We start from the raw sequence: 41112 nt of genomic DNA on the forward strand, positions 1-41112 counted from the left end.
GAATACCTGCTCCTGATGCTTCGCGACCAGCTCACTCGGCCGGGCGATGATCTGGACGGGGTCTGGACGTTGATCCATGCCACCTCACTCCTGAGAACCAAGAGTCGATCTTGTCAGACGCGCCGACCCGCAATACCGGGCGGCCGGTAGTCGAAGGCACCTGTCCAGAACGCATTAGTGCAGGTCAGGAATGGAATTTGGACGCAGAAGTCGAGATAAGCGCCGCGATCGTCGACCGGATCACCTTCGGCGGCAACATCATCGAGACCGGCACCGACTCCTACCGCCTCGCCCAGACACGAGCCCGCGCCGAAGAGGCGACTCGCACGCCATCCTGAATCGGCCAGCTCATGGATCCTGACGATCCCCGCGGTGACCTGCTGCTGCTCCTACGCGGAATCTGCGAAGACTTCTTCGCCAACGCTGGTCCCGCTGTCCACCACGAGGTCGACGACCTGCTGCAAACCAGGAACATCACCGGCGGGCCCGGATGGCTGATCGACATGCTCGCACTCACTCGCCAACGCCTCGAAACCTCGACCGAACCCGGCGGATCACGCCCCGGGGAGGCGGCCGACACGCACAAGGGTGGCGCTCAAACTCACCGACATTGATCAGGCCGGCCAGCTCGAGCTGGCTCCGAAACTCGCTTAAGTGCCTGTCTCGCTACTTCAAGATCGAGTTAGGGTCGGTTCTACGCTCGCGGGATGAGCGGTGCGAAGCGCGGTGCCCGGGGCTGGCTGTCGCTGTCAAGTGTCCAAGATCAAGGGGGAAGGCCCGCCACCTCCAGGAGGGTCTCCAGTCGTCGAAACCGCTATTCGTGCGACCAGCAGCGCCAACCTCGGCCGCAGGTCGCACGCAGACTGTCTCGTATTCGCATCAGATCGAATAAGCGGCGGTTGTAGTTTTCGGCCCGAAACCAACGACAATGCTGGTCAACCGATCGAAAGCGCGAGCGGCCCGACCGCCCGGCGGACATCGGCTCTTGCCAGGCGTTGTCGGTGGTTCTCACTGATTACTGCGGCGAGGCCTACGGACGGAGACAGACAGCCGTCAAACGAACCCTGGCATTTCCGATGGGGCCGCTGCTCTGCACGTCCCACTCGGTGATCCACGTCGATGACGGTTTCCCTTGGCGAGAGCCGACGAGCCTGACTTGATCCGTGTTGTCCGTCCAGATGACGCTGCCGTGGCCGCTGATAGCCGTCCAACCGCTCGGGCAGTCCACGCGTGCCGTCCGGCGGAAGGTGCCACCGCCAATAGCAGAAGTCAGGGCTTTCTCCACCGACACGCTCTTTGTAGACGGCGTCGTAGGCTTTGGCGCCGGGGCCGGTGGAGGGCCAGGGGCCGGTGTGGGGGCAGGGTCAGGGGCAGGGTCAGGGGCCGGTGTGGGGTTCAGCGAGGGCCCGTCACCTGGGTTCAACACCGCCACCGGACGCAGCTGGTCCGTCATGTCGCCGTTGCCGAGCTGACCGGTGTCACCCCTGCCCCAGCAGTAAGTTTTAGTGTCGTTGCCCAGGGCGCACGTGTGAAATTCGCCGGGGATGACCTGGGTGAAGTGCACACCGGCCGGGGCGGCCACCGGCACCGGCGTCAGCTGGTTCGTGGTGTCGCCGGTGCCGAGTTGACCGCGCTCATTCCAGCCCCAGCAGTAGGTTCTGGCGTCGCTGCCCAACCCACACGTGTGATACCTACCGGCGTTGACCTGGGTGAAGTTCACGCCGGCGGGGGCGGCCACCGGCACCGGAATCCACTGGCTCGTGGTCTCGCCGGTGCCGAGTTGACCGCGCTCATTCCAGCCCCAGCAGTAGGTTCTGGCGTCGCTGCCCAACCCACACGTATGGGCGCTGCCAGCGGTGAGCTGGGTGAGGTTCACCCCAGCCGGGGCGGCCACCGGCACCGGAATCGGCTGCTCCGTGGTCGCGTGGTTGCCTAGCTGACCGGAGTAGCCATAGCCCCAGCAGTAGGCTTTGGTGTCGCTGCCCAGTGCGCACATATGGGCGCTGCCAGCGGTGAGCTGGGTGAAGTTCACCCCGTCCGGGGCGGCCACCGGCACCGGAGCCGTCGCACGACTCGTGGTGCCGCCGTTACCCAACGGACCCTCGCCCCAGCAGTAAGCTCTGGCATCGCGACCGAGCCCACACGTGTGGGAGCCCCCGGCGGCCAATCGGGTGAACGTTACCGCGGACGGGGCGGCCACCGGCACCGGAGTCATCGAAACGGTCGTGGTGCGGCCGTTGCCGAGCTCACCGCGCTCACCCCAGCCCCAGCAATAGGCTTTGGTGTCACGATCGAGCCCACACGTGTGGGAGCCGCCGCTGACGAGCTGGGTGAAGCTCACCCCGGCCGGGGCGGCCACCGGCACCGGAGCCGGTTCGTGCATGTTGCCACGGCCGTTACCTAGCACTGCGGCCCAACCCCAGCAGTAGGTCTTGGTGTCGTTGCCCCGCCCGCACGTGTGGAGTTCGCCGACAGTCAGATGCACCATCTGCACCGAAGGGATGACCCTGATCGAACGGGCTGCTGAAACGAGTGCCTTGAGCGAGTTCTGCTTCTTGACGGCCGCCCGGTAGGAGTAGGCGCCCGTGGTGCTGGTCGGCGGCTGGTAGACGGCCGTGCCGGTGGTGGCGTTCGTCTTGATCGTGGCTACAGTCGCCCACACGCCCGAGATGTGCCTCTGGATGTTGACACTCCGGACGGCTTTCGGAGAGACGGTCACGGTCGCCGTAGGTCGACTGTTCACCCTAGCCTGAGGCGCTGACATGGTGAACAACACTGTCTGTGAGACAATAACGATCTTCTTGGCCGGGCTGGTACCGGCTGGGCGGGTGCCGGACTTCGGGGTATACAGGCGGATGGTCTTCGTCCCCGCCGAGCTGGTGAACGTGCTGGCGTACGCGCCGGTCCCTGAGGTCGTCCTCGACTCCCGGGTAACCCACTTGCGGGATGGGGCGATGTACTCCTGGAGGTAGACCCGTCGGCCCGTGCCCGCCGGGCGTACCGTGCCCGTGACCGCCATAGCCACGTCCGCGACGCCCGACGAGGGCGCGGACAGCGTCACCACCGTCCTGGTGCCGGCCTGCACGGGCGGGGCAAAAGCCGCAGTCGCCACCGTGCAGACAGCGGACGCCACCAGAACAGGCATGAACACGGCTGGTCCCTTCAAGAGCACAGGCTGCACAACCCCGCCTTGGACTAATCGTCAGCCCACGCCGTCCATCTGAGCGTTTGGTAGCGAAGCGGGTGCAGGCCGAACGTACGGTACGGCGAGGTGCAGCAGGTGAGCGCCGTCTGGGTCGGCGAGCAGGATGGAGATGAGTACGCCGTGGGGAAGGTTTTCGATGCTGGCCTCGCCGTAGTAATCAGCGGAAAAACAACGACAACGCCTGGTGAGAGCTAATGTCCGCCGGGCGGTCGGGCCGCTTGCGCTTTCACCGGTTGACCAGCGTTACCGCTGTTTCGGGCCGGAAACTACAACCGCCGCTTATTCGATCTGATGCGAATACGAGACAGTCTGCGTGCGACCTGCGGCCGAGGTTGGCGCTGCTGGTCGCACGAATAGCGGTTTCGACGACTGGAGACCCCTCCTGGAGGTGGCTCCCTGCCGCGAGGGTTGCGATCTAACCATCCTGACCTGCATGTTTGACAAGGGGGTCGCATCAGATGCGAAAATATCGCATCTGATGCGAGTGGCGGGAGGTCGCTGTCGGTGGACGTGGAACGGGCCGCGCCGGGCGCGGCGGCCCTGCAACTGACTGACGGTGTCCGGCTGTTGCGACCGGACGAGCAGGTATTCACCGCGATGCTCGACGGTTGGCGCAACCAGCAGCTCGCGCGGAACCTGTCGTTCGGCACCGTGGAGAGCCGACAGCGATCGGTGCGAGCGTTCGCCGAGCACGCGCAGGCACTGCCGTGGCGGTGGACTCCGCAGCTGGTCGACGAGTGGTGCACAGATCTGCGGGCCGTGCGTCGGGTGCGCCGCTCGACGCTGCGCGGCTATCAGGAGGCGGTCCGGCTGTTCTGCGCGTACCTGACCGACCCGTCCTACGGCTGGGTCGGCGAGTGCGAGAAGCGCTTTGGTACGCACCCGGTGCAGGTGGTCCACGAATGGAACGCCGCAGTCCACGTCGCCGCGGCCGAGGGCGACCCGGCCAAGCGCGCGTTCACGCTCGACGAGATGCAGGCCCTGCTGGACTACGCCGACGACCAGGTCACCCGGATCCGGGCGGCCGGGCGCAAGGGCTGGCTGCCGGCGTTCCGCGACGCGACCCTGTTCAAGGTCGCCTACGGGTACGGGCTGCGGCGCAACGAGATCCGGATGCTCGACGTCGCCGACTTCGGCCGCAACCCGCACGCCAGCGAGTTCGGCGAGTACGGCGTGCTCTACGTGCGCTACGGCAAGGCGACGAAGGGCTCGCCGCCGAAACGGCGCAGCGTGCTGACCGTCTGGGCATGGGTGCCGGAAGTCCTCGCCGAGTGGGTCGAGGAGTTCCGGCCGCTGCTGGCTGTCGAGGGCAACCCGGCGCTGTGGCCCTCGGAGCGGGCGCCGCGGGTCGGGCTGGCCCAGCTCAACGCGCGGCTGTCGGCCTATCGTGACGCCCTCGGCCTGGACGCGGGCTGGATTTCCACTCGCGGCGCCGCTCGTATGTCACCCATCTGATCGAGGCCAGCTGGGATCCGTTGTTCGTACAGCAGCAGGTCGGCCACGAACACGCTTCGACCACGGCGATCTACACCTGCGTGTCGTCGGACTTCCGCACCCGCACGCTGCGGCAGGCTCTCGACGCGACCATGGACGCGGCACTACGACCGGCACGGAGGGCGCGATGAGCATGAAACGCCAGGTCAGCTACCGGTGGCGGCTGCGGGAGATGATGGCCGCCCGGGGCGTGTTCACCGCCACCGAACTGGTCCCGCTGCTGCACGAACGGGGTATCGACCTGTCCGCCTCCCAGGTCCACCGCCTGGTTACCGGCACACCCGAGCGGCTGTCGCTGCCCGTCCTCGCGGCACTATGCGACATCCTGGAGGTCACCCCCGCCGACCTGGTCGTCACCACGGCGGCCAACGTCGCGCCGCGCAAGGCCGTCGCCGGCGACGCCCCGGCGCCGGTGGACCTGGCCACGGTTCGACCCAAGCGCGCCCGCGTGCGGCCGGACTGATGGGCCGGACCTACACCGCTGAGCAGTACGAACGCTGGTTCGTCCGCGACTGCGTCCGCTGCAGCCGACGCAGTTCCACCGTTCGGTGGCCTGACGGCCAGGTCTGCCGCACCTGCCAAGACCGGGCGTTCCGCACCCGTGGTCGCTGCCCCGGATGCAGTAACGACCGGCTCCTGGCCGGACGTCGGGCCGAGGACCGGGCTCCGATCTGCACTAGCTGCGCCGGATTCTCCATCTCGTATGCCTGCGTCGAGTGCGGGCAGGAAGGTAAGCTGCACGCCGGTCGCCGGTGCACCCGCTGCACGTTCACCCGACGTGTCGCCGTACTCCTCGACGACGGCACCGGCCGCATCCGCCCTGAACTGGCCTCCCTGGCCGAGCTGCTGATCAGCATGGACAACCCGCTGACGGGCCTGGCCTGGGTCTCCTCCCGGCACGGTCGCCCCGCCCCGGCGGCGGATCTGCTGCGAGGTCTGGGCCGCGGCGACATAGCTGGGTGCACTCGCACTTCCCGCTGCCCGCCGCTGGGCCGAGGCGGCCGACCACCCACTGACATGGACAGGCCTGCGGTTACTGGCCGCCCACGGCGACGCCACCGACATTCCGGCGCTGGTCGCCGGACTGGATTGGCTGGATGCTCGCCCGGACAGTCGGTGCGGTTACGACGAACTGGCCCGCGGCCTGGCCCGCATCGGCGGCCCCCCAGCCGCGACAACGCTGTCCCGCCTGCACCGCCTATGGTTCAGCCCGCACTCCTATGAACGGGCCTCCTATCTACGAGCGCTGGCCACGCTCGACCCAGCCGGCGCACAGCGCAAGATCATCGAGGGACTGTGGGACTGCGAGGCCGACGTCCGACTACTGGCCGTGCAGCGAACGCCGCTGGACAACCGGATCCGCCAACGGCTGCAATACCTACGCGACGACCCCATAGAGACGGTTGAGGTTCGTGCTGCAGCCACGGATCGACTCGTCTGACAGCCGGTCGATCGCACCGTTCCCGACTACACTGCGCAATCGGCTACGTCAAAAATGCCCCAAATAGGCGACAGTTGGATTACAGCACTCTGCCAGTCGGGCGGCCCAACTCCGTAGGCGTCAGCCCAGCGGGAAACCGGCCGTAGACGGCTGCCTGCTCATCAGAAAGAAACTCAACCGGCACAGGCCGCAACGCTACAAGACATCGAACAGGATCGAAGCCGGGATAACAGCCGGTCGAGCCGGACAACCGGCGTACCCCGACCGTGTCCGGTCTCACCGGTTCCAAGATCATCGCTAGCGCCAGTCATCGTTCCGATGCTCCTCAAGGGCCGCCTCACCCGCACCGGCCGACAGGACGGACCTGCCCCGTACCCCCTCAAGAAGACGAAGGCTCCTCCAACATCCGCACGAAAGCAGCCGACACCAACGCCACCGCTCGATCCCCGTCACCAGCCAACCGCTCCAACACCACCCGCGCCCCCGGACCCGGCAACTCCGCCAACGCCTGCGCCAACCGGATCCGCACCGCCGCATCCCCACCCGCCGCCGCCAGAGCAACCTCCAACGCCGCCACGATCCGAGCCGCACACCCCGGATCCGCCGACAAACCACCCAGCACCTCGGCAGCCTCGACATCGTTCACACCGTCGACCACCATCGCCACCAGCACCCCGACCGCGGCCATCGAACCCCGCGCCCCCAACGCCAGCGCCGCCCGCCCCCGCACCGCCACATCCACATCACCCAACGCGTCAGCGAGCGGACCCGTCACCCCCTCACCCGGCATCTCCGCCAACGCCCGCACCGCCCGCAACCGCACCGCGGCATCCTCGGCATACACCCCCGCCGCCACACTCGCCACCGCACCACCACCGGCCCGCGCCAACGCCCACCGCAACGCCCCCGCCACATTCGCATCCGGCTCCGCCAGCACCGCACCCGCCAGAACCTCCACCGGCACCGGCACGTCCTCACCCGGCGCCAGCACCGCCTGCTGCCGCCGCGCCGCATCCGGCGAATCCAGCCCCTGCAACAACTCCACGATCCGCAACACGCCCTGCCACCCCGACGCCCCCGCCGAACCCACCGCCCGCAACCGCTCCAGCAGCTCCCGCTCCCGCTGCAACCGCTCCTCGGTCCGCGCGATCAGATCCGCCACCAACGCCGCCGGAGCAAACCCCGGATCCTCCAGAGCCCGACCGATCTCCCGCAACGACAACCCCAGCGACCGCAGACTCTCCACATGAAAGATCCGCCGAATGTCCTCCGCCGCATACTCCCGGTAGTTCCCCACCGTCCGCCCGGTCGGGCGCACCAAGCCCAGCGAGTCGTAATGCCGCAACATCCGCGCACTCACCCCGGACCGGCGCGCCACCTCACCGATCAGCATCAGAACCCAACGCCACCACCCGAATCGCCTCGTCCACCGCCACCTCGAACCCCGCCTCCGGATCACCCAGCAACCGCTGCGTCGCGGCCGCATGCGCCCGCACCACCGGATCCTCACTCGACAACGCCGCCCGCACCACCGGCTCCACCACCTCCACACCCAACCCGGCCAGCGCCCGGCTCAGACTCAACCGCATCCGCCGGTCACCACGCCCGAACTGCGACCCCAGCACCACCGCGAGCGCCGCCCGCTCCTCCTCGGGAACCAGCGCCACCGCCGTCCGCCACGCCGTCCGTGCCACCTCATCATCACCGTCACGCAATAACACCGGCGTGACAGCCGACCAGGCGCCTCGATCACCGACCTTCGACAGCGTGTGCAACGCCTGCGCCCGCGCCCGGGCCACCTCCGACCGCGTCTCGGCCACCAGCCGTGGCACCGTCACCTCCGCCGGCAACCGGGTCAACGCCCACGTCAACATGTCCCGCACGAAGAAGTCCGGCTCCACCGCGCACCGCGCCACCAGCGCATCCACCAGCGCCGGATCCGCATCCGTGCCGACCGCGAGCACCGTCCGCAACCGCACCGACGCATCCCGCGCACCGAGCGCCTCCACCAACCGCGTGTTGATGACAACCACCTCCGGCACACCAGTAGAGACGTTGTCACCGTGACAAGGTCAAGCCCGCCCGGGAACCTCAAATCAAGATGTGCGTGTCGGCGAAGCCGTCCTCATGGAAGAAGTGCGGCTTGCCGCACGACCTCTAAGCCATCCTAGGATTCTAGGTGACAGCCTTACCGCGCCGCGATCGCCCGCAGCTCGTCCCGGGACTCCTCCCTGCTTGCCGAGGCACCGGTGGGGCAGCGGACGGCGCCGTCGAGGTACGCCATGGCCACGTCCCGAGCCGTCGGCTGCTCGAGCGCCCGCGAGATACGACGCCGGGCCGTCGGTGTGCCACTGCAGCGCCTTGCGGAACCTGCCGAAGGCCCGGTACTGCTCATCGCGCCGTCGAGGCCGGCGCACCGTCCGATGACATTGCCGGGCCGGACGAGACTGATGCCGGCGATGCTGCGTCCGACACCACGATCCCTGGAGCGCATGGTCGCCGAGCTCTGACGCCCTACCCGAGGTCGAGGGCCTGCCACCAGGCCGCGCGGATCCGGTGGGCGCCCCAGGCGTTGGGCTCGACGACGCCACAGAACCACAGGTCACGGCAGGCCGGGCGGGCCTCGGAGCGGGCCGGGTCGCCCACCGTCACCCCGTGCCCGTGGAACGCCGCGTGCACGTCGGCGAGCACCGCGCCGTGCCGGCCGGCAGCGGAGATCAAGACCGAGTTGAGGGTACGGATCCAGTGCGGCCCCTTCTCCCACGGCGCCAGCCCCGACCCCGGCACCACCCCGGTCCCGTCACTCGGGTCGTACACCGTGGTCACCACGATCCGGCAGCCGTCCCCCGCGATCCGGCGCAGCCGAACCAGCACCCCTTCGGCCTGCGCCTCCACCCGGCCGACCGCTGCCGCGGCGGCGCTGTCGTCGCCGTACACCGACAGCAGATCGTTGCCACCCATCGTGACCGTCACCAGATCCAGCGGCCCTCGCAACCGCGGCAGTTGCCGCTCCAGGACGTCACCGGTGACCGCACCGTCCCGGGCGAGCACCTGTACGGCGTACCCCGCAGCAGTCAGGTCCTTGCCCGACCACTCGGGAAAGTCGCCGTCGTGGTTGCGGTGCAGCAGACTCGCCGCGCCCCGGCCCGGACCGCCCGCGTAGTCGTCGATCGACATGGAGTCACCGAGAGCGACGTAATTCGTGAACATGACAGCAGATGGTGGCCGTCATCCCCCTGTCACACCACCGCATTTCCTATCGTGACCCGATGATCACCTGCGTCGTGCACTACACCATCGACCCGGCCCGGATCGCGGCGTTCGAGCGGTTCGCCCGCGAGTGGATGCGCCTGGTCGCCGCACACGGCGGCATCCACCACGGCTACTTCCTGCCCGCCGAGGGCGCCAGCGACAAGGCCGAGGCGCTGTTCAGTTTCGAGAGCCTGGCCGCGTACGAGCGGTACCGGTCCCGGTTCGGCGTCGATCCGGAGTTCATCGCCGCCGACCGGATCCGGGACGAGTCGGGGTGCGTGCTGCGCTACGACCGGACGTTCATGCGGCCGCTACTACCCTGACCGGGTCACCAGCAGCGACCAGCGCTGGCCGTCACCGGGCGTGACATCGATCGTCAAGACCGGGCCGGTGTTCGCCTCCCCCGCGCTGGTCGTCTCGCCGTCACAGGCGGCCCCGAACGTGGCGCCGCCGGTGTCGGCGTCGTAGGCGACCCGCATCTCGCCGCCGCCGACGCAGACCAGCCGGAAGTTCACCGTCCCGCCGCGGCCGGCCTGCGCGCTGCCCCGCCACGGCCCGGTCCGGCTGGTGATCTGGGTGAGGACCTGCTCCCCGGCCGGCACGGACAGTGACGGCGCGCGGCAGGCTTCCCTCCACTCGGCGGCGTCCGGCATGTACCCGAGGTCGGCCGGCCCGACGGCGAGCGTCAACTGCGGGGGTACGGTCCCGTCGCACCGCACCGGGGCGGTGAAGTCGGCGGCCGACCGGCCCGCGATCTCCGGCGTCTCGACCGGGACCGGTACGCCGTCCACCTGCGCCGACCGGACCCGGGCCGGGCCGGAACCGAAGTTCGCCAGCCCCCACCGCAGCACCACCGCCCCGTCGACCGTGGTCACTCTGCCGTAGGTGAGGATCACCTCCCCACCCAGCGGAACATAGAAGCCGATCACCGCCCCGGCCAGAAGCGCGACCGGGACGGCAAGCCATAGCCGGCGAGACCGGGACGGCGGCTGCGGCGCCCGCCCCGCCACGTCCTCGGTGATGTCGATCTCCACGACAGATCATCCAACCAGCCGGGACCCGGTCACTTCAGGGTTATCGTCCTGGTCGGTACGGACCTGCCCCGGAACGTCGCCCTCGTGCCGTCCAGGGTGATCGGGCCGACCGGCACGAACCGGACGCTGACCTTCTGCACCCCGGTCTTCGGGACCTGCGCCTTGACGTACAGATCGTTCTGGTAAAGGTTGGGGATCCCGCTGGTCAGCAGCGTGAAGTCGGTCGATGCGGCGGTCACCGGGACGGTCCGCCCACCGACCTTGACCTGGACCGACTTCGCCGCGTTCAGGCTCCCGCCGAGGGTGCGCCAGCTGTAGTGCGTCAGCTCCAGCCCGATGCTGAGCCACAACGTGCCGGGCGCGGCCCAGGTGTCGTCGAAGGAGTCCAGGGTCGCCGTCGCCTTCACGTTGACCTGGCTGCCGATCCTGTCGCCGGGGTACTGGCCGTAGACGTCCCACTCCGCCTCGCCCCTCTTCCGGACGGCGCCGGCTGCGGTACTCGCGGCGTCCGTCTTGCCGGTGCGCAGGTCCATGCTCGCCGACCGGCCCGCCTCGGTGACCTGCAGCTGGACCGGGGCGCCGGTCGGCACGACCATCAGCAGCAGCGCGTCCGAGCCGATGATCCGCGGCATGTCCCGGGTCTGGTCCCCGACCTTGATCCGCACCTGCTTGTTCTCGATCAGCGGCGACGGGAACATCACATAGTGGGTCTTCCCCTCCACCCCGCTGAGCCGTACGAACAGGAACTCGTTGCCGGGAAAGGTGGTGGCCGGCGCGACCGGCTCCGGGTTGGCATCGGTCTTGAACCAGGGCAGGAAGTCCTCGCCGAGCACCATGGCCGTGGCCGTCTCCACGAGGTGAACCCGGTGGCTGGGCCCGTCCAGACCGGTCGTGAACTGCGCCGGTCTCGGGTTGGGGATGTCCAGGTACGACTGCAGATCCTTGATCATCTGCGGATCGGCGACGGTGGCGGGCGGCGCGCTGGACGGTGTGACAGCCGGCGCGTCGTCGTCACATCCGGCGACCACCGTCAACAGCAGTGCCGCCAGCCATACCCGTACGCGCATCGGTCTCCCCGTCCGCCGAGAACCCGGCGATCCTACGGCCCGGCCACGATCGAGGGGAAAAGCGTTGCCGGCCGATCCAGCCACGTCGACGCCACGCGGGCCTGCCCGGGATCGCGCTGGATTCCACTGTTCCCGACCGCCGGCGGTGTCCACGACGGCCCCGCGCCGCGACCGGTTCACCGGCATCGACACGTTCCCGTGAGTCTTCTTCTGGGGCGCTGAACGCCGAGCAGTCAAGCCCCTGTCCGGGAAATGCCGTCACGACTACGGCCCGGCTCCCCGGGCCATTTCCCGATCTTGTGGACCCGACGCCGGAGCCGGGTGCACAAGATCGGTTTCCTGCTCCTTCTTGTGCGCTGAGCTGCGGGAATCCGATGCCGCCTGCCCAAGATCGCGAGCCTCAACGATCTTGGGCAGGCGGTGCCGGACCGCATCGCCCAAGATCGCAAGCCTCACCGATCTTGGGCGGAAATCGCCGGGCCGAATCGCACAAGGTCGGCGAACCGACAGTCGACCTCGATGTCCCACTGAACAAGATCTCCGACCGCTGCGGACATGAGCGCCCACCAAGCGTCTCGACCTCGCCCGACGATGATTCCGTCCGGACGGCGGTGGATCTTGTGCGGCTGGTTCTCATGGCTGTCTCGACGAGCGGGAGACAGCCATGAGAACCAGCCGAGGTTTGCCGGCTGGCCGTGGGTGCTGTCTCCACCGCCCTGAGGCGACACTCCCGACCAGCCGGATGGTCGGCCCCCGCCACTCGCCGAGGAGGACACGCTGGTGATCCCGGTGATCGCCGAGCACGACGGCACCGCCGCACGGAACGGGTGGCGCAGTGTGGCCGGGTCAGGTGGGGGCGGGGTGGCGCCAGAAGACGGTGGGCAGGGCTGCCACCTCGGCCGCCGACTGTTCCAGGTTGGACGCGATCGGGAGCAGGGCGACGGCGGCCGGATCGCCGGCGTCGGCCATGGCGCGCATGACGCTCGCCTGCCGGGTGGCCCGCTGCACGATCACCGTGCCGAAGGCGTGCCGGTCGCCGTCGTAGCCGTACGCGTCGAGCAGCAGATGCAACCGCCGCGACCGGTCCTCCGGACGGCGGAAGCCGAGGGCGGCGGCCGCGCCCGGCGTATACAGCGGCACCCACGACAGCACCGCGAACGCCAGGTCGAACTCCCGCGACGACGGCCCCGCGGTGTCCCAGTCGAAGAATCCGGCCAGCCGGTCACCGTCGAGCACCGCGTTGTACGGCGCCGCGTCCTGATGCCCGACGATCATCCCGGGACCCATCCGCGCCCCGGCGAACCACCGTTCTTCCGCTGGCGGCCGGAACCCCTCGGTCACGTCGTGCAGCCGCCGCAGCCACTGCCCCACCTGCACCAGCATCCGATCCGTGAACGCCCATGCGGGCCACGGAACCCGGCCACCGATCACCTCGCCGGGCAGATGACTCAGCATCTCCCGGCCCTGCTCGTCGAACCCGAGCGCTCGCGGCGCGCCGGCGAACCCGGCCGCTTCCAGATGCCGCAGCAGTGCGTGCACGGTGGCCGTCCACGGTGACGCCGGCTTGTGGACGACGTCGCCGACCCGTACCGCGCCCGTGGTGTTCCCTCCGGGCAGCACTTCTTCACTCACCGTTACTTCCTAGCGGACGGCACGTGACGGCGACACCGAATTTCGGCCGTGTACGGTGAACCGCATACCGATCCCCTCCGCCTGGACGTGCTTCTGGACGGCAGAACCGCTGTGGGTCTCGGCCGTTGGCCCTACCGGGTGATCGACCGCTCCGTGGAACAGCGCATCGAAGGGCACGCGCTGCTGGTCGAGGTGCGCGGCTGGTTCCATCGCTCGTTCGAGTGCCGCACCCCGCCGGGCGTCCTCCCGATCACCGACGCGTCGGCCCTGCCACCACCGGTCCCGGAGGCGTCCGGGCCGGCCGGGCTGTGGTGGTACGACGCCGGCGTGGCCGTCCAGGCCACCCTGCGGGCCTGGCCTCCGGACCGCGACCACTGGACCCCGCGCTACTTCACCCGCACCCCGTTCCCCGCCGCCGGCACGAGACCGAACGGGACATCGCCGCCGGCGGGAAGGCTGTGGACGTTCACATCGTCTCCCTGAGCCGGCCGGACAGATCAGACACGGCCCACCAGGACACGGCACCGGCGGCGAGCGCTGCGGTGAAGGTCAGCGGCAGGATGCGCCAGGCGGGCCACCAGCGGTGGCGGACGGTCAGGGCGGTCAGCACGAGAAGCGGCAGGACGACGCCGAAGATCTCGGCCGGCATCTGCCACGCGCGGATCGTCACCAGGCGGTGAACGGCCTCCGAGGCGAGCAACCCGCAGGTCACGGCGGCCGCGGTGGCGGCCGGGCGCAGGCGGGCGGTACACACGGTGTGCCCGAGCAGGCCGAGCACCGGCCCGGCGGTCACGGAGACGGCCAGCCAGCCGGCGGTCATGAACGCGACGTCGAGCAGACCGGACAGATCGGCGGAGCTGCCGTCCTCCAGCGTTCCCCCGGACCAGCGGCGGCTGACCAGGACGATCAGCAGGTAGTACCCGGCGGTGGCGGACACCAGCAGAACCGTCGCGGCGACCGCGGCACGCCGCCGGTCCGGAACGGCATACCCGGCGAGGAAGGCGGCCAGGCCCCAGACGAGCACGCTGCCGGTGGCGGCCACCAGCAGCTGTTCCTGATGGAAGCCGAGATGGTCACCGAGCCCGGCGTCGTCGCCGACATAGGCGAGGAGTCCGAGCAGGACCCCGGCCGGCACCATGCGGATGGCAGTGATCATGGCGCGCATTCTGCCGGGCCGCGGGCGTGCGGCGCCGCCCTAATCTGAGGCGATGACCGACGTGAACGCGGAACGGATCCGGCAGGACGTCGCGCGGGCGGTGGTCCCGCTCCTCGGCGAGTACGAGTCGCTGACCATGCCCCGCATCGCCGAAGCAGCGGGTGTCAGTGAAGCCGAGCTGCTCACGGTCTTCCCGGACATGGAGGCGGTGGTACGGGACAGCATGACCGCCTTGACCGACGTGGTGGCCGCGACACTGGACCCGGCCGAGGCGCTCCGGGACATCGCCGCGATCGATGCCGGCCGGCCGCTCGCCGCCCGCCTGGCCGCGGTGGTCGAGGTCATCGACGCCTACCACCGCCGGGCCCGTGTCGATTTCAACGACCTCTTGTCCAGGATGGGCAACACACCGGCCCGCCGGGAGGAGTTCGCCGGGCTCGGTCGCACCGAGGAGTTCCGGCAGGCCGTCGCCATCGTGCTGCGGCCCGACGCGCACGACCTGCGTCTCCCCGCCGACCTGCTCGCGGCGGCGTTCCTCGGCATGGTCGACGGGCTCCGGCCGGCGCAGACGATCTCTGCCGCGCAGATCGCCGACCTCTTCCTGGCCGGCGCCAGGCGCGACGATAAAGAGGCGAAGTAGTCTCGGGTGACAGTGCCGGCGAGCTGTTCACACCGTCATGGCCGTTCGCAGAGGAACACCCGCTCCCGCGCGGGCCGGTCGGGGGCCTGCCGCACGTCGGCGATCTGGAATCCGGCGGCCGTCAGGCCCGCGTCGAGCTCGTTGCGGTCGCGGAAGCGCAGCGTGGTGTCGGAGGTGAGGACCTCCCCGTCGGGGAACGTGTAGGTGTAGCGGAACGACACCAGCGGCAGGTGCACGTCGGTGAGCTGGAACCGCTGTTCGACCGGGCCGACGCCGGGCACGTCCCGGGTCTGCGCGACCGGGCTGGTCCACTCGTCCCAGATCCGGTACTCGGGGCGGCGGGTCTCGAAGACCAGGACGCCGCCGGGCCGGATCGCGGCGTGCAGGTCGGCGAGCACGGACGCCCATTCGTCGTCGGTGGTGAAGACGTCGGCGACGTTGCCGGTCATCACCGCCACGTCGAACTGTGCCCGGGGCATCGCGGGCAGCCAGGTGACCAGGTGCGCGCCGGGTTTGGCGCGGGCCACGTCGAGGGAGGCGGCGGCCGGTTCCACGCCGGTGACGGACAGGCCGGCGGCGGCCAGGCGGATGGCGAGGCTGCCGGTGCCGCAGCCGAGGTCGAGGATTCTGCGGGCGCCGAGCTCGGCGATGATCTCCTGGTACGCGTCCAGGTCGTCACGGTCGCCGTCGAAGAGGTCGTAGACGGCGGCCAGCCGCGGGTGGGCGAAGATCGGATCGGGCACACGCTGACCTTAGCGCCGGCCGGCACGTATTCACGTTTGCCGTTACCCTCGCCCGGGTGACCCGTTTTCTGCTGGTGCCCGGCCGCGGGGTGCCCTTCGGAGAACCACTGGTCGCGGCAGTGGGCCCGCGCCCACCGCGACTGGGTGTGGGCGCCGGAGCCGCCCGGCCCGCCCTATGTGGCCGGGGACCGGGTGGCGGCGCTGCACGCGGCGATCACCGCGTCGGAGGAGCCGGCCGTGCTGATCGCGCACAGCGCGGGCTGCCTGACCGTGGCGTTCTGGGCGGACGAGCACACCGGGCCGGTGGCCGCGGCGCTGCTGGTGACGCCACCGGCGCCGGAGGGGATCCCGCGGCGCCGGCTGCCGTTCCGGTCGATCGCGGTGGTCAGCCGCGACGATCCGCACTGCTCGTTCGCCGACGGTACGCGGCTGGCGGCCGACTGAGGCGCCGAGTTGTTCGACGCGGGCCCCGTCGGCCATCTGGACAGCAAGTCCGGGTTCGGGCCGTGGCCCGACGGGGAGAAGCTGCTACTTCGCCTCGATGGTGCCGGTGGCGAGCAGCACCAGCAGCAGTGAGCCGAGTGCCAGCCGGTAGAAGATGAAGACGCTGTAGGAGTGCTTGGCCACGAACTTGAGCAGCCAGGTCACCGACGCGTACGCGACCAGGAAGCTGACCACCGTCGCGACGATCGTGTTGGTCCAGCCGACCCCGGAGGCGATCCGGTCGGCCTCGCTGACGCCCTGCAGGATCGACGCGCCGGTCAGCGCCGGGATCGACAGGAAGAACGACAGTTTCGTCACGGTGACCCGGTCGATGTCGCGCAGCAGGCCGGCCGACATGGTGGCGCCGGACCGGGAGATGCCGGGGATCAGCGCCATGCACTGCACGGTGCCGATGATCAGCGTGTCCTTCCAGGTGACGTCCTCCTGGTGGCGGACCTGGGTGGCGGCGTGGTCGGCGAACGCCATCACACCGCTCCACACGATCAGCGCGCCGGCGACGAACCAGAGGCTGCGCAGCGTCGTCTCGATCTGGTCCTTGAACAGCAGCGCCGCGATGACGATCGGGATCGAGCCGAGCAGCACCGCCCAGCCGAACCGGAAGTCCGGGTGGTCCCGCTTGGCCTTGTCGAACAGGCCGGCGAAGAACGCGGGCACGACGCGGGCGATGTCGTGGCGCAGGAACAGGATGGTCGCCAGCACCGCACCCGACTGGATGATCACGGTGAAGGCGGTGATGTCCGGGTCGTCGATCGTGTGCCCGAACAGTTTCTCCAGGATCGTCAGGTGACCGGTGCTCGACACCGGCAGGAACTCGGTGACGCCCTCGACCGCGCCGAGGATCACCGCCTCGACGATGCTCATTTCTGTAGCCAAAATTTCCCGCCCGCTTGGTCCGTAGCCGGGTTCAGAGCATAGGCAACCTGTTCACGCGCTGTTGCGGCGGGCACGGGCTGCGGCGATCGTGTACGCGGGGTCACGGTCCAGGTTGAACCGGTCACGGTCGTAGCGGCGGGTGGTCCGCGGGTCGGCGTGCCCCATCGCGTCCTGCACGTCTTCCAGGGGCACGCCCTCGGCGCGGGCGGTGGTGGCGAACGCGTGCCGCAGCGAGTGCGGCGACAGCCGGGCGGCCTCGGCGATCCCGGCCTCCGCGGCCAGCCGCCGGATCAGGCGGAAGATGGCGTGCCGGTCGACACGGCCGCCGGTGGCGGTGACGAACAGCGGGCCGGGCCGGGTGCCCCGGTCGCGCAGGTAGTCGTCGAGGGCTTCGGCGGCGCCGGGCGTGAGGGCCCGGCGGCGGATCTTGCCGCCTTTGGCGGTGAACCGGACGGTACGGTGCCCGCGCTCCTGCCCCACGTCGATCAGGTCCAGGTTGACCAGCTCACTGACGCGCAGCCCCAGGTCGGCCAGGAGGGTCAGCATCGCCCGGTGCCGGCTGCCGGCCGCCGCGGCCACCCGCAGCAGGTCGTCGACCTCGGCCGGGGTCAGCCCGAACGTGCTCGAGTGGTCCCGGTCCACGTGCGGCCGGTCCGCGCCGCCGACCGGGTTGGTGGCGACGGCCTGCAGTTTGACCAGGAAGTCGTACCAGCTGGAGATCCCGGACAGTTTCCGTGCCACCGAGGCCGGCGCGAGCGGCCGGGCCTCCAGAGCCCGGGCGTACGCGTTGACGTCCAGGAACGTGGCCCGCAACGGCTCCAGGCCCCGCTCGGCGCACCAGGCGAGCCAGGACGCGACGTCGCGCCGGTACGCCGCCCGGGTGTGCTCCGACAGCCGCCGGTTGGCCAGCCACGCCTCGGTGAACTCCTCCGCCGACCCGGCTCCGGCGGGGAGGAAGCTGCGGTGGGGCTGCAGTGACATGCCCCCCATCGTGTCAGCTCTCGATCACCTGTCCATCGGCGACATGCCAGTGCCGGGTGTGACCGATCGCATCGGCGAAGTACCGGTCGTGGCTGACGATCAGCAGCGTCCCCTTGTACCGCCGCAGCGCCTCCTCGATCACGTCCAGGGCGGCGAAGTCGAGGAAGTTCGTCGGCTCGTCCAGCAGCAGGATCCGCGACGGGCTGTTCACCAGCACCGCGAGGAGCAGCCGCCGCAGCTCGCCCGCCGACAGGTCCCGCACCGGAGCCGTCCACTGGTCGGCGTCGAACTGGTGGCCCGTCAGCAGGGTCTCGGCGTCGTCGATGTAGACCGGCACCCGCGACCGGAAGAAGTCGATCACCGGGGTGCCGTCGCGCAGGCCGTCGTCGGTCTGCGGCAGCACCGCCACGTCCGGGTGCCGCTCGGCGATCGCCCGCAGCAGGGTCGTCTTGCCAGACCCGTTACGGCCGGTGATGAGCACCCGGTCGCCGCGGGTGACGTCGAGGTCGATGTCGCGCAGCAGGTCCCGTACCGTCAGATCGCGGATCTTCAGCACCGTCTCGCCGGTGTCGCCGTCGTCACCCGGGAACGCGAGCGTCAGCGGCGGCCGGGTCCGCGGCCGGGCGATCCACTTCACCGACGCCATCTGCCGGCGCAGCCGCCGTTCGCGCACCTTGGCCTTACGGGCGACCAGCCGGGCGACCCGGCGGATGTGCGGGGCGGCGGCGCTGGCCGGGGTGGTCAGCTCGACACCCCGGGCGTACCCCTTGGTCTTCTCGATGTCGGCTTCCCACCGGATCCGGTCCTTCTCCTGCGCCTCGAAGTCCAGCAGCAGCTTCTCCCAGCGTCGCTGCTTCTCCGCCCGGTACGCGGTGTACCCGCCGCCCGGATAGTCCTGCGGCTGCTCGTCGATGCCGTCCAGTTCGATGATCCGGGTGACGACCTCGTCGAGGAACGCCCGGTCGTGACTGACGGAGAGGACGCCGCCGTCGAAGTCGCGCAGCCACTGCCGCAGCCAGGCCGCGCCCTCGGCGTCGAGATGGTTGGTGGGCTCGTCGAGCAGCAGCAGGTCCGGGTCGTCGAGCAGCGCCCGGGCCAGCATCAGCCGGGCCTGCTCACCGCCGCTGACCTGCCGCAACGCGAGATCGTCGGGGAGGTGGGCGATATCCAGGCGCTGCCGGATCTCGGTGATCCGGGCTTCCGCCTTCCACCCTTCCAGGGCGGTCCAGCGTTCCTGGACCTCGGCGTACTCGTCGAGCACGTCGTCGCCGTCCCCGAGCCGTTTCTCCAGGTCACGCATGGTCGTGGTGACTGCCGCGAGGTCGCCGAGGCCGCCGGTGAGATAGGCGCCGACGGCGCCGTCCGGGTCCGGCATGCGCTGAGGAACATACGCGACCCGCGTCCCCGGCGCCACCGTCACACTGCCGTCGGTGGGTTTCAGTTCGCCGGCGAGCACCCGCAGCAGGGTGGTCTTGCCGGCGCCGTTCGGCCCGACGACACCGATCCGGTCGCCGGCGCGAAGCACCAGGTCGAGACCGGAGAACAGCAGGTCGCCGTCGTGGGCGCGGGCGAGATGGGCGGCTTTGAGATGAGCGTGCACGATCGACTCCAGGTGAGGTGACTCCGACGGTTGCGCTGGGCCGGGTCTCTCACAGCACTGGCGTCTCTCCCCACCTCGGCAACAGATCCACCCGCCACCCTGCCCCTCTCCGGACCAACCCCGCAACCCTTTTCCGGTACGGGCCACCCACGGTCCCGTGACCCCCGGCAACTGCGGCAGGCGGCCCGTCCGGACCGTCCCCGGCTCACTGTCATGCATGCCCCTTCCGGCCACCCCTCGGGTTCGGCCTCAGGTGCGAGCCGTCGCCCATGCTCCTTGCGGGGACCGTTCGGCCGGCGTGGGCGACGGCTGACGATCCGCTGCCGGCCTGGCACGGTGGCCGGGACCTCTCGGCATAGCTCGGTTGACGATATATAGCGGCGGTCGTACGCTACCGGCATGTCTCTGGAGAGCTCCTACCGGCGGCTGCTGCACGCCTATCCCGGGTCCTACCGGCGCCGGCACGGCACCGAGATCGTGACGACGCTGCTGGAGATGGCCGAGGCCGGGCAACGACGACCCCGGTTCGGCGAGGCCGTCGATCTGATCGGCGCGGGGCTGCGGCAGCGGTTCCGGGTGCCGCAGCGTCCCCTGGCGTGGGTGGCCGCCGTGCTGGCGCTGCTGGCCGGTGCGGCGTTCGGCACGGCCGCCGGATCGTGGACGGCCGAGCGGGCCTTCACCGCTCTCCCGTCGGCCGAGCAGGGCCGTGCACTGCAACGACAGGCCGCCGGAACGGCTGGCGACCCCTCCGTCGACGCGGTGTCCGGTGCGCCGATCGACTTTCCCCGCTTGTTCGGCCACAGCCGGATCGACGGCACCGTGTGGGACGGGGAGCAGGCCCGCGCCCGGCTCGCCGCCGACGGCTGGCAGACCGGTCCGCTGGGCGACGTCGATGCCGGCGGTTCCGAGCCGGCACGCGGATTCACCGCCGTTCGCGACGGCCTGGAGCTGACCGTCGACGCCCAGGGCAGCGCCGTCTTCACCCAGGTCGCGCAGATCGACAACGGCTGGCTGTGGCCGCTGATCGCCACCGGCGCCGTCCTCGGGGCCCTGGCCGGCTGGCTGATCGCCGCGTCGGTGGCCCGGCGCCGGTCCCGGCCGGCCACGGTCGCCGGCGCCCTGGCTCTGGCGGCCCTGTTCCCACCGGTGTGGGCGCTGATCGACAACACCGTGTGGGCCGTGCAGGTCGCTTCCCGGCCCGGCAACGACATCTCCGCCGTCCACACCATGCTGGAGCCGTCGCCGTACTGGGCGACCGGCCCCGACTGGCTGTCCTCGACGTGGTCAGCCGGTCCGTGGATCAACCCGGCAGCGGCGGTCGCCGGGCTGACCCTGACAGCGGCCGCTGTGGCACTGGCGCTGCTGCGGCCGGGTCGGGCGCCGGTCGCGCGAGAGGTGGCGCACTGATGCAGGAGCCGACGTTCCTGATCCTGACGGCGCTGGCCACCCGGCCTCTGCACGGCTACGGGATCATCCAGTCCGTCACCGCCCTGTCCGACGGCGACGTCACGCTGCGGCCCGGGACCCTCTACGGCGCACTCGACCGGCTCGCCGAGCAGTCCCTGATCGAGGTGGAACGGGAGGAGGCCGTCGACGGCCGGCTGCGCCGCTACTACCGCCTCACCGATTCCGGCGCCCGCGTCCTCGCCACCGAGGCGGAACGCCTGCGCCGCCGGGCGGCCGCCGCCGAGTCCCAGTTGCGCACCCGCGGCGGCATCGTCCCCGGCACGGCGTGACCCTGTCGGCGCTACCCCGGCCGTCTCTCTGCCGGTCCAGCTCCGCCACGTCACGACCGAACGTTCTCCCTGCCGGCCCAGCACCGCCACGCCACGCCACGCCACGCCACGACCGAACGTTCTCCCTGCCGGCCCAGCGCCACCACCTCGCGACCGAACGTTCTCCCTGCCCCGGGCTCGAACGCCATCGCGCCCGTCACGATCACCCGGCCCGCTCCAGAACCCGCCGCCTTCGTGCCGCCGGGGGCACGTCACCCGTACCCCGCAAAGCCGTGGATCTTGTGTGGCTGGTTGTCACGGCTGTCTCCGGACGAAGGAGACAGCCGTGACGACCAGCCGGACTGCACCGTCACGGCTGGAGGATGCGGGTGAGGTGGTAGTCGAGGACGCGGCGCACGTCCGCCCGGGTGCGGCGGCGGTGCAGCAGGTCGAGACCGAGGCCGGTGACGCCGCTGACCAGCAGGTCCGCCTCGCGCGCCGGGTCGATGCCGGGCCGGGGCCGCGCGGCGGTGATCAGGGCGGCGACCAGTTCCTCCAGAGGTCTCCCGTCGTGCAGGAAGACCTCGGCCATCGCCGGGTCGGTGAGACTCCACGTGTAGTAGGCGGTCAGCACCCGCAGACTGCTGCGACGCTGCTCGTCGAGGGGCAGGAACTCCTCCAGGGTGGCGCGCAGCAGCACCCGCGGGTCGGCGGCGTCCGGGAGCCTGCCGATCCGTTCCCGGCCGCGCTGCTCGTTGTCGCGGTTCAGCATCCGCAGCGCGGTGACGAGCAGGTGGTGCTTGCCGGTGAAGTGGTACTGCACGACCCGCGGGGACACCCCGGCCTCGGCGGCGATCTCGCGGATGCTGGCCTGCTGCAGGCCGCGTCCGGCGGCGATCCGCCAGACCGCCTCGGCGATCTGGCGGCGCCGGCCGGGCGGTTCCGGTCCGGGTTCGGCGGGGAGCGGCGGATGCTTGCGAGCACGGTACGCCCGGGCCTGGCAGGCCCGTGAACAGTAGACCGGGCGGCGGCCACGGCCGGTCTCCCGCACCGGCCCACGGCACACCGGGCAACCCGTTTCGTCACGAGCATTCTCGGTCATGCCACCCCATCCGTGTGACGATATGCCTTGCTAGCTCTTATTCTAGATGTTCTCGTTGATACGAACGTATCCACGAGGGGAGCCGATGTGCGCGAGTCCCGGTACCGCGTCGCGATGATCGTCACGCTGGCCGTCGGCGTTTGGGAGGGCCCGCTGGCGATCATCTTCCGGCTTTTCACCGACAAGGGGCCGAGCGTGCTGACCGCCGCCAACTACCTGCCCACCCCGTGGTGCTATCTCGCCGCGATCGCGGCCACCGCCGCCGCCCTCGGGCTGCTCGCTTTCCTCAGCGAACGGCACAAGGCGCTGCCGGCCGCTCAGTGATCAGCACGGGCGGCGATGACATCCTCGTCGAACGGGTCGTCGTCCTCGAACGCGTCGAGCAGTCCCGCGAAGTCGGCCACCACCGCCTCGGCCAGGCCGGCGGCCGCGTCCGGGTCGCCGTTGCGGTGGGCGCACCGGGCCGCGTCGTGCATCGCCCGGCCCACGAAGGCGTGGCTTCGATGGACGAATCGCTGACGGAGCTGGCAGCGCTCCTGCGGGAACGTGACGGGATCGAGAAGAGGATCGCCGGCCTGACCGGACGGCCCGCCCGGCAGGGTGACGTCGGTGAGTTCATCGCTGCCCGGATCTTCGACATCGAGCTTGCAACGAACGCGGTTCACGCCGGTCATGACGGCTGGTTCCGCTCTGGTCCGCTGCGTGATCGTTCCGTCAACGTGAAGGCCTACTCGAGCCTCGCCGACGGCATCGACATCAGCCCGCATCCCTGCGACTACTACCTGGTCCTCGATGCCGGGCGAAAGACCGGGAGTGCCGTACGGCATCACCGCTGGCGTATCGCGGAAGTGTTCCTTTTCGACGCGCGGCATCTGCTTGCGGAGTTCGCCGCCCGCGGCGTGAAGGTCGGCTACGCCACCAGCCTGCGGGTGGCGGATCGCGCCGCCGCCCGGCTGTACCCCGCCAGCGGCCCGGATGCTCTGCTGGACCTCACGGTGGAACAGCGGGCCGCGCTGGATCTCTTCGCCTGATCAGCCGCGGCCTGTCAGAAGGCGCGAGCGGCCAGCCAGGCGGCGACCGCGGCCAGGAGCAGCAGGACGATGTTGAGGCCGAGCACCGGGAACTCGCGGCGGGACACGTGCACCACGATGCCGCCGACCTGGATCAGGACGAGGCCGATCGCCGCCGCGACGGCGAGGGACGGGGCGATGCCGGTCAGCGGGGGCAGGATCAGGCCGAGAGCGCCGAGAATCTCCAGTACGCCGATCGCCCGGACCAGCGGCATCGGGATGGTGTCGACAGCCCATCATCGGCGCCAGCTGTTCCTGGCTCTGCGTCGTCTTCTTGACGCCGGCGTACAGGTAGAAGACCGCGAGCAAGGCAGCGAGAACCCAGTAGACGATGTGCATGAGACGGCCTTCCCGGATGGGTTACCAGAAGTAAGTAGCCACATCATGGGGCACTATCGTCGGGCTTACAAAAGGCACATCGGTGTACCTGAGGCACAGGGAGTTGTCGGTGGAATACGAGCACACGTGCATGATCCGCGGGGACGGCGGCAAGACGATCCGGGCCATCCTCGACCAGATCTGCAACAAGTGGACGCTGCTGATCGTGGCGACGCTGGACCAGGGGACGCTGCGTTTCACCGACCTGCACCACCAGATCCCCGGCATCTCGCAGCGCATGCTGACCCTGACCCTGCGCAACCTGGAACGTGACGGCCTGGTGTCGCGCACCGTCTACGCCGAGGTGCCGCCGCGCGTCGAGTACGCCCTCACCACTGTCGGCAAGAGCCTGATCCCACCGGCGCTCGCCCTGGCCGGCTGGGCCCTCGAACACGTGCCCGGCATCGAAGCCAGCCGCGCCGCCTTCCCGAAACGCCCCTGACAACCATGACCGGAGCGACGTACGCCGCCCTCGCCGCTCGCCTCCACCGCCAGACGGCGCCGGCCCGCCTGCCGTCGCCGGGCTTCTCGTGGACGTCTCGTGGTGGCTCGACACCTGCTCCGACGATGAGGTCGACGAATGGGTGGCGGGAAACCTGCAGGAGAGCACCGCCTGGTTCCTGTCCCGTTTGCCCGCGGGAGCGCCGCCGGCTGCTGGAGGTTCTCGGCGATCTCGCCACCGGCGAACAACACGACGGGCGCCGGTACGAGGTGCGCAACTTCCCGTTCGCGATGGGCCTGGTCGACACGGAGCCCACGATGGAGAAGCCGTTGCAAGATGATCACGGCCGCGATGCCGCCGGCGATCAGGAGGACGCAGAGGATCCGGCCGGTCACGTACCGGGCGGCGCGGGGATGAGTGGGCAGACGCTAACGGTCGATGCGGACCACCAGCGGCCGGTGGTCGGAGACGGGCGCGTGCGGGGTGCGGACCTGCACGACCCGGCCGAGCAGGCCGGCCGAGCGGGGGTCGGCGAGGACGTGGTCGAGCTGGGTCTTCGGGGACGGGCTGGGGAAGGTCGCGGCCCGGGCCAGGGACCGCCAGCCGGTGAAGGCGCGGACCGGGCCGGCGGGCATGTTCAGGTCGCCGAGCAGGACCCGCGGGGCGGGCAGGGCGCGCAGGGCCCGGACGGCGGCGCGCAGCTGGCGCACGTTCCAGCCGGGCACGAACGACAGGTGGGTGGTGCCGACGGTGAGCGGCCCGTCCGGGGTGTCGAGGACGGCGGCGAGCAGCACCCGGGGTTCGTCGCGCAGCAGCAGCAGGCCGCCGTCGGGCACGTACACCGGGGAGCGGACCGGCGCGGCGGGCAGCTGGGTGACCTGCCAGCGCAGCACCGGGTAGCGGCTGACGAGGGCGATGCCGTACTGCGGATGGGCGATGTCGGCGCCGGAGTGCCAGGCCTCCCAGCGTTCGCCGGGGGTGCCGACGACGGCGGCGGCGAACCGGTGGGTGGTGGCGTTCAGGGCGTCGGCGGCCAGGGCGGTGAGGTCGAGCAGGCCGCTGCGGGGTTGCGCCCGGTCGACCTCCTGCAGGCCGAGGACGTCGGCGTCGAGGTCGGCGATGGCATCGCGGATCCGGCCGGCGTGTACGGTGCCGTCGGACAGTGATCTGCCGTGCAACAGGTTGAAGGTGGCCAGGCGCACGAGCCGACCCTAGCCAACGGGATAGGTGGGATGTTCTTCAAGGCGTTGTTGTGTCTCGCGTTACTGTTCGTCGCGGGCGCGATGTTCGGGATCTGGCTGCAGAAGCAACGGCGCGGCCGGTGATCGCGACATTGCTGGTGGCGGCGCTGGCCGCCGGGTGGGTGGACGCGGTGGTCGGCGGCGGCGGGCTGCTGTTGCTGCCGGCGCTGCTGGTGGCGGCGCCGCAGTTGCATCCGGCGACGGCGCTGGGCACCAACAAGCTGGCGGCGATCTGCGGGACGAGCACGGCGGCGGTCGCGTACGCCCGCCGCACCAAGATCGACTGGGGGGTGGCGGGGCCGGCCGCCGCGCTGGCGCTGGTGTGCGCCGGCTGCGGGGCGGCGCTGGCCGGGGCGATCCCGGCGACCGCGTACCGCCCCGTGATCATCGGCATCCTCATCGCGGTGGCGGTGTTCGTGACCGTACGCCCGCAAATGGGGTTGGTCGAACAGCCGGAGAAACGCACCACCGCACGCCGCGCCACCGCCGTGGCCGTGGCCGGCGGCCTGATCGCCGCCTACGACGGCCTGATCGGGCCCGGCACCGGCACGTTCCTGGTGCTGGCGTTCACCACGCTGATCGGCGCGGACTTCGTGCACGGCTCCGCCATGGCCAAGATCGTCAACACGGCGACGAACCTGGGGGCGCTGGTCGTGTTCGCCGCGACCGGGCACGTGGCGTGGCTGCTGGGCGCGGGGATGGCGGTGTGCAACGTGATCGGGGCGCTGATCGGGGCGCGGATGGCGCTGAGACGCGGCTCCGGCTTCGTGCGGATCATCCTGCTGGTGGTGGTGCTGGCGCTGATCGCCCGCCTCGGGTACCTGCACTGGCAGGAATCCTGACCGGGAACAATGGCGGCATGAGCGAGGATCTTCAGAAGCTGATCGCCACCATCGAGGAGCAGGAACAGCGCCTGATCTTCACGAGTTTCACCGAGACCGACGCGTGGGAGCTGGGCAGCCTGCTGGTGCGCCTGGCGACCGAGCGGAGGCTGCCGGTGGCCCTGGACATCCGGCGCGGTCAGCAGCAGCTGTTCCACGCCGCGCTGCCGGGCTCCTGCGCTGACAACGACACGTGGATCGAGCGCAAGGTGCGGGTGGTCTACCGGTACGCCGCCTCGTCGTACCTGATCGGCCGGCAGCTCGCCGCCAAGGGCCGTGAGCTGGACGCCTCGCAGGGTGTCGACCCGGCGTCCTACGCGGCCCACGGCGGCGCGTTCCCGGTCCGCATCGCCGGCGCCGGCGTGATCGGCGTGGTGACCGTTTCCGGGCTGCCGCAGGCCGACGACCACGCCCTGGTCGTCGAGGCGATCGAGACGTTCCTGGCGGCCTGAGGTCTGCTGTCGGCAGACGCGGCTGGACGTGTCGCCGGGCCGCCGGGCAGGCTGGGCGGCATGCGGATTCTGGTGCTGGGCGGTAGCGGCTTCGTGGGCCGTGCGGTCGCCGAGGAGGGTGTGGCGCGCGGCGGCGACGTGACGGTGTTCAACCGCGGGCGGCGCGAGCCGGTCGCCGGGACACGGGTGCTGACCGGCGACCGGCTCGCCCCGGACGGCCTGGCCGCGCTGCGCGACGGCACCTGGGACGTGGTGGTGGACACCTGGTCGGCGGACGCCGCGGCGGTGCGGCGGGCGGCGGGTCTGCTGCGGGGCAGGGCAGGACATTTCTCGTACGTGTCCAGCCGCTCCGTCTACCACTACGACGAGACGGCGCCACCGTCACCCGTACCGCCGGCCGAGGACGCTGCGGTGGTCGCCGAGGACTTCCCGGGGTACGCCGGTGACAAGCTCCGTGGCGAGCGGGCCGCCGAGGCGTTCGGCGGGCCGCTGCTGCTGGCCCGGGCCGGTCTGATCCTCGGCCCGTACGAGGACATCGGACGGCTGCCGTGGTGGCTGAACCGGCTGCACCGGGGCGGCCCGACGCTGGCGCCCGGCCCGTACGACCTGCCGGTGCAGTACGTCGACGCCCGCGACCTGGCCGCGTTCCTGCTCGACGCGGCCGCCGGCGGGCACACCGGCGCGTTCAACGTGGTCAGCGAACCCGGCTTCACCACGATCGGGGAGATCCTGGACACCGCCGCCGAGGTCACCGGCGGCCGGGCCTCGTTGCGGTGGCTGCCACCGGAGAAGATCCTCGCCGCCGGGGTGCAGCAGTGGACCGACCTGCCGATCTGGCTGGCGCCGGGCCCGCTGCACGCGTTCCTGCACCACGGCGACGTGCGCCGGGCGGTCGCGGCGGGCCTGCGGTGCCGCCCGGTCCGCGAGACGATCACGGACACGTGGGCGTGGTTGCGGTCACTGCCGGGCGGTGCCCCGCTGCGCCCGGACCGCCCCCGGGTCGGCCTGGACCCCGCGGTCGAGGCGAAACTGCTGGCATGACCGCAGGGCTCCATGCGACGACGCTGGTCGATGGTGACGGCGGTGACGCCGGGGCCGGGCGCGACCCGTACCCGTACCGTCCCGGTGTCGTCGGCGCCGTCCTGCTCCGCGCCGGGCCGCAGGTCCGGCCGCACCTCGGCGATGACGTCGTCGAGGTGCGCCCGGGGTGGGTCACGCTGAGGCATCGTCTCCCCCGTTCCGCATGCCGTCCCCATCTCACTGAACGCCGCCCGACAGCCCGGCGCCGTTGTGCGGAACTTGCGAAATCAGCGGTTCCCGGTGAACCCGCCCCGCCCGGCCGGGGTTGACGCTGTCGCGCCGGGGGCGGAACGGCGGCGCACGCCTATTCGGATCGCCACGGCGGGAAACATCGAATTCACATCTTTGCAGTAATGTTGCCGGACGCATTGACGAGAGTGGAAGGTTAACGGCATTTCGGTATTCCCAATGATCGATTGATGTGCGATCGTGTTCGGGCACCGGGAGCGGGGCCGCGCCCGCCTGCCCGTCCGCACACGTTTCGTTCGGGGGTCGTCATGCCATACCCGGATCATCCGGGTCAACACCGGCAGCCTGCCGTCGCCCGGCACGCCGCCGACCCCGACGAGTACCGGCCCACCGCCGCTCCACCCTGGCAGGCGCCCGCCTCCCCGTGGCAGGCGCCCGCACCGTCCGCGCCGGCCGCTCCACCCTGGCAGGCGCCCGCCTCCCCGTGGCAGGCGCCCGCCCCGCCGGCTCCGCTCCGCGACCCGGACGAGCCGTGGCCGCTGATCGCCGACGACCTGTACTGGCTCGCCCACGACGACCACGCGCGACTGGCCGTGGACGCGGACCTCATCGGCCTGGGCCTGGCGTGCGCCGTGCTCAGCGAGCTGGCCTGGACCGGATGGATCGACGTCCACGGTGACCTGCTGGCCGTCGTCGGCCGGCAGCCGCCTCCGGACCCTCTGGCTCACGACGTCTGGGTGCAGCTCTGCGCCGAACCGGCGCCCGTACCGGTGGCGGACTGGCTCCGGGTCCTCGCTCCCGGCGCCTTCGACGGGGTGGCCGGCCGCATGGTCGTCTCCGGGCATCTGGAGGCGACCGTCCGGAAACGGTTGCTGCGCCCGCCGGTCACCGTCTACCGGCCCACCGACATGAACGCCTCCTACTGGCCGACCGCGCGGCTGAACAACAGCATCGAGACCGGCCGTGAGCTGGCGGAGTTCGACCGGGTCCTGGTGGGCCTGTGCGTGTCCACCGGCGTGCACCACCACGTGCTCAACAAGACGCCCGGCAGCCTGGTCGACCGGCTGCGGCACGCCGCCTTCACCACCCGTCAGCCGATCCCGCGGCTGCTGCGCCACCTCGAAACCGTCACCGCCGCCGCCGTGGCGATCCGCTGACGACGTCCATTCCGGCACCCACCCCCGCGTATCAGGAGTAGATCCGTGTCTCACAACGCCCCGCGCACCCGCCCTCCGGCAAGCGCGGTCGCCCAAACCCTCGCCGCCGGCCGGCTCGGCGTCTGGCCGGTGGTCTTCATCGTGATGGCCGCCGCCGCGCCGCTGACCGTCATCGCCGGCGGCGCCACGACCGGCTGGCTCGTCACCGGGGTGGTCGGCATCCCGATCGGCTACCTGGTGGTCGCGGTCGTGCTGGCGATCTTCTCGATCGGGTACGTGGCGATGTCGCGCCAGGTCCTCAACTCCGGCGCCTTCTACACCTACGTCACCCACGGCCTCGGCCGGATCCCCGGCATCGGGGCGTCCGCGGTGGCGCTGCTGGCCTACAACGCCATGCAGATCGGCCTGTACGGCGGGTTCGGCGCCGTCACCGCGAGCTTCGTCGCCGAGGAGTTCGGTGTCACGGTGTCCTGGGCGGTGTGGGCCCTCGGAGCCTGGGCGCTGGTCGCCTTCCTGGGCGTACGCCGGATCGACCTGAACGGGCGCATCCTGGCCACCCTGCTGATCGCCGAGATCGCCGTCGCGCTGGTGCTCGCCGCCGTCCACCTCGGCCACCCCGCCGAGGGCGGCTTCGACCTGACCGCCATCTCCCCCGGCCAGCTGGCGACCGCGGGCATCGGCGCGGTGCTGGTCACGGCGATCACCGGTTTCGTCGGTTTCGAGGGCACGGCGGTGTTCAGCGAGGAGTCGAAGGACCCGCAGCGTACGGTCGCGCGGGCCACGTACATCGCGCTCGGCATCATCGGCGGCCTCTACAGCCTCTGTGCCCTGGCCATGACGATCACGGTCGGCCCGGACAAGATCGTCGCGGCGGCCACCGAGCACGGCACCGAGCTGATCTTCGTGCTGGCGGCCCCGTACGTCCCGAACTGGATCATCGTGCTGGGGCACCTGCTCTTCATCTCCAGCCTGTTCGCGGCGCTGCTGGCCTTCCACGCCACCGCGAGCCGCTACTTCTTCGCCCTCGGCCGGGAGGGCGTGCTGCCCCGGGCGCTGGCGCGGACCAGCGTGCGCAGCCGCTCCCCGAAGGCCGCGTCGCTGACCCAGAGCGCCATCGCGGTCGTGGTGCTGGGCCTGTACGCCGCCAACGGCTGGGACCCCATGATCAACCTGTTCTTCTGGATCACCGTGACCGGCGGGCTCGGCGTGCTGATCCTGATGTTCATCACCTCGATCGCCGTCATCGGCTACTTCCTGAAGCCGGCCCACCGCGCCGGCGTCGGCGTCGGCCGCGGCCTGGTCGCCCCGACCGTGGCCAGCCTGCTCCTGGGCTGGATCCTGATCGTCACCCTGCAGCAGTTCGACGTCCTGCTCGGCGTCGACCCGGCCTCGCCGTGGCGCTGGATCTTCCCGGTGGCGTTCGGGGCCGCCGCGGTGCTCGGCATGCTCTGGGCCGTGTACCTGCGCGCCGCCCGCCCGCAGGTGTACCGGGTGATCGGCACCGGCGCGCACAGCGCCCTGATCGATCCGCTGCCCGACACCCCGGCGCCGGTCACGGCGGCCCGGTGACCGGCGTGACCTCATCGATCACCGGCGCCGGCGTCCACCGGGCCGCCGCACCGCACCTCGACCTGGTCAGCGACATCCTCACCGCCGCGTTCCTGCACGGCGACCTGGCCCCGTGGCTGATCCCCGACGAGGTCGAGCGCCGCCGCGTCTACCGCCCGTACTTCCGGATGCTGGCGGCCCACGCCGTCGAGCACGGGCGCGTCGACGTCATCGGCGAGGACGCGTGCGCGGTCTGGTACGACCTCGGCGACGATCCGGACCTGACGATCGACGACTACGATCGGCGGCTCGCCGAGATCACCGGGCCGGCGCTGCCCCGGTTCCAGCAGATCGACGAGGCGATGCACCGGCACCACCCGCGCGGCCGGCCGCACGCCTACCTGGCGTTCCTCGCCGCGGTGCCGGGCCGGCAGGGCGGCGGCCTGGGTACGGCGCTGCTGGACCACCGGCACGCCGAGCTGACCAGGCAGGGCCGGCCGGCGTACCTGGAGGCGACCGGCCCCGTCAACAGCGCCCTGTATCAGCGCAAGGGTTACCAGCCGCTCGGCCCGTTCCCGGTGGCGCCGGGCGGCCCGAACCTGTACCCCATGTGGTGGACCAGCCGGTAGTCAGACGCGGCGGGGGCCGGCCAGAACCACGTCGAGGCCGGTGCCGGAGGTCAGCGCTCCGACGGTGGCGAGGCCGGCTCCGACGCCGGCCTCGCCGCCCTGCCACCGAGCCGGTGTCCTACAGCGCGGCCGCCGCGTGCCGGCCCGCTGCCCGGCCGCTGAACAGGCAGCCGCCGAGGAACGTGCCCTCCAGGGCGTTGTAGCCGTGCACCCCGCCGCCCCCGAACCCGGCCACCTCGCCCGCCGCGTACAGGCCCGGGATCGGGTCGCCGCTGGGCCCGAGCGCCCGCGAGTCCAGGTCCGTCTGGATGCCGCCGAGCGTCTTGCGGGTGAGGATGTGCAGTTTCACCCCGATCAGCGGACCGGCCGCCGGGTCGAGCAGCCGGTGCGGCACCGACGTGCGCCCGATCCGGTCGCCGAGGTAGCGCCGCGAGTTGTGGATGCCCTGGATCTGCGCGTCCTTGGTGACCTTGTTGGCGATCTGCGCGTCGCGGGCCTCCACCTGCTCGCGCACCCGCGCGGCGTCCAGCAGCGGCTCGGCCGTCAGCGTGTTCATCCCGGCGACCAGCTCCTCCAGGCCGGGCGCGACGACGAAGTCCGGCCCGTGCTGCTTGAACGCCTCCACCGGCGCCGGGGCGCCCTTGCCGAACAGCCGCTCCTTGAGGAAGCCGCGCCGGTCCTTGGCGGTCAGGTCCGGGTTCTGCTCGGAACCGGACAGGGCGAACTCCTTCTCGATGATCCGCTGGGAGAGCAGGAACCAGGAGTGGTCGTACGCCGCGATCTCCGGGTTCGTCCGCAGGTACTTGAGCGTGCCGAGGGTGTCGTAGCTGGGGAAGAACGGGGCGGGCAGCCGGCGGCCGACGGCGTCGAGCCACAGCGGCGACGGCGCGGACAGGATGCGGATGCCATGGCCGGGCCAGATCGGGTTCCAGTTCTGCACGCCCTCGGTGTAGTGCCACATCCGGTCGCGGTTGACCAGGCGCGCCCCGGCGTCCTCGGCGATCCGCAGCATGCGGCCGTCGACGTACGCGGGCACGCCGGTGATCATCGTGCCGGGCGGGGTGCCGAGTCGCGCCGGCCAGTACTGCCGGACCAGGTCGTGGTTGGCGCCGATGCCGCCGGTGGTGACGATGACGGCCTGGGCGCGCAGCTCGAAGTCGGCGATCCGGTCACGGTTGGAGGAGACGCCGCGGGCGGCGTCGTCAGGGGCGAGGACCGTGCCGCGTACGCCCACCGCCGTCCCGTTCTCGACGATCAGCTCGTCGACGCGGTGCCGGTGCCGGAACTGCAGGAGCCCGGCGGAGGCGGCGTTCACCGCGGAGGCCGCGAACGGCTCGACCACGCCGGTGCCCGTACCCCAGGTGATGTGGAACCGTGGCACCGAGTTGCCGTGCCCGCCCGCGCGCAGTTCGCCGCGTTCGGCCCAGCCGGCGAACGGCAGCCAGCTCATCCCGAGCGAGGCGAGCCAGGACCGTTTCTCCCCGGCGGCGAACTCGACGTACGCCCGTGCCCACTTGACCGCCCACGAGTCCTCGTCGGCGAGCCGGTCGAACCCGGCGCTGCCCTGCCAGTCCGCCCAGGCCAGCTCGACACTGTCGCGGATGCGGGCGCGCCGCTGCTCGGGGCTGCCGACGAAGAACAGGCCACCGAACGACCACCACGCCTGTCCGCCGAGGTTCGCGGCGTTCTCCTGGTCGACCAGTGCCACCTTCCTACCGGCGGTGGTGAGCTCGTGCGCGGCCGCGAGCCCGGCCAGTCCGGCTCCGACCACGATGACGTCGACGTCCACGCCCTGTTCCCCCTCAACTCGTGGCAGTGACCTCCGCCACGCTCGAATACGAGAATTTATCGGATTCGCGGCGTCGTGGAAACACACCGGTGTGACCCCCGCCGCTCGCACGCTCCCCCGCGCGAACCCGCCCGCGCTCCGACAACAATGGTGGGGTGCCGCACCCCACCGCCGATCCCGCCGGCACTCGCCAGCAACTCGCCGATCTCCGCCCCGACCTGCTGGACGCTTTCGACACCGCCCTGCCCGGCGCCCGCGCCGCGATCCTGGCCCGGCTGCTGCTCGCCCTCGAACACGAGCCGCTGCCCGGCCTGACCGGCCGGCACCACCACGACGGCCACACCCACGTCCGGTTCACCCGGGCGCTGATCAGCTATCCCACCGCCGCCGCCACCGCGTTCACCGCACCGCCCGCCGGCCTGACCGTCACCGTCCAGGGTGCACCCGTCGGCGACCCGGCGGAACTCACCGCCCTGCTGTGGCCCGGCGCGGCCCTGACCGCCGAGATCGCCAACAGCGTCGCCAACCTGGCCCTGGCCCGCGCCGCCACCCCCACGCCGGGTGACCTCACCGCGCCCGGCGTCGCCTCCATCACCGCGCCCGGCGTCGCCGAACAGCTGCTGGTCGACGGGCACCCGCTGCACCCGTGCTGCCGCACCCGCACCGGCATGACCGTCGCCGACGTGCTCGCCTACGCCCCCGAGCACCGCCCGGTCATCACGCTGCGCCGGCTGACCGTGCCCCCGGACCGGTGGCACGGCACCGCGAAACCGGTGCTGTACGCCCACCCGTGGCAGGTCGCCCACCTGCGCGACAGCTACCCGTGGCTGGGCGACGGCGGCGAGACCGGCCCGGTCCGGCCGCTGATGTCGCTGCGCACGGTCGCCCCGCTGGACGGCGGCCCGCACATCAAGACCGCCGTCGACATCCAGATGACCTCGGCGATGCGCACCGTCTCGCCCGCCGCCGTCCACAACGGCCCGCGCCTGTCCGCCCTGCTCCAGACCCTCACCCGGGACCTGCCCCTGGACGTGCTCGCCGAGACCGAGGCCGGCGCGGTGATCACCGGCAACGGACCCGACCGGCATCTCGCCCACCTGGTCCGGCAGGCGCCACCGCCCGGCGCGATCCCCCTCGGGGTGCTCGCGGCGACCCCGGCGATCCTGCGGACCGTCGCTGACCCGTACCTCTTCATGAAAGACCTGGGAGAGGTGTTGTTCGCCCCGCTCGCGCGCGTGCTGGAACGCGGGGTCGCCCTGGAGGCGCACGGCCAGAACACCCTGGTCGTGCTCCGTGACGGGCGGGCGGTCCGGGCCGTCTACCGCGACCTCGGCGGGGTCCGGGTCCACCCCGGCCGGTTGGGAACCGACCCGGGCCTGATCGGTGACCTGCCCACCGACGACGTCACCGAACTGCGCACGAAACTGTCCGCCGCCGCCCTGGCCACCGTCGCCCGGCAGACCGTCGCCGCGCTCACCGCCGTGTTCGGCGCCGACCCGGACCGGCTGTGGCGCGAGGTCGCCGCCGCCCTGCACGGCACCGCCGACACGAAACACCTGCTCACCGACCCGCTGCCGGTGAAAGCGACCACGGCGATGCGGCTCGCCGCCGATCCCCTGAACGACCAGTGGACCCACCTCGACAACCCCTTGACGGCGCACGGCGGAAGGACCCCCCGATGATCCGCATCGTCAGCACCGGCCGGCTCGCCGCCGCCGCCGCGCACACCGAAGCCGCCCTCGCCGTCCACGAACCCCACCTGGTCGACGGTTTCGTCCGCAACCTGCCGCACGCCGCCGACACCGTCGGCCGCCGCCTGCGCGCCGCCCTCGTCCGCGAGGACCTCACCCCCGCCGCCGCCGGGGGCCGCCGGCACGCGTTCGACCGGGTCGAATACCCGAACGCCGGCGTCGCCGACCCCGTCGACCTGCTCGCCGGCATCGACCCCACCGGCGCGTTCTCCGCCGAGATCCGCAACGCCGTGATCAACCTCGCGGTCGCCCTGTCCCGGTTCGACCCGCGGATCCCCGACAGCGCCGACCCGGACCTGACCGCCGTCCATCTGGAACGCCTCGCCGTCGCCGGCCACAACCTGCACCCGTGCGGCCGCACCCGCCTCGGCTGGGACACCGGCGACGTGCTCGCCCACGACCTCGAAGCCGGCCACACCGCGATCCGGTTCGTCGCCGTCCGCGACGACACCCACCTCGGCGACGACCTCGGCGCCTGGCTGCACGCCTCCTACCCGGACGTGCCGGACGCGCCCGCCGGGTACCGGGTTCAGCCCGTGCACGCCTGGCAGTTCGACACCGTCCTGCACCGCTACCGGGACCTGTTCACCGACGGCACCCTGCACCGCCTCGACGGCCACCTCGACGCCGTGCCCACCGCCGCCCTGCGGACCCTGCTGCTGCCCGGCGGCCACTACCTGAAGGTCAGCCTCGACATCCAGGTCACCTCCACCCGCCGCAGCATCAGCGTCGCCTCCACCCGCAACGGCCCCGCCCTGTCCACCCTGCTGCACCGGCTCACCGCAACCGAACCGCGGCTGCTGCTGATGGCCGAGACCGGCGGCGCCGCCGTGCCCGCCGGCAGCGGCCGCGACCTCTCCGCCATCGCCCGCACCGGCCTCACCGGCCGCCTCCGACCCGGCGAACGGGCGATCCCGGGCGGCGCCCTGCCCGCCCACGACCCGGCCATCGGCCGTACCGTCCTCGCCGGCCTCGTCGACACCGCCGGCGGCGACCCGGCCGCCTGGCTCGCCGACTACACCCGCCTGCTGCTGCCCCCACTGCTGCGGCTGCTCGCCGACGGCGTCGCCCTCGAAGCCCACCTGCAGAACTGCCTGCCCACCTTCGTCGACGGCCGCCCGCACCGGCTCGCCCTGCGCGACTTCGCCGGCCTGCGCCTGCACCCCGGCCGCCTCGCCGACGCCGGCCACCGCATCGACCTGTGGCCCGGCTCCGTCGTCGGCACGACCGATACCGAGACCCTGCGCGCCAAACTCGGCTACACCGCCCTGCAGGCCCACCTCGGCGAACTCGTCGTCCGCCTCGGCGAATCCCACGACCTCGACGAGACCCGCGCCTGGCGCATCGTCCGCGACGTCATCGACGAAACGTACGACACCCTCGGCGCCCACCCGCACGCCGCCGCCGACCACAGCTGGCTGATCGCCGCCCGCGTCCCCCACAAAGCCCTGGTCCGCATGCGCCTGGCCGGCGCCGGCGACCTCCACATCCCGGTGAGCAACCCCCTCCATGCCTGACCTCTCCCCCGCCCTGCGCGCCCTGCCTCACCCGCGTTGCGCCTACGTCTACGACACGTCCGTACTGCGGGCGCGGGCGGCGTCGCTGCGGGCCGCGCTTCCGGCGAACACCTCCTTCCTGTACGCCGTGAAAGCCAACGGCCACCCCGACGTCGTACGAACCCTGGCCGCCGCCACCGACGGTCTCGAAGTAGCGTCCGGCGGCGAACTGTCCCTCGCGATCCAGGCCGGCGCTGAGCGGATCGTGTTCGGCGGGCCCGCCAAAACCGACGCCGAACTCGCCGCCGCCCTCAACGCCGGCGTCCTCCTCAACGTGGAGAGCGCCCACGAGCTGCGCCGCCTCGCCGCCCTCGGCGCACAGGCCGACATCTGCCTGCGCGTCAACCGCAGCACCCCCACCCTGTCCGGCAGCCACACCATGACCGGCACGCCCACCCCGTTCGGCATCGACGAGACCCAGCTGCCGGCAGTGCTCGCCGACATCCCCGCCGGGCTGCGCGTCATCGGCTTCCACCTGCACGCCGTCTCCAACAACCTCGACGGCCCGGCGCACGCCGCCTTCCTCCGCGATGCGATCACCTGGTCGGTGAAGACCTCTGCGGCGTACGGGGTGAGCCTGCGCCTGATCAACGCCGGCGGCGGACTCGGCGTCGACTACCTCACCGACACGTCCATCGACCTGTCAGCACTGTCCTCGGTGACCGTCCCCGACGGCCTGGAACTGCTCCTCGAACCCGGCCGCTACCTGGCCGCCGATGCCGGCTGGTACGCCGCCGAGGTCCTCGACCTGAAAACCACCCACGGCCGTACGTTCGCGGTCCTGCGCGGCGGCACCCACCACTTCCGGCTACCCGCGGCCTGGGGCTACTCCCACCCGTTCCACATCCTGCCCATCGAGGACTGGCCCCACCCGTACCCCCGCCTCTCCGTCACCGACACCCCCGTCGACGCCGTCGGCGAACTGTGCACCCCCCGCGACGTGCTGACACGCGGGCAGCACGTGCCGCTGCTGCGTACCGGTGACGTGCTGGTCTTCCCCCGCGCCGGCGCCTACGGCTGGGACATCTCCCACCACGACTTCCTCCGCCACGACCCACCCACCTTCCTGACCCTTTGAACCCCGGTTCGCCAGCCGTCGCTCACACCGGTCACCGCCACCCCGACACCCGCCCGAGCGACGGCCCACCACACCAGCCGCCGCTCACGCCGGTCACCGCCACCCCAAGGCCTGCCTGAACGACGGCTTGCCACGCCAGCCGTCGCCCACGCCGGCAATGCCGGCGTGGTGACCGGTCTGGGAGACGGCTGGCGGTTGCGCGGGGCAGGGGCGTCGCGGAGCGACGATTCTTGTCGGAGGGTCCCGGTAGCGTGCCCGGCATGGACGACACCGCCGCGACCCGGCAGCTCGCACACGACTACGTCGACAGCCTCGAGCAGCGCGACTGGCCCCGCCTGACCGGCCTGCTCGCCGACGACGTCGTCTACGAGATGCCACAGACCCGCGAGCGGATCCTCGGCCGGTCCGCGTTCCTGCGGTTCAACATGGAATACCCCGGCGACTGGCATCTGCAGGTCCGCCGCCTGGTCGCCGACGGCAGGCACGCCGCCCTGTGGCTCGACGCCCGCGTCGGCGCCGAAACCCAGGAGGCGTGCGTCTGGCTCGAGACCACCGCCGAGCCGTTGATCTCCCGCATCACCGACTACTGGCCCGAGCCCTACGAGCCACCCGCCGGCCGCGACCACCTCACCGAGCGCCGGTGACGCCGCCCACCCGGCCGCTGTTCGTCACCAGGACCGGAGCACGGGTCACCGGTTTCCAGGCCGCCGGCGACGCCGCTCCGCACTGGTGGGAGCGGCTGCGGCCGGCTCACCCGGAGACCGGGCTGTGGCCGCTGCTGATGGACGCCGACACCCGGACCGGATCATCGAGTCGTACGCCGCCTTCCCCGATGACTGGACGGCCGCCGACCCCCGGTCCCTCGACGGCGCCACCCTCACGGCCGACCGCGGCGAGCGCTACCTGCGCACCAGCTCCCCGGCCTACGCCGCGGAGACCCGCGCCGACCTCGCCGGCGACGGCACCTGGCCGCAGGAGCCGCAGCGACCCGGGTTCGGGCTGCCCTACGGCTGGTCCGGCGAACGGCGGGAGGCCACCGTCGCCCTGGTGCCCGCCGTGGCTGCTGCCGATCACCCTGGACCACAACACCTTCTGGGACCCGCCCCGGCCGAGCACTCCGCGATCATGCAGCACTGGCACGACCGCTACGGCGCCGAGCCTGTCGTCTGGACCGCCACCACCCGGCAGAGGCCATCGCCCTGGCCTGGCAGTACCGGCAGTACAACGACGCCGAATACGACCACTACCGCGCCGACACCCTCACCGACCTGGCCGCCGGCCTGATCGGCAATCCGGTGTGGCGCGTCTGGTGGGACTGACATCATGTCCGGCATGACGGAGATCAATGCCAAGGCGACCCTTCACCGATACCTGCGGGAGGCCCGCGAGGCGCTGCTCGGCAAACTCGACAACCTCCCCGAGTACGACGTCCGCCGCCCTCTCGTCCCCACCGGCACGAACCTGCTCGGCCTGGTCAAACACGTGACCGCGGTGACCGCCGGCTACTTCGGCGAGACGTTCGGCCGGCCGTTCCCCGGCCCGGTCGCCGCGCTGGCCGACGGCGCCGAACCGAACGCGGACATGTGGGCCACCGCCGACGAGTCCCGCGACCAGCTCATCGCCCTGTGGCATCAGGTGTGGGCCCACGCCGACGCCACCATCGACGCGCTCCCGATCGACGCCCCCGGCGCTGTCCGCTGGTGGGGCGGCTCCCCGGTCACGCTGCACCAGATCCTCGTGCACATGCTCGCCGAGCTGAACCGGCACGCCGGCCACGCCGACATCGCCCGCGAACTGATCGACGGCCGCGCCGGCTGGCGCTACCCCGGCGACAACCTGGCCGACGGCGACGACACCTGGTGGGCCTCCTACCGCGACAGGCTGGAGGCCACCGCCCGCACGTTCACCTGACCCCGCCCGCTCACAGCACCACGACCCGGCCGACGCCGACGTCATAGCCGATCACCGGCTCCTGGGCGTACCCCTCAGGCGTCAGCAGCACCGGCTTCCCCAGCGCCCGGCCGATCGTGGCGAAGAACCCGCACAGCACGTCCAGCTGCCGCTGTCCCTGCAGCTCCCGCAGGTCGACGTCGAAGTCGATCTGCTCGGCGTCGTGGAGCCGGAAGATCGCGAGCATCTCCGGCACCGGCCACACGTTGGGGCGACATCCTCCCGGCCGAACAGCTCCGCCACCGTGGCCGGCAGCTCAGCAGGCTCGCCCTCGACGAGACAAGCCCACCGCCAGCCCTCCGACCTCATCAGCGCGACCAGCATCCGCCAGTCCTCGATGGTCGTCCCGGGCACCTGCACATCCGGCAGCACCCCGTTCCGCTCGAGATCGAACCACTCCCGTACCTCGTCCCACCGCAACCCGCTCACGCCGCCCATCCTGCCAACAAGGGGAGGCACACATGACCGACGAAGGACTGGACCACGCTGCGGGAACTCGCCGGCCTCCTCGCACCCGGCCTGATCTCGCTGGCGGCCCGGGGCTTCATCGAGGTCCGCCGTTTCCGTCACTGGCCGGCGCCATGGGACGACGGCGTGCCGCTGACCGGGGACGACCTGGCGCGGGAGAGCGTACGTCCCGAGGTCTGGTCTGCCGAGCCCGGCGACATCGTGCTCGCCGCCCACATCACAAGAGCCGGCATCCGATTCCTCTGAGGGTCTCTCAGGGGTTACTCAGGGACACGAACCGGGTTCCACCTGAGGCGCCCACCACTCGAGGCGACAACGATCCTCGATATGAGAATCGCCCTGATCGCCGCGCCGCTCGCCATGACCGCGTACGGCGTCACCCGGATCCTGGGCCGGCTCGACGGCCACTACGGGCCCGGCGCCGACTGGCAGCTCGCGCACCTGTTCGGGCTGGCCGGCATGCTCCTGTTCGTACCGGTCGTGTTCGCCCTGCGCACCCGGATCGGCGCCGGCCGCAACCTCGTCACCGGCATCACCCTGGCCGGCCTGGCCGCCTCGATCGTCCAGTTCAGCGCCGACATGATCCTGGCCGTGGCCGCCGCCGACAGCGCCGAACTGAAGACCCGCCAGCACGAGTTCGCCGACCTGCCCGGCGTCCAGCCCGCCGTCTACGACATCGGCCCGCTGCTGTTCTTCATCGGCATCGTCGTGATGGCCGCCCTCGCCGCCGGCGCCCGCCGCCTGCCCTGGTGGAGCCCCGCCATGATGCTGCTGGCCGTCGCACTCCCCCCGATCGACCTGAACCTGATGCCCCTCACCGGCATCCTCATGCTCATCGCCCTCCACCCCCTGCAGGACACCACCCCCACCGCTACCGGCCCCGCCGCTCCCACCCACACCCCAACCCACCGTTGATCTCGTCCGGCTGGTCGGGCGTGCTGTCTGGCCGGGGCCGGGACACCCCAGTCGACCAACCCGGGAAAACACAGCGGGGGATAATTTGTGTATGGCCAG

General features: G+C 71.3%; 43 protein-coding genes and 2 pseudogenes. 27 read left to right on the forward strand and 18 right to left on the reverse strand.

Annotation, left to right across the window (positions count from 1 at the left end; translation table 11 throughout):
- Positions 1-197: 197 nt before the first annotated feature.
- Both ACZ3II_RS42865 and ACZ3II_RS42870 read left to right on the forward strand, forming a co-directional pair.
- Positions 198-338, forward strand: a complete 141-nt coding sequence (locus ACZ3II_RS42865; protein WP_465526540.1) for a hypothetical protein — start codon at positions 198-200, stop codon at positions 336-338.
- Between the two features lie 12 nt (positions 339-350).
- The gene (locus ACZ3II_RS42870) at positions 351-614 is read left to right on the forward strand and encodes a hypothetical protein (protein WP_465526542.1); all 264 of its coding nucleotides are present in this window, start codon (positions 351-353) and stop codon (positions 612-614) included.
- Between the two features lie 416 nt (positions 615-1030).
- Here the strand turns inward: ACZ3II_RS42870 and ACZ3II_RS42875 are convergent, their stop codons facing one another.
- On the reverse strand, positions 1031-3145 hold the full coding sequence (locus ACZ3II_RS42875) for an RCC1 domain-containing protein (RefSeq protein WP_465526618.1): 2115 nt from the start codon (positions 3143-3145) through the stop codon (positions 1031-1033).
- A 657-nt stretch (positions 3146-3802) separates the two neighbouring features.
- On the opposite strand from ACZ3II_RS42875, the pseudogene ACZ3II_RS42880 reads away from it, so the two are divergent.
- Positions 3803-4830 (forward strand): annotated as a pseudogene (locus ACZ3II_RS42880) (tyrosine-type recombinase/integrase).
- On the forward strand, positions 4827-5162 hold the full coding sequence (locus tag ACZ3II_RS42885; protein ID WP_130511759.1) for a helix-turn-helix domain-containing protein: 336 nt from the start codon (positions 4827-4829) through the stop codon (positions 5160-5162). The pseudogene ACZ3II_RS42880 and the gene ACZ3II_RS42885 overlap by 4 nt, the downstream one beginning before the upstream one ends.
- A gap of 1357 nt (positions 5163-6519) precedes the next feature.
- On the opposite strand, the gene ACZ3II_RS42890 is transcribed toward ACZ3II_RS42885, so the two are convergent.
- From ACZ3II_RS42890 to ACZ3II_RS42900, 3 genes are all read right to left on the reverse strand, one after another.
- Positions 6520-7533, reverse strand: a complete 1014-nt coding sequence (locus ACZ3II_RS42890; protein WP_465526544.1) for a MerR family transcriptional regulator — start codon at positions 7531-7533, stop codon at positions 6520-6522.
- Positions 7520-8173: a HEAT repeat domain-containing protein gene (locus tag ACZ3II_RS42895; protein ID WP_465526620.1), complete on the reverse strand. Its 654-nt coding sequence runs from the start codon at positions 8171-8173 to the stop codon at positions 7520-7522. The genes ACZ3II_RS42890 and ACZ3II_RS42895 overlap by 14 nt, the downstream gene beginning before the upstream one ends.
- A gap of 481 nt (positions 8174-8654) precedes the next feature.
- Positions 8655-9350, reverse strand: coding sequence for an SGNH/GDSL hydrolase family protein (locus ACZ3II_RS42900; protein WP_465526546.1), 696 nt, complete (start codon positions 9348-9350; stop codon positions 8655-8657).
- Positions 9351-9409: 59 nt separating this feature from the next.
- Between ACZ3II_RS42900 and ACZ3II_RS42905 the strand changes: the two genes are divergently transcribed.
- On the forward strand, positions 9410-9715 hold the full coding sequence (locus ACZ3II_RS42905; protein ID WP_465526548.1) for an NIPSNAP family protein: 306 nt from the start codon (positions 9410-9412) through the stop codon (positions 9713-9715).
- Here ACZ3II_RS42905 and ACZ3II_RS42910 read toward each other — a convergent pair.
- The 3 genes from ACZ3II_RS42910 to ACZ3II_RS42920 form a co-directional block, all read right to left on the reverse strand.
- Positions 9707-10426: a hypothetical protein gene (locus tag ACZ3II_RS42910; RefSeq protein WP_465526550.1), complete on the reverse strand. Its 720-nt coding sequence runs from the start codon at positions 10424-10426 to the stop codon at positions 9707-9709. The two genes, ACZ3II_RS42905 and ACZ3II_RS42910, sit on opposite strands and share 9 nt — an antisense overlap.
- A 29-nt stretch (positions 10427-10455) precedes the next feature.
- Complete coding sequence (locus ACZ3II_RS42915) at positions 10456-11493, reverse strand: hypothetical protein (protein WP_465526552.1); 1038 nt, start codon at positions 11491-11493, stop codon at positions 10456-10458.
- Between the two features lie 846 nt (positions 11494-12339).
- The gene (locus tag ACZ3II_RS42920; protein ID WP_465526554.1) at positions 12340-13125 is read right to left on the reverse strand and encodes a phosphotransferase; all 786 of its coding nucleotides are present in this window, start codon (positions 13123-13125) and stop codon (positions 12340-12342) included.
- Positions 13126-13278: 153 nt separating this feature from the next.
- Between ACZ3II_RS42920 and ACZ3II_RS42925 the strand changes: the two genes are divergently transcribed.
- On the forward strand, positions 13279-13608 hold the full coding sequence (locus ACZ3II_RS42925) for a hypothetical protein (protein WP_465526556.1): 330 nt from the start codon (positions 13279-13281) through the stop codon (positions 13606-13608).
- On the opposite strand, the gene ACZ3II_RS42930 is transcribed toward ACZ3II_RS42925, so the two are convergent.
- On the reverse strand, positions 13592-14281 hold the full coding sequence (locus ACZ3II_RS42930) for a DUF6518 family protein (protein WP_465526558.1): 690 nt from the start codon (positions 14279-14281) through the stop codon (positions 13592-13594). The two genes, ACZ3II_RS42925 and ACZ3II_RS42930, sit on opposite strands and share 17 nt — an antisense overlap.
- Positions 14282-14333: 52 nt before the next feature.
- Here ACZ3II_RS42930 and ACZ3II_RS42935 point away from each other — a divergent pair, with 52 nt between their 5' ends.
- Entirely contained in the window at positions 14334-14921 is a 588-nt protein-coding gene (locus ACZ3II_RS42935; protein ID WP_465526560.1) for a TetR/AcrR family transcriptional regulator, read from the forward strand.
- Between the two features lie 35 nt (positions 14922-14956).
- On the opposite strand, the gene ACZ3II_RS42940 is transcribed toward ACZ3II_RS42935, so the two are convergent.
- Positions 14957-15664: a class I SAM-dependent DNA methyltransferase gene (locus ACZ3II_RS42940; protein ID WP_465526562.1), complete on the reverse strand. Its 708-nt coding sequence runs from the start codon at positions 15662-15664 to the stop codon at positions 14957-14959.
- Between the two features lie 108 nt (positions 15665-15772).
- Between ACZ3II_RS42940 and ACZ3II_RS42945 the strand changes: the two are divergent.
- Positions 15773-16240 (forward strand): annotated as a pseudogene (locus ACZ3II_RS42945) (RBBP9/YdeN family alpha/beta hydrolase); the annotation flags it as partial.
- Here the strand turns inward: ACZ3II_RS42945 and ACZ3II_RS42950 are convergent.
- The 3 genes from ACZ3II_RS42950 to ACZ3II_RS42960 form a co-directional block, all read right to left on the reverse strand.
- A complete protein-coding gene (locus ACZ3II_RS42950; RefSeq protein ID WP_465526564.1) occupies positions 16193-17029 on the reverse strand; it encodes an undecaprenyl-diphosphate phosphatase in 837 nt (278 codons plus the stop codon). The pseudogene ACZ3II_RS42945 and the gene ACZ3II_RS42950 overlap by 48 nt on opposite strands.
- A 63-nt stretch (positions 17030-17092) precedes the next feature.
- Positions 17093-18031 carry a tyrosine-type recombinase/integrase gene (locus ACZ3II_RS42955; RefSeq protein WP_465526566.1) on the reverse strand — a complete coding sequence of 313 codons (939 nt, stop codon included), beginning with the start codon at positions 18029-18031 and terminating at the stop codon, positions 17093-17095.
- Between the two features lie 4 nt (positions 18032-18035).
- Positions 18036-19622 (reverse strand): ABC-F family ATP-binding cassette domain-containing protein, encoded by a 1587-nt coding sequence (locus ACZ3II_RS42960; protein WP_465526568.1) that lies wholly within the window; start codon positions 19620-19622, stop codon positions 18036-18038.
- Positions 19623-20021: 399 nt separating this feature from the next.
- On the opposite strand from ACZ3II_RS42960, the gene ACZ3II_RS42965 reads away from it, so the two are divergent.
- Together ACZ3II_RS42965 and ACZ3II_RS42970 are read left to right on the forward strand one after the other, a co-directional pair.
- Positions 20022-21029 carry a hypothetical protein gene (locus ACZ3II_RS42965; protein WP_465526570.1) on the forward strand — a complete coding sequence of 336 codons (1008 nt, stop codon included), beginning with the start codon at positions 20022-20024 and terminating at the stop codon, positions 21027-21029.
- Positions 21029-21358: a PadR family transcriptional regulator gene (locus ACZ3II_RS42970; RefSeq protein ID WP_465526572.1), complete on the forward strand. Its 330-nt coding sequence runs from the start codon at positions 21029-21031 to the stop codon at positions 21356-21358. Before ACZ3II_RS42965 ends, ACZ3II_RS42970 begins: the two co-directional genes overlap by 1 nt.
- Before the next feature lie 349 nt (positions 21359-21707).
- Here the strand turns inward: ACZ3II_RS42970 and ACZ3II_RS42975 are convergent, their stop codons facing one another.
- The gene (locus ACZ3II_RS42975) at positions 21708-22439 is read right to left on the reverse strand and encodes a TetR/AcrR family transcriptional regulator (RefSeq protein ID WP_465526574.1); all 732 of its coding nucleotides are present in this window, start codon (positions 22437-22439) and stop codon (positions 21708-21710) included.
- A gap of 87 nt (positions 22440-22526) precedes the next feature.
- Here ACZ3II_RS42975 and ACZ3II_RS42980 point away from each other — a divergent pair, with 87 nt between their 5' ends.
- A complete protein-coding gene (locus ACZ3II_RS42980; RefSeq protein ID WP_465526576.1) occupies positions 22527-22763 on the forward strand; it encodes a hypothetical protein in 237 nt (78 codons plus the stop codon).
- Here the strand turns inward: ACZ3II_RS42980 and ACZ3II_RS42985 are convergent.
- The gene (locus ACZ3II_RS42985; protein ID WP_465526578.1) at positions 22757-22915 is read right to left on the reverse strand and encodes a hypothetical protein; all 159 of its coding nucleotides are present in this window, start codon (positions 22913-22915) and stop codon (positions 22757-22759) included. The two genes, ACZ3II_RS42980 and ACZ3II_RS42985, sit on opposite strands and share 7 nt — an antisense overlap.
- Here ACZ3II_RS42985 and ACZ3II_RS42990 point away from each other — a divergent pair.
- A complete protein-coding gene (locus ACZ3II_RS42990; RefSeq protein ID WP_465526580.1) occupies positions 22910-23470 on the forward strand; it encodes a hypothetical protein in 561 nt (186 codons plus the stop codon). The genes ACZ3II_RS42985 and ACZ3II_RS42990 overlap by 6 nt on opposite strands.
- Positions 23471-23484: 14 nt before the next feature.
- Here the strand turns inward: ACZ3II_RS42990 and ACZ3II_RS42995 are convergent, their stop codons facing one another.
- Positions 23485-23724 (reverse strand): DoxX family protein, encoded by a 240-nt coding sequence (locus tag ACZ3II_RS42995; RefSeq protein ID WP_465526582.1) that lies wholly within the window; start codon positions 23722-23724, stop codon positions 23485-23487.
- Positions 23725-23957: 233 nt separating this feature from the next.
- Here ACZ3II_RS42995 and ACZ3II_RS43000 point away from each other — a divergent pair, with 233 nt between their 5' ends.
- Positions 23958-24329, forward strand: a complete 372-nt coding sequence (locus tag ACZ3II_RS43000) for a winged helix-turn-helix transcriptional regulator (protein WP_465526584.1) — start codon at positions 23958-23960, stop codon at positions 24327-24329.
- Between the two features lie 428 nt (positions 24330-24757).
- On the opposite strand, the gene ACZ3II_RS43005 is transcribed toward ACZ3II_RS43000, so the two are convergent.
- Positions 24758-25531 carry an endonuclease/exonuclease/phosphatase family protein gene (locus ACZ3II_RS43005; RefSeq protein ID WP_465526586.1) on the reverse strand — a complete coding sequence of 258 codons (774 nt, stop codon included), beginning with the start codon at positions 25529-25531 and terminating at the stop codon, positions 24758-24760.
- 119 nt (positions 25532-25650) lie between these two features.
- Between ACZ3II_RS43005 and ACZ3II_RS43010 the strand changes: the two genes are divergently transcribed.
- From ACZ3II_RS43010 to ACZ3II_RS43040, 7 genes are all read left to right on the forward strand, one after another.
- Positions 25651-26412 (forward strand): sulfite exporter TauE/SafE family protein, encoded by a 762-nt coding sequence (locus tag ACZ3II_RS43010; RefSeq protein ID WP_465526588.1) that lies wholly within the window; start codon positions 25651-25653, stop codon positions 26410-26412.
- Between the two features lie 17 nt (positions 26413-26429).
- Complete coding sequence (locus ACZ3II_RS43015; RefSeq protein ID WP_465526590.1) at positions 26430-26903, forward strand: heme-degrading domain-containing protein; 474 nt, start codon at positions 26430-26432, stop codon at positions 26901-26903.
- A gap of 60 nt (positions 26904-26963) precedes the next feature.
- A complete protein-coding gene (locus tag ACZ3II_RS43020) occupies positions 26964-27944 on the forward strand; it encodes an NAD-dependent epimerase/dehydratase family protein (protein WP_465526592.1) in 981 nt (326 codons plus the stop codon).
- 12 nt (positions 27945-27956) lie between these two features.
- On the forward strand, positions 27957-28124 hold the full coding sequence (locus ACZ3II_RS43025; protein WP_465526594.1) for a hypothetical protein: 168 nt from the start codon (positions 27957-27959) through the stop codon (positions 28122-28124).
- A 356-nt stretch (positions 28125-28480) separates the two neighbouring features.
- On the forward strand, positions 28481-29329 hold the full coding sequence (locus tag ACZ3II_RS43030) for a GOLPH3/VPS74 family protein (RefSeq protein ID WP_465526596.1): 849 nt from the start codon (positions 28481-28483) through the stop codon (positions 29327-29329).
- 45 nt (positions 29330-29374) lie between these two features.
- On the forward strand, positions 29375-30898 hold the full coding sequence (locus ACZ3II_RS43035) for an APC family permease (RefSeq protein WP_465526598.1): 1524 nt from the start codon (positions 29375-29377) through the stop codon (positions 30896-30898).
- Between the two features lie 5 nt (positions 30899-30903).
- On the forward strand, positions 30904-31506 hold the full coding sequence (locus ACZ3II_RS43040; protein WP_465526600.1) for a GNAT family N-acetyltransferase: 603 nt from the start codon (positions 30904-30906) through the stop codon (positions 31504-31506).
- 118 nt (positions 31507-31624) lie between these two features.
- Here ACZ3II_RS43040 and ACZ3II_RS43045 read toward each other — a convergent pair whose 3' ends face one another.
- Positions 31625-33295, reverse strand: a complete 1671-nt coding sequence (locus ACZ3II_RS43045) for an FAD-binding dehydrogenase (protein WP_465526602.1) — start codon at positions 33293-33295, stop codon at positions 31625-31627.
- Between the two features lie 155 nt (positions 33296-33450).
- On the opposite strand from ACZ3II_RS43045, the gene ACZ3II_RS43050 reads away from it, so the two are divergent.
- From ACZ3II_RS43050 to ACZ3II_RS43075, 6 genes are all read left to right on the forward strand, one after another.
- The gene (locus ACZ3II_RS43050; RefSeq protein ID WP_465526604.1) at positions 33451-34977 is read left to right on the forward strand and encodes an IucA/IucC family protein; all 1527 of its coding nucleotides are present in this window, start codon (positions 33451-33453) and stop codon (positions 34975-34977) included.
- Positions 34974-36563, forward strand: a complete 1590-nt coding sequence (locus ACZ3II_RS43055) for an IucA/IucC family protein (protein WP_465526606.1) — start codon at positions 34974-34976, stop codon at positions 36561-36563. Before ACZ3II_RS43050 ends, ACZ3II_RS43055 begins: the two co-directional genes overlap by 4 nt.
- The gene (locus tag ACZ3II_RS43060; RefSeq protein WP_465526608.1) at positions 36556-37680 is read left to right on the forward strand and encodes a type III PLP-dependent enzyme domain-containing protein; all 1125 of its coding nucleotides are present in this window, start codon (positions 36556-36558) and stop codon (positions 37678-37680) included. Before ACZ3II_RS43055 ends, ACZ3II_RS43060 begins: the two co-directional genes overlap by 8 nt.
- A gap of 260 nt (positions 37681-37940) precedes the next feature.
- Positions 37941-38324, forward strand: a complete 384-nt coding sequence (locus ACZ3II_RS43065) for a nuclear transport factor 2 family protein (RefSeq protein ID WP_465526610.1) — start codon at positions 37941-37943, stop codon at positions 38322-38324.
- 124 nt (positions 38325-38448) lie between these two features.
- A complete protein-coding gene (locus ACZ3II_RS43070) occupies positions 38449-38964 on the forward strand; it encodes a hypothetical protein (protein WP_465526612.1) in 516 nt (171 codons plus the stop codon).
- Between the two features lie 48 nt (positions 38965-39012).
- Positions 39013-39591 carry a DinB family protein gene (locus tag ACZ3II_RS43075; protein ID WP_465526614.1) on the forward strand — a complete coding sequence of 193 codons (579 nt, stop codon included), beginning with the start codon at positions 39013-39015 and terminating at the stop codon, positions 39589-39591.
- Positions 39592-39601: 10 nt separating this feature from the next.
- On the opposite strand, the gene ACZ3II_RS43080 is transcribed toward ACZ3II_RS43075, so the two are convergent.
- Positions 39602-39817 (reverse strand): hypothetical protein, encoded by a 216-nt coding sequence (locus ACZ3II_RS43080; RefSeq protein ID WP_465526622.1) that lies wholly within the window; start codon positions 39815-39817, stop codon positions 39602-39604.
- Between the two features lie 608 nt (positions 39818-40425).
- Between ACZ3II_RS43080 and ACZ3II_RS43085 the strand changes: the two genes are divergently transcribed.
- The gene (locus ACZ3II_RS43085; protein ID WP_465526616.1) at positions 40426-41013 is read left to right on the forward strand and encodes a hypothetical protein; all 588 of its coding nucleotides are present in this window, start codon (positions 40426-40428) and stop codon (positions 41011-41013) included.
- Positions 41014-41112: the final 99 nt, after the last annotated feature.

Source organism: Actinoplanes sp. NPDC019969 (assembly GCF_055562375.1).

What these genes read in the sequence shown, in the direction of transcription:
- ACZ3II_RS42870 (WP_465526542.1), top strand. Translation starts at nt 351, where the DNA reads ATGGATCCTGACGATCCCCGCGGTGACCTGCTGCTGCTCCTACGCGGA.
- ACZ3II_RS42875 (WP_465526618.1), bottom strand. Translation starts at nt 3,145, where the DNA reads ATGCCTGTTCTGGTGGCGTCCGCTGTCTGCACGGTGGCGACTGCGGCT.
- ACZ3II_RS42885 (WP_130511759.1), top strand. Translation starts at nt 4,827, where the DNA reads ATGAGCATGAAACGCCAGGTCAGCTACCGGTGGCGGCTGCGGGAGATG.
- ACZ3II_RS42890 (WP_465526544.1), bottom strand. Translation starts at nt 7,533, where the DNA reads ATGCTGATCGGTGAGGTGGCGCGCCGGTCCGGGGTGAGTGCGCGGATG.
- ACZ3II_RS42900 (WP_465526546.1), bottom strand. Translation starts at nt 9,350, where the DNA reads ATGTTCACGAATTACGTCGCTCTCGGTGACTCCATGTCGATCGACGAC.
- ACZ3II_RS42905 (WP_465526548.1), top strand. Translation starts at nt 9,410, where the DNA reads ATGATCACCTGCGTCGTGCACTACACCATCGACCCGGCCCGGATCGCG.
- ACZ3II_RS42915 (WP_465526552.1), bottom strand. Translation starts at nt 11,493, where the DNA reads ATGCGCGTACGGGTATGGCTGGCGGCACTGCTGTTGACGGTGGTCGCC.
- ACZ3II_RS42930 (WP_465526558.1), bottom strand. Translation starts at nt 14,281, where the DNA reads ATGATCACTGCCATCCGCATGGTGCCGGCCGGGGTCCTGCTCGGACTC.
- ACZ3II_RS42935 (WP_465526560.1), top strand. Translation starts at nt 14,334, where the DNA reads ATGACCGACGTGAACGCGGAACGGATCCGGCAGGACGTCGCGCGGGCG.
- ACZ3II_RS42950 (WP_465526564.1), bottom strand. Translation starts at nt 17,029, where the DNA reads ATGAGCATCGTCGAGGCGGTGATCCTCGGCGCGGTCGAGGGCGTCACC.
- ACZ3II_RS42955 (WP_465526566.1), bottom strand. Translation starts at nt 18,031, where the DNA reads ATGGGGGGCATGTCACTGCAGCCCCACCGCAGCTTCCTCCCCGCCGGA.
- ACZ3II_RS42965 (WP_465526570.1), top strand. Translation starts at nt 20,022, where the DNA reads ATGTCTCTGGAGAGCTCCTACCGGCGGCTGCTGCACGCCTATCCCGGG.
- ACZ3II_RS42970 (WP_465526572.1), top strand. Translation starts at nt 21,029, where the DNA reads ATGCAGGAGCCGACGTTCCTGATCCTGACGGCGCTGGCCACCCGGCCT.
- ACZ3II_RS42975 (WP_465526574.1), bottom strand. Translation starts at nt 22,439, where the DNA reads ATGACCGAGAATGCTCGTGACGAAACGGGTTGCCCGGTGTGCCGTGGG.
- ACZ3II_RS42985 (WP_465526578.1), bottom strand. Translation starts at nt 22,915, where the DNA reads ATGCACGACGCGGCCCGGTGCGCCCACCGCAACGGCGACCCGGACGCG.
- ACZ3II_RS42995 (WP_465526582.1), bottom strand. Translation starts at nt 23,724, where the DNA reads ATGCCGCTGGTCCGGGCGATCGGCGTACTGGAGATTCTCGGCGCTCTC.
- ACZ3II_RS43015 (WP_465526590.1), top strand. Translation starts at nt 26,430, where the DNA reads ATGAGCGAGGATCTTCAGAAGCTGATCGCCACCATCGAGGAGCAGGAA.
- ACZ3II_RS43020 (WP_465526592.1), top strand. Translation starts at nt 26,964, where the DNA reads ATGCGGATTCTGGTGCTGGGCGGTAGCGGCTTCGTGGGCCGTGCGGTC.
- ACZ3II_RS43025 (WP_465526594.1), top strand. Translation starts at nt 27,957, where the DNA reads ATGCGACGACGCTGGTCGATGGTGACGGCGGTGACGCCGGGGCCGGGC.
- ACZ3II_RS43030 (WP_465526596.1), top strand. Translation starts at nt 28,481, where the DNA reads ATGCCATACCCGGATCATCCGGGTCAACACCGGCAGCCTGCCGTCGCC.
- ACZ3II_RS43055 (WP_465526606.1), top strand. Translation starts at nt 34,974, where the DNA reads ATGATCCGCATCGTCAGCACCGGCCGGCTCGCCGCCGCCGCCGCGCAC.
- ACZ3II_RS43060 (WP_465526608.1), top strand. Translation starts at nt 36,556, where the DNA reads ATGCCTGACCTCTCCCCCGCCCTGCGCGCCCTGCCTCACCCGCGTTGC.
- ACZ3II_RS43065 (WP_465526610.1), top strand. Translation starts at nt 37,941, where the DNA reads ATGGACGACACCGCCGCGACCCGGCAGCTCGCACACGACTACGTCGAC.
- ACZ3II_RS43075 (WP_465526614.1), top strand. Translation starts at nt 39,013, where the DNA reads ATGACGGAGATCAATGCCAAGGCGACCCTTCACCGATACCTGCGGGAG.
- ACZ3II_RS43080 (WP_465526622.1), bottom strand. Translation starts at nt 39,817, where the DNA reads ATGCTCGCGATCTTCCGGCTCCACGACGCCGAGCAGATCGACTTCGAC.
- ACZ3II_RS43085 (WP_465526616.1), top strand. Translation starts at nt 40,426, where the DNA reads ATGAGAATCGCCCTGATCGCCGCGCCGCTCGCCATGACCGCGTACGGC.